The 56,543-nt window shown below is 67.8% G+C and carries 51 protein-coding genes (3 of these 51 cut by a window edge); 27 read left to right on the top strand and 24 right to left on the bottom strand.

Going from position 1 to position 56,543, the window contains the following annotated elements:
- Nucleotides 1-18, top strand: partial view of a lysophospholipid acyltransferase family protein gene (locus OXS31_RS12770; RefSeq protein WP_074584094.1) — the end only. The gene continues 780 nt to the left of window position 1, outside the view; the window shows 18 of its 798 coding nt (coding positions 781-798); the start codon falls outside the window, past its left edge; it ends in the stop codon at nt 16-18.
- On the opposite strand, the gene OXS31_RS12765 is transcribed toward OXS31_RS12770, so the two are convergent.
- On the bottom strand, nt 1-548 hold the 5' portion of the coding sequence (locus OXS31_RS12765) for an ACP phosphodiesterase (protein WP_044341930.1). The gene continues 40 nt to the left of window position 1, outside the view; only the first 548 of its 588 coding nucleotides appear in the window; its start codon is at nt 546-548; its stop codon lies off the left edge, out of view. The genes OXS31_RS12770 and OXS31_RS12765 overlap by 58 nt on opposite strands.
- A 94-nt stretch (nt 549-642) precedes the next feature.
- Between OXS31_RS12765 and OXS31_RS12760 the strand changes: the two genes are divergently transcribed.
- On the top strand, nt 643-1,602 hold the full coding sequence (locus tag OXS31_RS12760; RefSeq protein ID WP_074584093.1) for a 2-hydroxyacid dehydrogenase: 960 nt from the start codon (nt 643-645) through the stop codon (nt 1,600-1,602).
- 29 nt (nt 1,603-1,631) lie between these two features.
- On the top strand, nt 1,632-2,633 hold the full coding sequence (locus OXS31_RS12755) for a class I SAM-dependent methyltransferase (RefSeq protein ID WP_267399346.1): 1,002 nt from the start codon (nt 1,632-1,634) through the stop codon (nt 2,631-2,633).
- 117 nt (nt 2,634-2,750) lie between these two features.
- Here the strand turns inward: OXS31_RS12755 and OXS31_RS12750 are convergent, their stop codons facing one another.
- Nucleotides 2,751-3,572: a M48 family metallopeptidase gene (locus OXS31_RS12750; protein ID WP_007162727.1), complete on the bottom strand. Its 822-nt coding sequence runs from the start codon at nt 3,570-3,572 to the stop codon at nt 2,751-2,753.
- Nucleotides 3,573-3,733: 161 nt separating this feature from the next.
- Between OXS31_RS12750 and OXS31_RS12745 the strand changes: the two genes are divergently transcribed.
- A complete protein-coding gene (locus tag OXS31_RS12745) occupies nt 3,734-5,863 on the top strand; it encodes a methyl-accepting chemotaxis protein (RefSeq protein WP_267399343.1) in 2,130 nt (709 codons plus the stop codon).
- Between the two features lie 66 nt (nt 5,864-5,929).
- Here the strand turns inward: OXS31_RS12745 and OXS31_RS12740 are convergent, their stop codons facing one another.
- The 3 genes from OXS31_RS12740 to OXS31_RS12730 form a co-directional block, all read right to left on the bottom strand.
- On the bottom strand, nt 5,930-6,547 hold the full coding sequence (locus OXS31_RS12740) for an SOS response-associated peptidase (protein ID WP_042136699.1): 618 nt from the start codon (nt 6,545-6,547) through the stop codon (nt 5,930-5,932).
- Between the two features lie 154 nt (nt 6,548-6,701).
- The gene (locus tag OXS31_RS12735) at nt 6,702-6,962 is read right to left on the bottom strand and encodes a DUF2007 domain-containing protein (protein ID WP_007162730.1); all 261 of its coding nucleotides are present in this window, start codon (nt 6,960-6,962) and stop codon (nt 6,702-6,704) included.
- Complete coding sequence (locus OXS31_RS12730; protein WP_017639858.1) at nt 6,962-7,144, bottom strand: CPXCG motif-containing cysteine-rich protein; 183 nt, start codon at nt 7,142-7,144, stop codon at nt 6,962-6,964. Before OXS31_RS12730 ends, OXS31_RS12735 begins: the two co-directional genes overlap by 1 nt.
- Before the next feature lie 107 nt (nt 7,145-7,251).
- Here OXS31_RS12730 and OXS31_RS12725 point away from each other — a divergent pair, with 107 nt between their 5' ends.
- The gene (locus OXS31_RS12725; RefSeq protein ID WP_267399327.1) at nt 7,252-8,412 is read left to right on the top strand and encodes a 1-acyl-sn-glycerol-3-phosphate acyltransferase; all 1,161 of its coding nucleotides are present in this window, start codon (nt 7,252-7,254) and stop codon (nt 8,410-8,412) included.
- A 60-nt stretch (nt 8,413-8,472) separates the two neighbouring features.
- Here OXS31_RS12725 and OXS31_RS12720 read toward each other — a convergent pair whose 3' ends face one another.
- From OXS31_RS12720 to OXS31_RS12690, 7 genes are all read right to left on the bottom strand, one after another.
- Nucleotides 8,473-9,060: a YajG family lipoprotein gene (locus OXS31_RS12720; protein ID WP_007161696.1), complete on the bottom strand. Its 588-nt coding sequence runs from the start codon at nt 9,058-9,060 to the stop codon at nt 8,473-8,475.
- Between the two features lie 118 nt (nt 9,061-9,178).
- Nucleotides 9,179-10,681 carry an efflux transporter outer membrane subunit gene (locus OXS31_RS12715; RefSeq protein ID WP_074584090.1) on the bottom strand — a complete coding sequence of 501 codons (1,503 nt, stop codon included), beginning with the start codon at nt 10,679-10,681 and terminating at the stop codon, nt 9,179-9,181.
- Between the two features lies 1 nt (nt 10,682).
- Entirely contained in the window at nt 10,683-13,820 is a 3,138-nt protein-coding gene (locus OXS31_RS12710) for an efflux RND transporter permease subunit (RefSeq protein WP_027598429.1), read from the bottom strand.
- Between the two features lie 12 nt (nt 13,821-13,832).
- The gene (locus tag OXS31_RS12705) at nt 13,833-15,029 is read right to left on the bottom strand and encodes an efflux RND transporter periplasmic adaptor subunit (RefSeq protein ID WP_027598428.1); all 1,197 of its coding nucleotides are present in this window, start codon (nt 15,027-15,029) and stop codon (nt 13,833-13,835) included.
- Nucleotides 15,030-15,375: 346 nt separating this feature from the next.
- Nucleotides 15,376-15,954 carry a YceI family protein gene (locus tag OXS31_RS12700; protein WP_007161692.1) on the bottom strand — a complete coding sequence of 193 codons (579 nt, stop codon included), beginning with the start codon at nt 15,952-15,954 and terminating at the stop codon, nt 15,376-15,378.
- A 35-nt stretch (nt 15,955-15,989) separates the two neighbouring features.
- Nucleotides 15,990-16,544 (bottom strand): cytochrome b, encoded by a 555-nt coding sequence (locus OXS31_RS12695; protein WP_027598427.1) that lies wholly within the window; start codon nt 16,542-16,544, stop codon nt 15,990-15,992.
- Between the two features lie 173 nt (nt 16,545-16,717).
- A complete protein-coding gene (locus tag OXS31_RS12690) occupies nt 16,718-18,295 on the bottom strand; it encodes an NAD(P)/FAD-dependent oxidoreductase (protein ID WP_267399319.1) in 1,578 nt (525 codons plus the stop codon).
- Between the two features lie 174 nt (nt 18,296-18,469).
- Here OXS31_RS12690 and OXS31_RS12685 point away from each other — a divergent pair, with 174 nt between their 5' ends.
- The 3 genes from OXS31_RS12685 (at nt 18,470) to OXS31_RS12675 (ending at nt 21,339) form a co-directional block, all read left to right on the top strand.
- On the top strand, nt 18,470-19,870 hold the full coding sequence (locus OXS31_RS12685; protein ID WP_044341938.1) for an adenosylmethionine--8-amino-7-oxononanoate transaminase: 1,401 nt from the start codon (nt 18,470-18,472) through the stop codon (nt 19,868-19,870).
- A 13-nt stretch (nt 19,871-19,883) separates the two neighbouring features.
- A complete protein-coding gene (locus OXS31_RS12680) occupies nt 19,884-20,612 on the top strand; it encodes a 16S rRNA (uracil(1498)-N(3))-methyltransferase (RefSeq protein WP_169854702.1) in 729 nt (242 codons plus the stop codon).
- A gap of 67 nt (nt 20,613-20,679) precedes the next feature.
- The gene (locus OXS31_RS12675) at nt 20,680-21,339 is read left to right on the top strand and encodes an HAD-IA family hydrolase (protein ID WP_044341940.1); all 660 of its coding nucleotides are present in this window, start codon (nt 20,680-20,682) and stop codon (nt 21,337-21,339) included.
- Here OXS31_RS12675 and OXS31_RS12670 read toward each other — a convergent pair.
- From OXS31_RS12670 to pilG, 8 genes are all read right to left on the bottom strand, one after another.
- The gene (locus tag OXS31_RS12670; protein WP_007161686.1) at nt 21,336-21,803 is read right to left on the bottom strand and encodes a chemotaxis protein CheW; all 468 of its coding nucleotides are present in this window, start codon (nt 21,801-21,803) and stop codon (nt 21,336-21,338) included. The two genes, OXS31_RS12675 and OXS31_RS12670, sit on opposite strands and share 4 nt — an antisense overlap.
- A gap of 11 nt (nt 21,804-21,814) precedes the next feature.
- Nucleotides 21,815-22,834 carry a chemotaxis protein CheB gene (locus OXS31_RS12665; protein WP_027598423.1) on the bottom strand — a complete coding sequence of 340 codons (1,020 nt, stop codon included), beginning with the start codon at nt 22,832-22,834 and terminating at the stop codon, nt 21,815-21,817.
- Entirely contained in the window at nt 22,827-29,975 is a 7,149-nt protein-coding gene (locus tag OXS31_RS12660) for an Hpt domain-containing protein (protein ID WP_267399313.1), read from the bottom strand. The genes OXS31_RS12665 and OXS31_RS12660 overlap by 8 nt, the downstream gene beginning before the upstream one ends.
- A gap of 11 nt (nt 29,976-29,986) precedes the next feature.
- Complete coding sequence (locus OXS31_RS12655) at nt 29,987-30,835, bottom strand: CheR family methyltransferase (RefSeq protein ID WP_081347946.1); 849 nt, start codon at nt 30,833-30,835, stop codon at nt 29,987-29,989.
- Between the two features lie 61 nt (nt 30,836-30,896).
- Nucleotides 30,897-32,927 carry a methyl-accepting chemotaxis protein gene (locus tag OXS31_RS12650; RefSeq protein ID WP_027598875.1) on the bottom strand — a complete coding sequence of 677 codons (2,031 nt, stop codon included), beginning with the start codon at nt 32,925-32,927 and terminating at the stop codon, nt 30,897-30,899.
- A gap of 161 nt (nt 32,928-33,088) precedes the next feature.
- Entirely contained in the window at nt 33,089-33,625 is a 537-nt protein-coding gene (locus OXS31_RS12645) for a chemotaxis protein CheW (RefSeq protein ID WP_007161681.1), read from the bottom strand.
- A 49-nt stretch (nt 33,626-33,674) separates the two neighbouring features.
- A complete protein-coding gene (pilH, locus tag OXS31_RS12640; protein WP_007161680.1) occupies nt 33,675-34,040 on the bottom strand; it encodes a twitching motility response regulator PilH in 366 nt (121 codons plus the stop codon).
- Nucleotides 34,041-34,080: 40 nt separating this feature from the next.
- Nucleotides 34,081-34,488 (bottom strand): twitching motility response regulator PilG, encoded by a 408-nt coding sequence (pilG, locus tag OXS31_RS12635; protein ID WP_007161679.1) that lies wholly within the window; start codon nt 34,486-34,488, stop codon nt 34,081-34,083.
- Nucleotides 34,489-34,708: 220 nt separating this feature from the next.
- Between pilG and gshB the strand changes: the two genes are divergently transcribed.
- The 7 genes from gshB to OXS31_RS12600 all read left to right on the top strand — a co-directional run bounded on the left by gshB (nt 34,709) and on the right by OXS31_RS12600 (nt 40,515).
- Nucleotides 34,709-35,659, top strand: coding sequence for a glutathione synthase (gshB, locus tag OXS31_RS12630; protein ID WP_027602934.1), 951 nt, complete (start codon nt 34,709-34,711; stop codon nt 35,657-35,659).
- Nucleotides 35,660-35,762: 103 nt separating this feature from the next.
- Complete coding sequence (locus OXS31_RS12625) at nt 35,763-36,641, top strand: energy transducer TonB (RefSeq protein ID WP_007161677.1); 879 nt, start codon at nt 35,763-35,765, stop codon at nt 36,639-36,641.
- Nucleotides 36,642-36,696: 55 nt separating this feature from the next.
- Nucleotides 36,697-37,266, top strand: a complete 570-nt coding sequence (locus OXS31_RS12620) for a YqgE/AlgH family protein (RefSeq protein WP_267399301.1) — start codon at nt 36,697-36,699, stop codon at nt 37,264-37,266.
- Entirely contained in the window at nt 37,263-37,715 is a 453-nt protein-coding gene (gene ruvX, locus OXS31_RS12615) for a Holliday junction resolvase RuvX (RefSeq protein WP_027598879.1), read from the top strand. The genes OXS31_RS12620 and ruvX overlap by 4 nt, the downstream gene beginning before the upstream one ends.
- A gap of 2 nt (nt 37,716-37,717) precedes the next feature.
- The gene (gene pyrR / locus OXS31_RS12610) at nt 37,718-38,227 is read left to right on the top strand and encodes a bifunctional pyr operon transcriptional regulator/uracil phosphoribosyltransferase PyrR (protein WP_027598880.1); all 510 of its coding nucleotides are present in this window, start codon (nt 37,718-37,720) and stop codon (nt 38,225-38,227) included.
- A 15-nt stretch (nt 38,228-38,242) separates the two neighbouring features.
- Nucleotides 38,243-39,241, top strand: coding sequence for an aspartate carbamoyltransferase catalytic subunit (locus OXS31_RS12605; RefSeq protein WP_007161673.1), 999 nt, complete (start codon nt 38,243-38,245; stop codon nt 39,239-39,241).
- Nucleotides 39,238-40,515, top strand: coding sequence for a dihydroorotase (locus tag OXS31_RS12600; protein WP_144947538.1), 1,278 nt, complete (start codon nt 39,238-39,240; stop codon nt 40,513-40,515). Before OXS31_RS12605 ends, OXS31_RS12600 begins: the two co-directional genes overlap by 4 nt.
- A 50-nt stretch (nt 40,516-40,565) precedes the next feature.
- On the opposite strand, the gene OXS31_RS12595 is transcribed toward OXS31_RS12600, so the two are convergent.
- Nucleotides 40,566-40,970, bottom strand: coding sequence for a TM2 domain-containing protein (locus OXS31_RS12595; protein ID WP_007161671.1), 405 nt, complete (start codon nt 40,968-40,970; stop codon nt 40,566-40,568).
- A 281-nt stretch (nt 40,971-41,251) separates the two neighbouring features.
- Between OXS31_RS12595 and OXS31_RS12590 the strand changes: the two genes are divergently transcribed.
- The 3 genes from OXS31_RS12590 to OXS31_RS12580 all read left to right on the top strand — a co-directional run bounded on the left by OXS31_RS12590 (nt 41,252) and on the right by OXS31_RS12580 (nt 44,752).
- Nucleotides 41,252-41,959 carry a C40 family peptidase gene (locus tag OXS31_RS12590; RefSeq protein ID WP_027602932.1) on the top strand — a complete coding sequence of 236 codons (708 nt, stop codon included), beginning with the start codon at nt 41,252-41,254 and terminating at the stop codon, nt 41,957-41,959.
- A gap of 132 nt (nt 41,960-42,091) precedes the next feature.
- Nucleotides 42,092-43,303 (top strand): putative DNA modification/repair radical SAM protein, encoded by a 1,212-nt coding sequence (locus OXS31_RS12585; RefSeq protein WP_027602931.1) that lies wholly within the window; start codon nt 42,092-42,094, stop codon nt 43,301-43,303.
- Nucleotides 43,304-44,752, top strand: a complete 1,449-nt coding sequence (locus OXS31_RS12580; protein ID WP_027602930.1) for a UdgX family uracil-DNA binding protein — start codon at nt 43,304-43,306, stop codon at nt 44,750-44,752.
- On the opposite strand, the gene OXS31_RS12575 is transcribed toward OXS31_RS12580, so the two are convergent.
- Entirely contained in the window at nt 44,749-45,891 is a 1,143-nt protein-coding gene (locus OXS31_RS12575; protein ID WP_007161667.1) for a PilT/PilU family type 4a pilus ATPase, read from the bottom strand. The two genes, OXS31_RS12580 and OXS31_RS12575, sit on opposite strands and share 4 nt — an antisense overlap.
- On the bottom strand, nt 45,891-46,925 hold the full coding sequence (gene pilT / locus OXS31_RS12570) for a type IV pilus twitching motility protein PilT (protein ID WP_007161666.1): 1,035 nt from the start codon (nt 46,923-46,925) through the stop codon (nt 45,891-45,893). The genes OXS31_RS12575 and pilT overlap by 1 nt, the downstream gene beginning before the upstream one ends.
- Before the next feature lie 126 nt (nt 46,926-47,051).
- Between pilT and OXS31_RS12565 the strand changes: the two genes are divergently transcribed.
- The 9 genes from OXS31_RS12565 to OXS31_RS12525 all read left to right on the top strand — a co-directional run bounded on the left by OXS31_RS12565 (nt 47,052) and on the right by OXS31_RS12525 (nt 55,294).
- A complete protein-coding gene (locus OXS31_RS12565; RefSeq protein ID WP_027598884.1) occupies nt 47,052-47,747 on the top strand; it encodes a YggS family pyridoxal phosphate-dependent enzyme in 696 nt (231 codons plus the stop codon).
- A 9-nt stretch (nt 47,748-47,756) separates the two neighbouring features.
- A complete protein-coding gene (gene proC, locus OXS31_RS12560; protein WP_267399285.1) occupies nt 47,757-48,575 on the top strand; it encodes a pyrroline-5-carboxylate reductase in 819 nt (272 codons plus the stop codon).
- A gap of 9 nt (nt 48,576-48,584) precedes the next feature.
- Complete coding sequence (locus tag OXS31_RS12555) at nt 48,585-49,178, top strand: YggT family protein (RefSeq protein ID WP_007161663.1); 594 nt, start codon at nt 48,585-48,587, stop codon at nt 49,176-49,178.
- Between the two features lie 117 nt (nt 49,179-49,295).
- The gene (locus OXS31_RS12550; RefSeq protein ID WP_267399283.1) at nt 49,296-51,254 is read left to right on the top strand and encodes a dynamin family protein; all 1,959 of its coding nucleotides are present in this window, start codon (nt 49,296-49,298) and stop codon (nt 51,252-51,254) included.
- Between the two features lie 108 nt (nt 51,255-51,362).
- Nucleotides 51,363-52,502, top strand: coding sequence for a homoserine O-acetyltransferase (locus tag OXS31_RS12545; protein ID WP_007161661.1), 1,140 nt, complete (start codon nt 51,363-51,365; stop codon nt 52,500-52,502).
- Between the two features lie 5 nt (nt 52,503-52,507).
- Complete coding sequence (gene metW, locus OXS31_RS12540) at nt 52,508-53,128, top strand: methionine biosynthesis protein MetW (protein ID WP_007161660.1); 621 nt, start codon at nt 52,508-52,510, stop codon at nt 53,126-53,128.
- A gap of 83 nt (nt 53,129-53,211) precedes the next feature.
- Nucleotides 53,212-53,805 (top strand): RdgB/HAM1 family non-canonical purine NTP pyrophosphatase, encoded by a 594-nt coding sequence (gene rdgB / locus OXS31_RS12535; RefSeq protein WP_007161659.1) that lies wholly within the window; start codon nt 53,212-53,214, stop codon nt 53,803-53,805.
- Nucleotides 53,802-54,953 carry a radical SAM family heme chaperone HemW gene (hemW, locus tag OXS31_RS12530; protein ID WP_267399280.1) on the top strand — a complete coding sequence of 384 codons (1,152 nt, stop codon included), beginning with the start codon at nt 53,802-53,804 and terminating at the stop codon, nt 54,951-54,953. The genes rdgB and hemW overlap by 4 nt, the downstream gene beginning before the upstream one ends.
- 14 nt (nt 54,954-54,967) lie before the next feature.
- Nucleotides 54,968-55,294 carry a DUF3392 family protein gene (locus OXS31_RS12525; protein ID WP_007161657.1) on the top strand — a complete coding sequence of 109 codons (327 nt, stop codon included), beginning with the start codon at nt 54,968-54,970 and terminating at the stop codon, nt 55,292-55,294.
- Here OXS31_RS12525 and OXS31_RS12520 read toward each other — a convergent pair.
- Nucleotides 55,291-56,543, bottom strand: partial view of an EAL domain-containing protein gene (locus OXS31_RS12520; protein WP_027598890.1) — the 3' portion only. It continues 481 nt past the right edge of the window; the window shows 1,253 of its 1,734 coding nt (coding positions 482-1,734); the start codon falls outside the window, past its right edge — the gene reads right to left on this strand; it ends in the stop codon at nt 55,291-55,293. The two genes, OXS31_RS12525 and OXS31_RS12520, sit on opposite strands and share 4 nt — an antisense overlap.

Below are 56,543 nucleotides of genomic sequence, written 5' to 3'. Positions count from 1 at the left end.
GCCTGCAACTGCGGATAGAAGTCGCGAAAGTCTGCCAGCAGGCCATCGTAGGCGGCGTCCAGTTCGGCGAAGGCCCCGGCCAGCAGCTCCGGGCGTGACAGCCGCCGCGCCATGCCTTCCACCACCCGCTCCAGCACGGCGAAGTCTTGGTAGCTGCCCAGCCAGTCCTGACGCGCCATCAGGGGCGCAATGCGGGCCAGCCGCGGCGGCAGCTCCGGCTCCTCCAGCAGGGTCTGGTAGCAGTCCGCGACGAAATCCGGCAGCGGCTGCTCGGCATAGTCGTGCCAGAGGCGCGCCAGGCAGTGATCGAAGAAGACATCCACCAGCAGTCCGGCCACCCGCCGCCGCGCCGCGGGCAACCGGGTCTTGGCCCGGATCACCAGGGGATGGTCGTCGGTATAGACGTCGATGCGCCGGTGCAGCCGAATGCCGGCGGCAATCCCGGCCGGCCAGACGTCCGCCGAGCCCTTGACGAAATCGCCGTAGAGACTGCCGAGGCGATCTTCGCGGCCGGGGCCGCCCAGGTGCAGGTGCGCGAGATAATTCATCCCCTCAGCATACTCCAGCCGCGCCCGGGCGGTTTTCCTGGACGACCCGCGGCTGCTAGGCTCGGACCTCCCTTCCCTGTCCGCTGGAGTCGTCATGCCCGTTCGCGCCGTGTTCCTCGACTATGCCTCTCTCGACCTGGGCGATCTGGACCCGGCGCCCTTGCGCGCGGTGTTCGACGAACTTGAACTCCATCCGGCGAGCGCCCCGGAGGAGGTCGCGGCGCGCCTGGCCGGCGCCCAGGTCGCCCTCGTCAACAAGGTGGTGCTGGACGCCGCCATCCTGGCCGCCTGCCCCGAGTTGAAGCTGATCCTGGTCAGCGCCACCGGCACCAACAACATCGACCTGGAAGCCGCACGTGCCCAGGGCGTGCGCGTCTGCAACTGCCAGGGCTACGGCACCGCCTCGGTCGCCCAGCACACCCTGGCGCTGCTGCTGGCCCTGGCCACCCGGTTGCCGGACTACCAGGCGGACATCCGCGCCGGTCGCTGGCAGAGCGCCAGCCAGTTCTGCCTGCTCGATCACCCCATCGTCGAGCTGGAGGGCAAGACCCTCGGTCTGCTCGGCCTCGGCGAACTGGGCAGCGCGGTCAAGCGGCTGGCCGAAGCCTTCGGCATGCAGACCCTGGTGGGCCAGTTGCCCGGTCGGCCCGCCCGCCCGGGCAGCCTGCCCCTGGCCGAGCTCCTGCCCCAGGTGGATGCCCTGACGATGCACTGTCCGCTGACCGAGCAGACCCGCGGCCTGATCGGTGCGGCGGAACTGGCGGCGATGAAACCCACGGCCTTCCTGGTCAACACCGCCCGCGGCGGCATCGTCGACGAACAGGCCCTGGCCGACTGCCTGAGACGCGGCCACCTGGCCGGCGCCGCCACCGACGTGCTCAGCGTCGAGCCGCCGCGCGACGGCAATCCGCTGCTGACCGGTGACATTCCACGACTGATCGTCACCCCGCACAACGCCTGGGGCAGTCGCGAGGCGCGCCAGCGGATCATTGGCCAGCTCGCCGCCAATGCCGAGGGTCATTTCGCCGGCACGCCGCAGCGGGTGGTCTGCTAAAGTTCGCGCTTTTTTCGCCAGGTAGCCCCATGGATCCGCGCAGCGAAGTCCTCCTCCGTCACCCCGAGCGCTTTGGCGGCGCCTTGCTGCTGGCCGGCTTGCCGGCCGATGACCTGCTGGGCGCCCTGCCTGCGGCCAGCGGCTGGAGTTGGCACGCGGGCGAGGCCGAACAACTGATGCGGCGCTATCCGGGTCGCGTCAGCCTGGGGATCGAGCCCCCGGCGGGCGACTTCACCGCTGCCGTGCTGTTCCTGCCCAAGTCCCGCGAGGCCACCGACTTCCTGCTCACCGCCCTGAGCCAGCGCCTGCCGGCTGCGGGCAGTCTCTTTCTGGTCGGGGAAAAGAAGGCCGGGATCGAACGCGCGGCGCGCCAGCTGGGCGCCCTGGGCCAGGCCAGCAAGCTCGACAGTGCCCGCCATTGCCAACTGTGGGTGGTGCAGGGCGCTCGTACCTCGGCCGATCCGCAGCCGGACGCCTGGCTGCAACGCCACCGGCTGGAGCGGGCGGGGATGAGTCTGGAGATTCTCAGCCTACCGGGCGTGTTCAGCCACGGCCGGCTGGACGTGGGCACGGCGCTGCTGCTGGAACACCTCGACGGCCTGCCCGAGGGGGCGGTGCTGGACTTCGGTTGTGGCGCCGGCGTGGTCGGCGCCGCCCTGGCCCGCCGCTATCCCGCCAGCACCCTGCACCTGCTCGACGTGGACGCCTTCGCCGTGGCCAGCAGTCGCCAGACCCTGGCGGCCAATGGCCTGGCCGGAACCGTGATCGCCGGTGACGGCATCGCCGCGGCGCCTAGCGGTCTTGCCGCCATCGTCAGCAATCCGCCCTTCCACAGCGGCGTGAAGACCGACTACCGCACCACCGAGACCCTGCTGGCCGAGGCGGTGCGCCATCTGCGTCCCGGCGGAGAGTTGCGCCTGGTGGCCAACAGCTTCCTGCGCTATCCGCCACTGATCGAGGCCGCCTTCGGCAATTGCCGCACCCTGGCCGAACGCGACGGCTTCAAGGTCTACAGCGCCCGGCGGCGGTAGCGACGCTGAGCCCTGCCGGGCTTAGCTGCACTCAACCCAGCCTACGGCGCCTACCCGCCCCCTCTCCCCCTGGGAGAGGGCTGGGGTGAGGGAAACCCTCTCACCCAACCCAAACCCTCAACCCTTCTTCGCCGCTTCGTACAGCGGCATCACCTTGGGAATCGCCGCCTGCAGCGCCTTGGTGCGGTTGGCGTCGGAGGGGTGGGTGCTGAGGAATTCCGCCGGCTGCTTGCCCTGGCTGGCCTGGGCCATCTTCTGCCAGAGGGTGATGGCGGCATTGGGGTTGTAGCCGGCGCGCGCCGAGAGCTCCAGACCGATGAGATCCGCCTCGTTCTCGTTGCCGCGGCTGAACGGCAGGGTCAGGGCCACCTGGGACACCTGGTCGGCCAGCTGCATGCCGCCCTGGCCGACGCCCAGCAGGGCGCCGCCGAGGTTCTCGCCCATCTGGATGGCATAGGCCCGCGACATCTGCTCGCGGCTGTGCTCGCGCAGGGCGTGGGCGATCTCGTGGCCCATCACCGCCGCCAGTTCGTCGTCGGTCAGCTTGAGCTGATCGATGAGGCCGCTGTAGACGAAGATCTTGCCGCCCGGGCCGCAGTTGGCGTTGAGTTCGTCGCTCTGCACCAGGTTGACCTGCCAATCCCAGTTCACCGCGTCCGGACGGAAGGCCGCGGTCTGCGGGATCAGCCGCTTGGCGATGGCGGCCACGCGCTTGCCGTCGGCCGTGTCGTTGGCCAGCTTGCCGGCGGACTTGGCCTCGCTGACCGTCTTGGCATAGGACTGGGCGTACATCTGGTTGACCTGCTGCTCGGACAGCATGCTGAACATGTACTGCTTGCGCTGCACCCCGACCGCACCACCGGAGGTGGTATTGACGGTCTGGCAGGCGACCAGCAGCAGGCTCAGGGACAGGCCTGCGAGGGGAAGGATACGGCGCATGGGAATCTCCAGGTATCGAGGCGGATACAGTCTAGAGAGGGGCGTCAGACCCGGCAACGTCCGGTAATGCCCGGCAACGCTCTCCTGCCAGCCGACCGGAGGCCTCAATGGACAGACATCTGCGCCGATAGCTCCCGGTATCGAACGCCCCGGAGTCCCCCATGAATTCCCGCTCCATCCGCACCTCCATCACCCTGCTGGCCGGCGCCTGCATCCTGGCGGTGGTCGCTGCCCTGATCGCCTACACCCTGTTCGCCGGTCAGCGCACCCGCGCCCTGGTCGACAGCCATACCGAGGCCCTGGCCGCCACGGCCGCCGAAGCCCGGCTCACGGCCGAGGCCGAGGCCGTGGGCAACCAGCTGCAACGCCAGCTGGACGTCCCCCTGCAACTGGCCAGTCAGCTGGCGCAACTCAACGTGGCCATGGCCAGTCCGGGCGACCAGCAGGTCGAGCTGGATCGCCAGAGTCTGGTCCGCCTGCTGGGCCGGAGTCTGCAGCGCCAGTCCGGCCTGCTCAGTCTCTATACCGTCTGGGAACCCAATGCCATCGACGGCCAGGACGACCGCCATCGCGGTGATGCCGCGGCCGGCTACGACGAGCATGGGCGCTTCACCCCCTGGTGGCACAAGACCCTCGACGGCGATGTGACGGTGGAACCGATCGGCCCGACCGTGGAAAGCCAGACCCGGCTGCCCTCGGGCGTGCGCGAAGGCGAGTACTACCTCTGCCCGCGGGAAATTCGCACCACCTGCGTGCTCGATCCCATGCCCGACACGGTCAACGAGCAGCAGGTGCTGATCGCCTCCTTCAACGTGCCGATCCTGGTCGGCGGCGCCTTCAAGGGCGTGGTCGGTGCCGACGTGCCGCTGGACTTCATCCAGCGCCAGCTGGTCAAGGCCAATGGCCGCCTCTATGGCGGCGTGGGCCGCATGGCCCTGGTGGCCGGGCGCGGCACCCTGGTCGCCTACACCGCCGATGCCAGCCAGCTGGGCAAACCGGCCGAACCGGTGCTGGGCGCGACCCTGACCGGCCTCAAGGACCTCGGCGAAGGCGTCACCCGTCGCTTCGACGCCCAGAGCGAGCGCTATCAGGTCTATCTGCCGCTGCGCTTCGCCGGCGACAACCGCCAGGTCTGGACGCTGATCATCGAACTCCCCCGCGAAGCCGTGCTGGCCGACCTCTACAGCCTCAAGGACACCCTGGGTAGCCAACGCCACCAGGACGTGATCGGCATGCTGCTGGTGGGCCTGGCGGTCGCCGGCGCCGGTCTGCTGGTACTCTGGCTGATCAGCCTGCGCATCGCCCGGCCGCTGAGGCAGATGGTGACCATGCTCGACGCCATCGGCCAGGGCGACGGTGACCTCACCCAGCGCCTCGCCACCGAGCGCCGCGACGAGGTCGGTGCCATGGCCGGCGGCTTCAATCGCTTCCTGGCCTCGCTGCAGGGCCTCATCGGCCAGCTGATCCGCTCCGTGGGCGAGGTGGCCTCGGCCGCCGAGCACACCTCCCATATCGCCCAGCGCACCCGCGACGGCGTGCAGCGCCAGTTGCAGGAGATCGACCAGCTGGCCACCGCCATGCAGGAGATGACCGCCACCGCCCAGGACGTGGCCGGCAATGCCGGTCGCGCGGCGCGGGCCGCCACCGAGGCGGACGGCGCGGTCAACGAAGGCCAGCGGCTGGTGCAGCAGAACGTCGCCAGCAGCGCCACCCTCGCCCGGGAGATCGAGCGCGCGGTGGAGCAGGTCCGCCGGGTCGCCGAGGACAGCGAGAACATCGGCTCCATCCTCACCACCATCAACGGCATCGCCGAGCAGACCAATCTGCTGGCACTCAACGCCGCCATCGAGGCGGCGCGGGCCGGCGAGCAGGGCCGCGGCTTCGCCGTGGTGGCCGACGAGGTGCGCAACCTGGCGCAAAAGACCCAGGTCGCCACCGGCGAGATCCAGGAGATGATCCAGCGCCTGCAGCAGGGCACCCGCGAGGCGGTGACGGTGATGCAGGCCAGCGGTGCCCAGACCAGCACCCAGGTCGCCCAGACCGAGGCCACCCGCCAGGCCCTGGACACCATCCTGGCGGCGGTGGGCGAGATCACCAGCATGAATCTGCAGATCGCCAGCGCCGCGGAAGAACAGAGCGCGGTGGCCGAGGACATCAATCGCAACGTGGTCAATATCGGCCAGAGCGCCCAGGCGGTCCACGGCGAAGCCGACAGCGCCTCCCGCGCCGGCCAGCAACTGCGCGAACTGGCCGAACAGCAACGCCAGCTGGCGGGACGGTTCCGGGTCTAGCCCCCTCCCCTCAAGTGCCAAGCCACCCCCTCTCCCTCCTGGGAGAGGCAGGGGTGAGGGCCGCGTCTACAGCGGGGTCAGACACTCCGGCCCGTCCACCTCGGGTCGGTTGACGATATCGGCCAGCACCCGCTCGCGCAGCGGCATGCCGCCCGTGGCCAACAGCGCCTGCAGGGCTTCAGGCGGGCTGTCCGGATCCTGCCAGAGGGCACGCCCCGCTTCATCCAGCAGGATCGGCCGCCGCAGCGGGCCGGCGGCCTGGGTGACCATGGCCACCGACAGCCAGAGCTGGTCCCCGGCCGGATAGGCCTCCCAGAGCGCGGCGAACCAGGCCAGGGGTTCGCCATTGAGCATCCAGTAGGGCCGCTTGCGATGATTGCCGCGCCATTCGTAGAAGCCGTTGGCGGGCAGCAGGCAACGCCGCAGGCGAAAGGGCTCGCGAAACATCGGCTGGGTGGCCAGGCTTTCGGCGCGGGCGTGGGTGGGGGTGCGGGAAAGATCGGTGAGCCAGGGCGGAGTCAGTCCCCAGCGACCGCTGTCGACCCGCTCGCCCTCGGCGGTCCGCCGCTGCAGTAGCACCTGCTGATGGGGGGAGATGTTCCAGCGCGGCGCATGCTTTTCGGGGAATCCCGCCAGGGCGGCGAATTCGGCGGGCCAGCGGAACAGGGCGTAGCGTCCGGACATGAAAACCTTTTTAGGTTCTTTACGAAAAGTCACCGAGCGAAGGTCAGGCGAGGCGAAAAATGCTGAGGAAGCGGAGTTTACAAGTGGTAAATGAGCATTCCGAAGCGTTTTTCAACGAAGCATCACCGATGCGTAGGCACTTTTCGTCTAGAACCTAGCAGACGAGGATGCCCTGCTCGGGGGAGGGATCCTCTCCCGGCAGGGGCGTGGCGGCATTGTACGCGGCGATCAGCGCCTGCGCGCGGAGGGCCTCCTCATCCTCGACCAGCAGGCCGAGCAGCCCTGCCGCTGGCAGGTCGCCGATGCCCCCGAGCAGATGGCGCCCGGCAAGAAAGCCGCTGATGCCTTCGCTGGCCAGCACCGCCAGGAGCAATTCACCCTCGTGCAGCGAACCCGGCTCGTAGATGCGCCGCATCAGTCGTCCTCCCGACGAACCTCGAGATTCCAGTCCTCGCCATCGGTGTGCAGGCCGAAGCGGATCGGCCGGCAGCAGACTTCGCAGTCTTCGTAGTAGTCCTGATCACCACCGCTGAGGTCGAGCACCACCTCGCCCGGTTCGCCGCAATAAGGGCAATCGTATTCCTGGCTTTCCAGCATCTGCCTGCACTCCTCGACCGCCAACCTGCCGCCCATCCGGCCCCTGGCGCTTGCATCTGGCGCCACGCCCACTACTATGGCCGCCGGAATTTCTACAAGAGAACACCATGGGCGAGTTCGAAGCCATTCGACCCTATAACGACGCGGAAGTCCCCGGGGTTCTGGCCCGCCTGATCGACGACGACCACTTCATCGCCATCCTCGCCGGCTACCGTTTCCCGCGCCTGTCCAAAGGCCTCGGCTGGGTGGTGCGGCCCCTGTTGCGCACCCGCCTGCGCCAGGAACTGGGCGGCATCCAGAGCGTCGCCGCGCTGCAGGACAAGCTCGAACCCTATGTGGATCGCGCCATCGAAAAGGCCTCGGACGGCGTCACCTACTCCGGTATCGACCAGCTGCGCAGTGGCCGGGCCTATCTGTTCCTGGCCAACCACCGCGACATCGTGATGGACCCAGCCTTCGTCAACTATGCCGTCTACCACGCCGGCCTGCCAACGCCGCGCATCGCCATCGGCGACAACCTCCTGCAGAAGCCCTTCGTCAGCGACCTGATGCGGCTGAACAAGAGCTTCATCGTGCACCGCTCCATCAGCGGTCGGCGCGAGAAGCTGGCGGCGTACCAGAATCTGTCCGCCTACATCAATCACTCGATCCGCCAAGACGGCCAGTCCATCTGGATCGCCCAGGCCGAGGGCCGGGCCAAGGATGGCGACGACCGTACCGATTCGGCCATCCTCAAGATGTTCCACATGAGCTGCAAGGACGCGCCCTTCGCCGAGCTGGTCAAGGCGTTGAATATCGTCCCGGTGTCCATCAGCTACGAATTCGATCCCTGCGACCAGGCCAAGGCCCGCGAACTGCACATCCGCGCCACCACCGGCGGCTATACCAAGGCACCGGGCGAAGACGACGTCAGCATCGCCCTGGGCATTACCGGCTACAAGGGCCGGGTGCACGTGGCCTTTGGCGGGCCGGTCACGGGTGAGTTCGAGGATGCCAAGGCGCTGGCCCAGGAAATGGACCGGCAGATCCTCGGCAACTACCGGCTGTTCCCGGCCAGCTACCTGGCCTATGTCGCCTGGGAGGGCCGCGATCCGGAGCTGGCCGTGCCCGCGGTGGACGCCCTGTTTCCCGTCGAGGAGATCGCGGTCGCCCGCGGCGAGTGGGAAAAGCGCCTGGCCGAGTGCCCGGCGGAATACCGGGCACAGCTGGTGCGCCAGTACGCCCAGCCGGTGCTCAACAAGTACCGCGTGCTGGCCGGCCTGGAATAGCGGTCGGCGACCCATGAAAAAGCCCGGCACTGGCCGGGCTTTTTTGTGGGCGACGGGTTTTCAGCGACCGCTGAGCACCTGGACCACGGTCGGATCCTTGAACACCCGGGTCAGGGCGTCGCTCAGCACATCGCTGACCAGCTTGGTGTTGGCCTCGGCGTTGGGCGCCATGCCAAAGCGCTGGTTGAGGCTGGCGCCGTAGCGGCCGCGGTAGCCGCGCTGGCTGTTGCGCACGTCGACCTGGAAGGCCGCGGCGACGTCGGAGGCGGTGACGTACAGTTCCTTGGGCGACTGGTAGTTCAGCTCGGCCAGGGTCAGGGTCAGCTGGGGCGCGCCGGGGCCGGCATTGGGCGACGGGGTGAAGCCCATCTGGCGGACCGCCTTCTCGGCTTCGGCCTGCAGCTTGGGAATCACGTCCTGGGTCTGCACCACCACCACGCTGGTGTCGGGATAGAGACCGCCACGGGTGCCGAGGGTAAAGGAGGAGCGACCGTCGACCACCCGGACCGAGACCGGCTGGCCCTGGCCGACCGGGGCGATGGGCGCGGTGATCTGGGGTTGCGGACTCAATTGCTGGGGGCTGCTGGCGCAGCCGGCCAGGGTCAGACCAGTGGCGGCGAGCAGGCCGAGCAACAGGCGATAGCGCATGCAGAGACTCCAGAGAAAGGGACAGGGGGCAGTATACCCAGCCCCCCAGCGGCGTCGATAGACGGGCACCCCGGACAGAAGAACGCCGGCACGAGGCCGGCGTCTTGCTGGAGCAGGATCAGGGCTTGGCCGCCAGCGGCGGTCGCGTCTGGCTGCGCTCCAGCCAGCCACCGCCGAGGGCCTTGTACAGGGTGACCTCGCTGTTGAGCTGGTTGAGTCGATCGGTGATCAGCTGCTGCTGGGCGCTGTACAGCGAGCGCTGGGCGTCGAGCACCGTGAGGTAGTTGTCGATGCCCTGGCGATAGCGCAGGTTGGCAAGGTCGTAGTACTCCTGGCTGGCCTGCACCAGGTCCTGCTGGGCCTGCAACTGGTCGTCGTAGGTGCCCTTCGCCGCGAGGGCATCGGCCACTTCGCGGAAGGCGGTCTGGATCGACTTCTCGTAGGTGGCGACGTTGATGTCCTTCTGGATCCTGGCCGCATCCAGGCTGGCCTTGAGGCTGCCGGCCGTGAAGATCGGGATGTTGATGCTCGGCGAGAAGGTCCAGTAGCCGGAGCCGGCGTCGAACAGGCCATTCAGATCGCGACTGGCCGTGCCACCCTGGGCGGTCAGGCTGATGCGCGGGAAGAAGGCCGCCCGCGCCGCGCCGATGTTGGCGTTGGCGGCGCGCAGCTGCAGCTCGGACTGGAGGATGTCCGGGCGCTTCTGCAGGAGATCCGACGGCAGGTTGGCCGGCAGGTCGGCGAGCAGGTCCTTGCCGTCCAGGCCCTTGCCCTGCGGCAGGTCGGCCGGGATCGAGGTGCCCAGCAGCAAGGCCAGGGCGTTGCGATCCTGGGCCACCTGGCGGGTGTATTGCGCCAGATTCGCCCGCGCCCCTTCCAGGGCGGTGCGCGACTGGCGAAGGTCCAGGCCGCTGGCCACGCCGTTCTCCACGGTCTGACGGGTCAGGTCGTAGGAGCGCTGATAGGCGTCCAGGGTCTCGCGGGTCAGTTGCAGCATGCGCTGGTCGGTGAGCCAGGCGTAGTAGGCGTTGGCCACTTCCGAGACCAGCGAGATCTGGGTGCTGCGACGTCCTTCGCTGGTGGCGAAGTAGTTGAGCAGCGCCTGCTCGCTGAGGCTGCGCAGGCGACCGAAGAGGTCCAGCTCATAGGAGGTGAAGCCCAGGGTCACGCTGTACTGGCTGCTGATGCTGCCGCCGCCACCGCCACCCGCGCCGTTGGCGCTGTTGCCGGCGAGCAGTTCGCGGATGGCGGAGACCTGGCTCAGGTCTTCAGGCTGGCGGGTACGGGTCCCGGTGCCGCTGACACTGATGTCGGGAAACAGCTCGGCGCGCTGCACGCGGTACTGCGCCTGGTAGAGGCGCACGTTCAGCGCGGCCTGGCGCAGGTCGCGGTTGTTGTCCAGTGACAGCTGGATCAGTTGCTGCAGGGCCGGATCGCGATAGAAATCGCGCCAGCCGATGTCGGCCGCCTGCTGGTCGCGGTTGACCGTCAGGGCATCGTAGGCCTGGCCATGGGGCCAGGCATTCTCCACCGGCGCGTTGGGTCGCTGGTAGTCGGGGATCAGGCTGCAGCCGGAGACGGCCAGCATGCCCACGACCACCGCCAAGAGAGACTTCTTCATATCAGTGTCCTTCCTTGCCATGGGCTTCCTGGTCCTTGGTGGCCTTGTCCTTGAACAGGCTGCTGACCACCACGTAGAACATGGGAATCCAGAAGATCGCCAGTATCGTGGCGGTGAGCATGCCGCCGATCACGCCGGTACCCACGGCGTGCTGACTGCCGGAGCTCGCGCCCGAGGAGATCGCCAGGGGCACCACGCCCAGGATGAAGGCCATAGAGGTCATGATGATGGGCCGCAGACGCATGCGCGAGGCTTCCACCGCCGCATCGACGATGTTCTTGCCGCCCTCGTGCAGCTCCTTGGCGAATTCCACGATCAGGATGGCGTTCTTCGCCGCCAGACCGATGGTCGTCAACAGACCGACCTGGAAGAAGACGTCGTTGGCCAGGCCACGGAAGTAGGTGGCCAGCAAGGCCCCCACCACCCCCAGCGGCACCACCAGGATGACCGCGATCGGAATCGACCAGCTCTCGTACAGCGCCGCGAGGCAAAGGAACACCACCAGCAGCGACAGGGCGTAGAGCGCCGGCGCCTGGGAGCCCGACAGCCGCTCCTCGTAGGACAGACCGGTCCAGGCGATACCCACGCCCTGCGGCAGGTCCTTGGCCATGCGCTCGATCTCGGCCATGGCGTCACCGGTGCTGTAGCCGGGCGCCGCGGAACCGAGGATCTCCAGCGAGGAGATGCCGTTGTAGCGCTCCAGCTTGGGCGAGCCGTAGATCCACTCGCCGCGGGCGAAGGCCGACACCGGCACCATCTCGCCCGCGCTGTTGCGCACGTACCACTTGTTGAAGTCCTCGGGATTCATCCGCGCGCTGGCTTCGCCCTGCAGGTAGACCTTCTTCACCCGACCGCGGTCGATGAAGTCGTTGACGTAGCTGGACGCCCAGCCGATGGACAGCGTCTGGTTGACGTCGCTCTGCGACAGCCCCAGGGCGCGCACCTTCTCGTCGTCGACGATGAGCTTGAATTGCGGCTCGTCGTTGAGGCCGTTGGGACGGGTCTGCATCAGCTTGGGATTCTGCGCGGCCATGCCGAGCAGTTGGTTGCGCGCGGCCATGAGCGCCTCGTGACCGATGCCGCCCTGGTCCTGCAGATAGAAGTCGAAGCCGGTGGCGTTACCCAGCTCCAGCACCGCCGGCGGCACGATGGCGTAGACGATGGCGTCCTTGATGCCCGACAGGTAGCCCATGGCGCGACCGGCCACGGCACTGGCCCCGTCCTTGGCGTCCGGGCGCTCTTCCCAGGGCTTGAGCTGGATGAACGCCAGACCCGAACTCTGGCCGCGACCGGCGAAGTTGAAGCCGTTGACGGTGAACATCGAGCTGACCGCGCTCGAGTCGTTCTTCATCATCATCTCGCGCATGGTGTCGAGCACCTTCTGCGTCCGCTCGGCACTGGAGCCCGGCGGCGTGGTGACCTGGGCGAAGATCACGCCCTGGTCCTCTTCCGGCAGGAAGGACGACTGGATGCGGGTGAACAGGAACACCATGACGCCGACGATCAGCAGGTACAGCAGCAGGAAGGGCACCTTGTGGCGGATCACCGCGGCCACGCTGCGCTCGTAGCGGTGCTGACCGCTCTCGAACTTGCGGTTGAACCAGCCGAAGAAACCGCGCTTCTCGTGGTGCCCCTGCTTGACCGGCTTGAGCAGGGTGGCGCACAGCGCCGGAGTCAGGATCAGGGCCACCAGCACCGAGAGCACCATCGAAGAAACGATGGTGATGGAGAACTGGCGATAGATCACCCCGGTGGAGCCGCCAAAGAAGGCCATGGGCACGAACACCGCCGACAGCACCATGGCGATACCGACCAGGGCGCCCTGGATCTGACCCATGGACTTGCGCGTCGCCTCCTTGGGCGAGAGCCCCTCCTCGGCCATCACCCGCTCGACGTTTTCCACCACCACGATGGCATCGTCCACCAGCAGGCCGATGGCGAGCACCATGCCGAACATGGTCAAGATGTTGATGGTGAAACCGGCGGCCAGCAGCACCGCGAAGGTGCCCAGCAGGACCACGGGTACGGCGATGGTGGGGATCAGAGTGGCCCGGAAGTTCTGCAGGAACAGGAACATCACCAGGAACACCAGCAGGATCGCCTCGCCCAGGGTCTTGACCACCTCGTGGATGGAAGCGGTCACCACCGGGGTGGTGTCATAGGGATAGACCACTTCCATGCCCGGCGGCATGAACGGCTTGAGCCGTTCGATGGTGGCGCGGACCGCCTTGGCGGTGTCCAGGGCGTTGGCCCCGGTGGCCAGACGCAGGGCCATGCCGGAGGCCGGCTTGCCGTCGAACTGAGCGTCGATGGAATAGTTCTCGCCCCCCAGCTCCACCCGTGCCACGTCGCGCAGGCGCACCTGGGCGCCGCTCTGATCGACCTTGAGGAAGATCTTGCCGAATTCCTCGACGCTGGTCAGGCGGGTCTTGCCGATGATGGTGGCGTTGAGCTGTTGCCCCGGCACCGCCGGCAGGCCGCCGAGCTGACCGGAGGCGATCTGCACGTTCTGGCTCTGGATGGCGCTGCTGACGTCGACCGGCGTCAGCTGGTACTTCACCAGCTTCTGCGGATCGAGCCAGATGCGCATGGCGTACTGGGCACCGAACACCTGGAAGTCACCCACACCGCTGGTCCGCGCGATGGGATCACGCATGTTGGAAACGATGTAGTTGGACAGGTCTTCCTTGGTCAGGGAGCCGTCCATGGAGACCAGGCCCACCACCATCATGAAGTTGCGCTGGTACTTGGCCACGCGCATGCCCTGCTGCTGCACTTCCTGCGGCAGCAGCGGCGTCGCCAGCTGCAGCTTGTTCTGCACCTGGACCTGGGCGATGTCGGAGTTGGTGCCCTGGTTGAAGGTCACGATGATGGTCATGCTGCCATCGGAGTTGGACTCCGAGGAGATGTACCTGAGGTTGTCGATCCCGTTCATCTGCTGCTCGATGACCTGGACCACGGTGTCCTGCACCGTCTGCGCCGAGGCGCCCGGGTAGCTCACCTGGATCGAGACCGCCGGGGCGGCGATGTTCGGGTACTGGTTGATCGGCAGATTGAGGATCGACAGGATACCGGCGAGCATGATCACCAGGGCGATCACCCAGGCGAAGATGGGCCGGTCGATGAAGAACTTGGACATCGGGCGCTCCCCTTACTGAGCCTGACCCGCCGGCTTCTGCTCGGCGGAGGCGATGTTGCTCGCCGGCTTGGTGGTGACGGTGGCGCCCGGCTTGATCTTCTGCAGGCCCTCGGTGATGACCTTGTCACCCGCCTTCAGGCCGTCGGTGACCAGCCAGTCGGAGCCCACGGTACGCTCGGTCTTGAGGATTCGCTGCTCGACCTTGCCTTCGCCGTTGACCACCATGGCGGTGGGCTGGCCCTTGATGTCGCGGGTCACGCCCTGTTGCGGCACCAGCAGGGCATTCTGGCGAACGCCGGACTGCAGCTGGGCACGCACGAACATGCCGGGCAGCAGCAGCTTGTCGGGGTTGGGGAATTCGGCACGGATGGTCACCGAGCCGGTGCCCTGATCCACCGAGACCTCGGCGAACTTGAGCTTGCCGGGACGGCTGTAGGCGCTGCCGTCTTCCAGCATCAGCTTGACCTCGGCGGCGTTCTCGCCCTGCACGCGCTGCAGCTGACCGCTGTCCAGTTCACGGCGCAGGCGCAGCAGGTCGGTGGCGGACTGGGTCACGTCGACATAGATGGGATCGAGCTGGGTGATGCTAGTCAGGGCGGTGGTCTGGTCGGCGGTGACCAGGGCGCCTTCGGTCATCATCGAGCGACCGATGCGGCCGGAAATCGGCGCGGCGACCTTGGTGTAGGCCAGGTTGATCTCGGCGTTGCGCAGGGCGGCTCTCGCCGATTCCACCTGGGCTTCGTTCTGCCGCTGCATGGACAGGGCGTCGTCGGCTTCCTGCTTGCTGATCGCCTGCTCCTTGACCAGGGCGCCATAGCGCTGGGCCTTGAGCCGGTTGGAGGCCAGGGTCGCCTGGGCCTGGGCCAGCGAGGCCTTGGCCGAGTTGACGTTGGCTTCGTAGGTGCGCGGATCGATCTGATAGAGCTGGGTGCCGGCCTTCACGTCGGCGCCCTCGGTGAAGTAGCGCTTGAGCAGGATGCCGCTGACCTGGGGACGGACCTCGGCGATGCGGAAGGCCGAGGTGCGCCCGGGCAGTTCGTCGGTGAGGGTCACGGTGCGGGGTTGCATCGTCACCACCCCGACCTCCGCGGGCTTCTGCTGCTGTTGCTGCTGCTGGTCCTTGTTGTCCTGCTTGCCGCAGGCGCCCAGGGCCAGGGCCACGGCCAGCAGGGCGGGGGCGAAAAAGGCATGCGCCGGCTTGATCTGCATATCAAAAGTCCTTGAAAGCGGGGAAATGAGCATGCGCAGCGCGCCTTGTGGATCCGCACCGGCTCGAGCATAGGAATTATTATCAGACAAATATACTTACGTTCACGACTGTTTGTAAATAACCCAAGCGCCATGCTCGGGTATCTCGCCGGCGGCTCCGGCGCCTCGTGAAAACGGCTATTCCTACGACATCAGGCCTAGACGACCGACCTCGGTAGCAGACCATCAGGCTGAAGGCGAGTTCTGCCGGGGGATTCCTCTGGCGCCCGCCTCGTCGCCAAAAACGACCAGGCATAAAAATGCCGGACGAATCCGGCATCTTTGGTTACAACCTGAGGGCGTCCCGTTACTGGCGCACGCCTTCGAAGGACAGCATGAATTCCACTTCCTGGGACTTCGGACCGAGGTCCTTCTGGATGTTGAAATCCTTGAGCTTGAGGGTGGTGGTGCCCTCGAAGCCGGCGCGGTAGCCGCCCCACGGATCCTTGCCCTCGCCCATGAAGTGGGCCTTGATGGTGACCGGCTTGGTCACGCCGTTCAGGGTCAGGTTGCCGGTGACGTCGGCGGTGCCGTCGCCGGTGGGGGTGACCTTGGTGGATTCGAAGCTGGCCTGGGGATGGGCGGCGACGTTGAGGAAGTCGGCGCTGCGCAGGTGCTTGTCACGCTCGGCGTGGTTGGTGTCGACGCTGTCGGTGTTGATGGTCACCTTGATCTTGTCGGCGGACGGATCCTTGGCATCGAAGCTGAAGTTGCCGTCGAAGTCCTTGAAGGTGCCGTACAGCCAGCTGTAGCCCAGGTGCTGGATGCGGAACTGGATGAAGGCGTGCTGGCCCTGCTTGTCGATCTTGTAATCGGCGGCCATGGCCTGGCCGGCGCCCAGCAGAGCGGTACCCAGGGCCAGGGCGGCAACGGTTTTCTTCAGCATTGGATGGAGCTCCATGTGGTGGTGGGAAGCGAACATCAGGAAGGGGTATGGACCCGGCCGAGCATGCGCACCAGGGTGCCGTCGCGATCGACGAAATGGTGCTTGAGCGCGGCCAGCACGTGCAGGCCGGCCAGGACGATCAGCGTCCAGGCGAACCAGAGGTGGATCTTGCCGGCGGTATCGGCCTGGTCCGGCAAGCCGCTCAGGGTCGCCGGCACCTTGAACCAGCCGAAGACATCGATGGCCACACCATCGGCGGTGGAGATCAGATAGCCGGCTACCATGACGCTGAGCATCAAGGCATAGAGCAGGAAGTGCCCGGCCCCGGCGGCGCGGCGCACCAGGGGGCTGCCCTCCACCGGCGGCGGCGGACTGACCAGGCGCCAGAGCAGGCGCAGCACCAGGGCGATCAGCAGGAGGATGCCGGCGCTCTTATGCAGTTCGGGGGCGGTGTGGTACCAGGTGTCGTAGTAGTCCAGGGTGCGCATCCACAGGCCGGAGGCGAACATGGCGACGATCGCCAGGGCCATGACCCAATGCAGAACCAGACTTACCAGACCGTAGCGAAGGCCATCGTTGCGCCAGTGCATCGCTTTTCTCTCCTGAAAAAGCTTTGCCTAAGCCTAGCCGCAAACGTATCGATGGAAAGCGGAAAAAGTGTCGAATCAATATCGAAGGAATCGATGGATCGGACGGCGCATGGAGGCCCCGTCCGCTGCGGCCGGGAGGCTGCGCAGGGGCAGCCTCCCGGCGCGGGTCTGGATCAGAACGACCAGTGGAACAGCTTCCAGAAGAAGCCGTGCTCGCCACTGTCCTTGGCCGGCGCGGCGTCGGCGGCCTTGGGCGCGGCAGCCGGCTGAGCCGGGGCCTTGGCGCTGGCGACGACCGGCACCACGGCCTTGCCGGCCTTGAGGTCGCGGACCTGGCCGGCGGCGCGCTGACCGCTGGCCAGGGCCCCTTCCAGGGTGCCCGGATGCAGCGGATCGGTGTGCTCGCCAGCAAAGATCACCCGGCCGGTGGGCTTTTCCCACAGCCGCCAGTAGCGGGTGATCTGGCCCGGACCATAGGCCAGGTAGGCACCGCCCACGCCCGGATCGCGGCTGTAGCGACGGACTTCGTAGCCGGAGAAGGCACCGCGCGCCTTGGGATAGAGGGCGTGGAAGCGGATCAGCACCTGATCGACCATCTGCTTGTCGCCGAAGGCCTGCACCAGGCGCGCGCTGTCGCCGGCCAGGTTGACCAGCACATTGGCGCCGCCCTTGACGTCCGGTTCCACCCACAGCATGCCCAGACCCTGGTCGCTGTAGATCTCGCCGCTCATGCGCGACTTGCTGTCCCACACCGGGGTCTTGAACTTGAGCAGGATCTGGTCGCGCCAGCCATAGGTGGTGCCCTTGATGGCGGCCTGCTGGGTGCCGTCCAGCGCCGGGGTCATCTGCACCTGACCAAGGGCGCGCAGCGGCACCGCCATCACCACGTAGTCGGCCTTGTAGCCATTGGCGCCGGCCTTGACCGTCACGCCGCTCGGATCCTGGACGATGCTCGACACCTTGCTGTCGGTCTTGATCGTCTTGATCTGCTTGACGAAGGCCTGGGCCAGGACGTCGCTGCCGCCGGGCAGGCGCGAGGCGCGCAGGTCCTTGTCCTCGACGCCGCGATAGACGCGGGTCTGCTGGGCCAGATAGAGCAGCGACAGCCGCGAGGGCTCGTCATAGCGCACGCGGATGCGCTGGTTGATCAGCTGGCGGGCCACCGGCGGCAGATTCTGCTTGTCCAGCCAGGTGGCGGCGTTGATCTGGTCGAGGGCGTGCAGGGTCGGGGTGGCGGTCGGCTGCAGCGGATCGCTGATGGCGGCGGCCAGGTCGTCCAGGGACTTGTCGACGCGCTTCAGGGCATCGGCCACGGCCGGCATCTTCTGCACCAGGTCGTCCTGGGAATAGTACTGGCCGTCGATCAGATAGCCCGGGGTGCGCACGAAGGACGGCGCGTCCACGGTCTTGAGCTTGAAGGTGTCCAGGTAGTGGTTGAGCACCGGCTGGGCCTTTGTGTCGCCGATCCATTCGCTGGAGGCGAGACCGGAGCGACCGCCGACGCGCGCGCCGGCTTCCAGCAGGGTCACGTTCCAGCCGGCCTGCTGCAGTTCATAGGCCGAGGCCAGACCGGCCATGCCGGCACCGACCACGATCACCGAGGGACCACTGGGCGCGACGGGCGCCGCGGCAGCCTTTTCCGGCGCCTTGTGCGACTCTTTATGGGCCTTCTCGGCAGCGCCTGCGCTCAGGCTGGTAGCGAATACGCCGGCTGCCAAGCAGACGGTAAAACCTGTCCAACGCGACGACATCTTTTCTAGACTCCTGGGACCGGGAAACGGCGGTGGCGCAGCATACGCCAGCGGCCCCGGGGCAACCAGACGGCGCCACGACCGGCAATCGGCCCGCGCCTTGCTCCCGTCGCGCGCCCTGGCTTAGGCTTGCGCCCCCTTTTTATCGCCGGGCCCGTCGCCAGGAGACCGCCAATGACCAATCACGACTGGATGCGCCGTGACCTGGAGGTGCTCTGGCACCCCTGCACCCAGATGAAGGATCACGAGCAGCTGCCGGTGATCCCGATCCGCCGCGGCGAGGGCGTCTGGCTGGAAGACTTCGACGGCAAGCGCTACCTGGACGCCGTCAGTTCCTGGTGGGTCAATGTCTTCGGCCACGCCAATCCGCGCATCAACGACCGCATCAAGGCCCAGGTCGATCAGCTGGAGCACGTCATCCTCGCCGGCTTCAGTCACCAGCCGGTGATCGAGCTGTCCGAGCGCCTGGTCGCCCTGACCCCGGCCGGTCTCGACCGGGTGTTCTATGCCGACAACGGCTCCTCGTGCATCGAGGTGGCCCTGAAGATGAGCTACCACTACTGGCGCAACGTGGGCCAGCCGGACAAGCGCCGCTTCGTCACCCTGACCAACAGCTACCATGGCGAGACGGTGGCGGCCATGTCGGTGGGCGACGTGGCGCTGTTCACCGAGACCTACCAGGGCCTGTTGCTGGACACCCTCAAGGTGCCGAGCCCCGATTGCTACCTGCGCCCCGAAGGCATGGACTGGGAAGAGCATTCGCGGCAGATGTTCGTGCACATGGAGCGCACCCTGGCCGAGCACCACGCCAGCGTCGCCGCGGTCATCGTCGAGCCGCTGATCCAGGGCGCCACCGGCATGCGCATGTACCACCCGGTCTATCTGCGCCTCCTGCGCGAGGCCTGCGATCGCTATGGCGTGCACCTGATCCATGACGAGATCGCCGTGGGCTTCGGTCGCACCGGGACGATGTTCGCCTGCGAACAGGCCGGTATCCGTCCGGATTTCCTCTGCCTGTCCAAGGCCCTGACCGGCGGCTACCTGCCGCTGGCCGCCTGCCTGACCACCGATGCGGTCTACCAGGCCTTCTACGACGACTACCACACCCTGCGCGCCTTCCTGCATTCCCACAGCTACACCGGCAATCCGCTGGCCTGCGCCGCCGCCCTGGCGACCCTGGACATCTTCGCCGAGGACGACGTCATCGAAGCCAACAAGCCCCTGGCCCGGCGCATGGCCGAGGCCACCGCGCACCTGGCCGAGCATCCCCAGGTCGGCGAGGTGCGCCAGACTGGCATGGCCCTGGCCATCGAGATGACCGCCGACAAGGCCCGCCGCACGCCCTACCCCTGGCAGGAGCGCCGCGGCCTGGCCGTCTACCAGCACGCCCTCTCTCGCGGTGCCCTGTTGCGGCCGCTGGGCAACGTGGTCTACTTCCTGCCGCCCTATGTGATCACCCCCGAGCAGATCGACTTCCTCGCCGAGGTGGCGAGCGAAGGCATCGACCTCGCCACCCGCACCTCGGTCAGCGTCGCCCTGAGCGACCTGCACCCCAACCACCGCGATCCCGGCTGATCTGGAGTCCGCCATGCGTCTCACCCGCTGCCACCTCGACCTGCCCCTGGCCCTCGGCCGTCTCGACCTGCCCGAGGCCCAGGCCCACTACCTGGGCCGCGTGCTGCGCCTGGCGCCGGGGGATGCCGTGCAACTGTTCGACGGCAGCGGCCGCGAATACCTCGGCCAGGTCGCCGAGGTGGGCAAGAAGACCCTCAGCGTCGAGCTCACCGAGGAACTGCCCGGCCAACCCGATTCGCCATTGCGGATCCACCTCGGCCAGGGCCTGTCCCGCGGCGAGCGCATGGACTGGGCGATCCAGAAGGCCACCGAGCTGGGGGTGGCCGAGATCACCCCACTGGTCAGCGAACGCTGTGAGGTGCGCCTCAAGGACGAACGCGCCGACAAGCGCCTGCAGCACTGGCGCCAGGTCGCCATCAGCGCCTGCGAACAGTGCGGTCGCTCCACGGTGCCGCTGATCCATCCACCGCAGTTGCTGGCCGACTGGCAGGCCGGGCTGGACGCCGATCTCAAGCTGGTCCTGCACCCGGTGGCCGAGCCCCTGGAAAGCCATGCCCGCCCCAGCCGCCTGGCCCTGCTGATCGGCCCGGAAGGCGGCCTGAGCGAGGCCGAAGTCACAGCCGCCCGCGCCGCCGGCTTCCAGCCGGCCCGCCTGGGGCCGCGAGTGCTGCGCACCGAGACCGCGCCGGTGGTGGCCCTGAGCGTGGCCCAGCAACTCTGGGGTGATTTCCAGACCCCCTGACTTGCCCCCCGGACCGCTGCCCCGCGGCGGTCCGTCCCTTTTCCCACGGATAGTTTTGGAGCCCCGGATGACCCTGCCCTCTCGCCCCTACGCCGCCTTCCTGTTCGACATGGACGGTACCCTGCTCACCAGCGTGGCCTCTGCCGAACGCGCCTGGAGCACCTGGGCCCTCGGCCATGGCCTCGATCCGGCGGACGTCCTCGCCGTGATGCACGGGGTGCGGGCGGTGGAGACGGTCAAGCGCTTCGCCCCGGCGGGCGCGGACATCGACGCCGAGACCCGCGCCATCACCGAACTGGAGATCGCCGACGTCGCCGATATCCAGGAAATCCCCGGTGCCGCGGCCTTTCTCGCCAGCCTGCCGGCCGGCAGCTGGGCGCTGGTCACCTCGGCCTCGCGCCGGCTGGCCGAAGTGCGGCTCGCCGCGGCCGGCATGGCCCTGCCGCCGGTGATGATCTGCGCCGAAGACGTCACCCAGGGCAAGCCCGCGCCGGACTGTTTCCTGGCGGGTGCGCGCAAGCTGGGGGTGGAGATCGGCGACTGCCTGGTGTTCGAGGATGCCCACGCCGGCTTTGCCGCGGCCAAGGCCGCCGGCGCCGATGCGGTGGCCATCACCGCGACCCATCGCCAGCCGCTGGACCTGGGGCTGCCGACCCTGGCCGACTACCGCGGCGTCGGCATCAGCCGTGACGAAGACGGCGCCCTGCGCCTAATCCGCAAGGACTAGAAGACGCCGGCGGCGGCGAGGCGCTCTTCCACCCCGATCAGATCGGGAATGCGCGCCGTGCCGCCTTCGTAGGCCACGGCGCCCAGTTCCAGGGCGGCCAGGGGCACCTCGGCGGCGACCAGCTCGGGGGTGATGCGCAACGAGCGCGGAATGCTGCGGATCAGCAGGGCCAGGAAGCGCACCCGCTCACGCCCGCCCAGGGCGTTGAGGATGGCCACCCGCGCATGGCGGTCGCCATCGAATTGCGCGGCGCTGCCGCTGGACAGCGCCTCGAAACTGATCAGCGGCAGACGCAGGTCGCGCCAGGCCACCTGGCCCAGGCACCAGTCGGGTTGCACCGGCAGTGGCCGGATCTCGCGACAGGGCACCAGCTCGGCCACCGCCGCGTTGGGCAGCAGCAGGGTGCGATCGGCCAGGGTCAGCAGCAGACCGGTCAGGTGTTCGGCGGGCGCGGCGGTCGACATGGGAGATTCCTTCAGCTTTGCTGCTCGGCCAGGCGTGCCACCAGGGCTTCGGCCAGGCCGCGGGGATCGGCGGTAAGGGTCGCGAGACCCGATTCGCGCAGGCTTTCCGGCATGCTCGGGGCGATGCAGGTGCTCGCCGACTGGGTCCAGAGCGTGCCACCGCGCCGCCGCACATAGGGCGCCGAGGCGGTGCCGTCGTTGCCCATACCGCTGAACACGATGACCCCGCAGCGGGCGCCGAAGTGCTGCGCCAGGTTCAGCATCATCTGGCTGATCGACGGCGTATGGGGCTCGGGCCAGGCGCGCTCGACGATGTCCAGGGCGCCGTTGGCCCGGAAGGTGAGCTCCTGCTGGGTCGGCACCACCACCACCTCGCCACAGCGCACCGGCTCACCCGGGCGCACGCCCTGGATGTGCCACTGACTGTGCCGGCCGACCGCGCGCAGCAGGTTGGCGGCAAAGCCGTCACCGATGTGCTGCGCATAGAGGAAACCGACCGGCAGACCGCCCGGCAAGGCGTCGAGAAAGGCCTTTACCGCCGCCGGACCGCCCAGGGAGGCCGCCAGCAACCAGACCTCGGGAGCCGGATCGCCGGCGGGCAGCGGCAGATTGGCCAGGGGTTCCGGCAGGGTCAGGCGCGGCGGTCGCGGCTGGTCCTGCAACAGGGTCTCCAGGGCCGGACCGACCGCCGCCACCGGATCGCCGATCAGCCGCTTGAGCTTACCGATCAGGCGCTTCTCCCACTGGGTGAAGGGGTCGGTGAAGCGCTCCGGCGCCTGGCCTTCGCCGAACAGGATGGGCACCTCGGCCCCCTCCAGCAGCGCGTCCACCAGCGGTGATTCCTCGGTCTGGCTCAGGTCGATCAGCCACAGGTCGGTCGCGACCGAGGGCCAGGCCGCTTCGTCGAAGCGCTCCGGATCGCTGTTGAGGACGACGTGATAGCCATTGTCGGCCAGCACCTGCTGCAGTACGTGACGCTGTAGCGGACTGTCGGCCAGGATGGCGACGCGGGCGGTGTGCATCTCAGTCATGTTCCCTGACCAACCGATGGATGTGGGCCAGGAGTTCGCTCTCCTGGTAGGGCTTGCCCAGGTATTCGTTCACGCCCAGGCTCAGCGCCCGCTCGCGGTGTTTTTCCCCGGTACGGGAGGTGATCATCACGATCGGCAGGTCCTTGAGGCGCGCATCGTGGCGCACCAGGGTCGCCACCTCGAAGCCGTCCATGCGCGGCATCTCGATGTCCAGCAGCAGGATGTCCGGCTGCCGCTCCTGCAACTGGGCGATGGCGTCCACCCCGTCCTTGGCGGTGAAGACCTCCATGCCGTGGCGTTCCAGCAGGCGGCTGGTGACCTTGCGCACCGTGACCGAATCGTCGACCACCATGACCAGCGCCGGGCGGGTGACCTCGGCCACGGTGGCCGGACCCTGCGCCAGCCGCGCCAGCTCTTCGCCACTGGCGCGCTGACTGCGGATCATCGCCAGCAGGTCGAGAATCACCACCACGCGCCCGTCCCCCAGCAGGGTGGCACCGGACAGACCCGGCACCCCGGCGAATTGCGGACCCAGGCTCTTCACCACGATCTCACGCGAACCGGCCACCGCATCCACCTGTACCGCCACCGCGTATTCGGCGGCGCGCACCAGCACCACCGGCAGCGGCAGACTCTGGCCGCTCAGCTTGGGCTGCTGGCCATTGCCGAGCAGGTGCCCCAGGTAGCGCAGGTCATAGTGCTGGCCGCCGTATTCGAAGGTGCCCGCTCCCGGACGGTAATAGCGTTCGAGATCGGCCGCGGTCACCCGCACGATGCCTTCGATGGTGTTGAGCGGCACGGCATAGAGGTCGTCGCCGGCATGCACCATGAGCGCGCGGTTCACCGACACGGTGAACGGCAGGCGAATGGTGAAGCGCGTCCCCTCGCCCGCCACGCTGTGGATGTCCATGTTGCCGCCGAGCTGCTTCACCTCCTGGTGCACCACGTCCATGCCCACGCCCCGCCCGGAGATCTGGGTGACGGTCGGCGCGGTGGAGAAGCCCGATTCGAGGATGAATTGCAGCAGCTCCTCATCGGCGAGCTGCGCGTCTTCCGCCATCAGGCCGCGCTCGATGGCCTTGCGGCGTACCGCGGCCAGGTCGATGCCACGGCCGTCGTCGGCCAGGGTCAGAATGATGTCGCCACCTTCGCGGCGCAGATCCAGGCTGATCACGCCTTCGGCCGGCTTGCCGGCGCGCTGGCGTCCGGCGGCGTCCTCGACGCCATGGTCGATGGCGTTGCGCAGCATGTGCTCCAGCGGCGGAATGATCCGCTCGAGCACCGTGCGGTCCAGCTCGCCTTCGGCGTTGCCGACCCTGAGCTCGATCGGCTTGTCCAGTTCGGCGCTGACCTGGCGTACCACCCGGTGCAGGCGCGGCACCATGCGCTCGAAAGGCACCATGCGCGTCTGCATGAGGCTTTCCTGCAGCTCGGTGTTGACCCGCGCCTGTTGCAGCAGCAGGGTCTCGGCATCGCGATTGCGCTGGCCCAGGGTGTTCTTCAGATCCAGGAGGTCGGACGCCGATTCGAACAGGGCGCGGGACAGCTGCTGCAGCTGGGAATAGCGATCCAGCTCCAGGGGGTCGAAATCCTCGTAGCCGGCGCGATCCACGTCTTCGTGGTGACGACTGATGATCTGCGCCTGGGTCTCGGTATCCAGCCGGCGCAGCTGATCGCGCACCCGCTCGATGGTGGCTTCCATCTCGCCGAGGGTGGTGCCGATGTCGCTGACCTGCTGTTCGACGCGACCACGGAAGATCGAGGTCTCGCCGGCCAGGTTGACCAGCTGCTCCAGCAGCGCGGCCGGTACCCGCACCAGCTCCTGTGACGAACGCCGCTGCGCCGCCTGCTGGCGGACCTGCTGCAGGCGTTGCACGAAGGGCAGCGGAGCCACCGGGGCCGCGGGTGTCTCGGCCGCGACCATGACGGGGGCCGCCGCGCTGTCTTGCTCAGGCAGGGCAACAGGCAGGCCCTCGACGGCGGGCTCGACGTCAGGGTCGGCAGGCGCTTCCTCCTCGGCGACGTCCGCGACCGGTGGCTGCTCAGCCTCGCGCACGACGTCCGGTTCGGCCTCGGCCGTCTCGACCGGCTCGGCCGCCGCATTCGCCTGGGCGGCGGCCGGCAGCGACAGCTGGGCGACCCCCAGTTGCAGCCCGTCGACGCCCTGGGTCGCCAGGGCGCGTACCCGCTCGCGGTCGCCCTCGCTCAGCCCCACGGCGAGCGAGCGCAATTCCGCCAGTTGCTGTTCCAGTTCATGGGCCTGCTCGCCCAGGCCGTGCAGACCGGCCAGGCGCGCGCCACCCTTGAGGGTATGCAGGCAGCGCAGCAATTCGTCCACCGCCACATCGGGCGCGGCCGACCAGTCCGCCAGGGCCTCGTCCATGCTGACCAGCAGATCCTGGGCTTCCTCGATGAAGATCTCGAGGATTTCCGCATCGGTGTCGGCATCGAAGACCGGTGCCGCCACCACGGCCGCGGCGGTCACGCCGGTCGCCAGTGGCTCGCCGCGGTAGTCGCGCAAGGCCGCGATCAGATCGGCGGCCGGGACCGGGGTCTCGCCCCGGGCTAGGGCTTCGAGTTGCTCGTGCAGGCGGTCATGGCAGCGCTGCAGCAGGTCGCCCAGGTCCGCGCCGGGCTTGATCCGTCCGCGCGCCAGTCCTTCGTAGAAGGCTTCCAGGGCATGGGCGAGATCGCCGATGGCATCCACCTCGGCCAGCCGCGCACCGCCCTTTAGGGTGTGCAGGTCGCGTAGCAGGGATTCCAGTTCGAGACTGTTGTGCGGCTCGGCTTCCCAGGCGCGCAGCGAGGTCGCCATGCTGTCGAGCAGGTCGCGACTCTCTTCGATGTAGATGGCCAGCAACTCGGCGTCGGGACCTTCCGCCGCCGCCGGCGCGGCCGCCATGGGCACCGGCTCCAGGAGCGCGGACTCGGCGTCCGCCGGGTGGTCCGCGAGCGATTCGCCGAGCGCGGGCTCGCCCGGGGCCGATCCGCTGTCGTCCAGCGCCGGCAGGTCATCGAGATGACCGCTACGGATCCGCTGCAGGCGCTCGACCTGGTCGGCATGCTCGCTGACCGGCTCCCCCGCCGCCAGCTCTTCGAGTTGCGCCGCCAGGCAGCCATGGGCATCGCGCAGGGGCTGGGCCAGTTCGGCACCGCCGGCGAGACGGCCGTCGAGCAGGCCTTCGTAGATGGCGTCCAGCTCCGTGGCCAGGTGCGCGACCGGCGCCACCCCGGCGAGGTGGGCGCCGCCCTTGAGGGTATGCAGATCGCGCTGCAGGGTGCCGAGGTGGAAGCGCTGCTGCGGCTCCACCAGCCAGCGTTTCAGCGCCCGGTCGGCGCTGTCCAGCAGATCCTGGGCCTCTTCAAGGAAGATCAGCTGCATTTCCGGATCGACGGGCTCGGCAGCCTCGGGCTCGACCGCCACCGGCTCGCTGTCCGCTACCAGCGGCTGCGGCTCTTGCGGCTCTTGCGGCTCTTGCGGCTCTTGCGGCTCTTGCGGCTCTTGCGGCTCTTCCGGCAGCTCGAGGTCAGGCTCGGCTTCGGCTTCGGCTTCGGCTTCGGCTTCGGCTTCGGCTTCGGCTTCGGCTTCGGCGGGCAGTTCGACGTCCAGCGCCAGCTCAGGTGCCACCGGCGTGGCCGTTGCCGGATCGAAGAGCTCTTCGGGTTCGGGCTCGGCCAGCAGGCTGGTGTCCGCCATGGGCAACCCGGCGAGAATGCCGGCCAGCAGGCCGCGCAGGCCCTGGATGCGTTCCTCGCTGGGCGTCGCCCGCATGCCGCCGGCCAGCTGATTGAGCATGCTGATCAGGGCTTCCTGGGCCTCTTCCGCCTCGCGGAAGAAGGCCGCATCGGCGGGCAGCGAACCGCTCGCCGCGGCGGCATAGACCACCTGCAGGGCTTCGGCCAGTTGCTCGACATCGGCCAGCCCGACCCGGGCGGCCCCGTCGGCAAAGGTGTTCAGGCGTTCGGCCAGCAGATCCGGGCAGGCGGCCAGATCACCGCCGGTGCGCCAGGCATGCAGGCGCTCGTCGGCTTCCAGCAGTAGATCCATGGCCGGCATCAGGAAATCGGTCAGGCGCAGGACGTCACGCTGCTCTGGCAGCGGCGCCGCGGGGATCGGCAACTGGGGATTCAGCTCCTCCAGCAGCCCTTCGCAGCGCGCGATCACCTCCGCCGCACCCGCCAGCGGGGTCGCCAGCGACCCTTCGTCGAGTTCGGCCAGTCGCTGCTCCAGCAACTCGGCGCCCTGGGCGAGCAAGCCGCACTCGGGTTCGGCGAAGGCGACATGGGCGAGCTTGTATTCCTTGGCCAGCCGCTCCAGCGCCGACGCCAGCTCGGCCATCGGCGAACTGCCCGCCATATGGGCACTGCCCTTGAGGGTGTGCAGGGCGCGCAGGAGATTGTCGGAGACCGGCTGGGCACTGCCGGCGTCGGCCGACTCGAGGAAACGGCGCACGGTTTCCAGATGCGCCTGGGCCTCGGTACGGAAGATATCCAGCAGCTGGGTATCGGCTTCGATGGCGGCAGGCGCCGGGCTCGCGGATTCGAAGACCTCTGCCACAGGCAGCGCAGCTGCCACGGACGGGGCCACGCTGCCGGCCGGCGCTCGCTCGGGCAGGGCTTCGTTGCGGGCCAGCGCATGGGCGGCGTGGGCCAGCCAGTCGACGTCGTCACGTTGCCGTTGACGATCCGCGGCGTATTCCGCGACCAGCTCCGGCAGCAGCGCGCAGGTCTGCTCGACCACCGTCTGCACGGCAGCGCTGTGCGCGACGCTGTGATCCAGCCGGCGATTGAACAGATTCTCCAGCGCCCAGGCCAGTTCGCCGATGACCAGCGCCTGGACCATGCGGCCACTGCCCTTGAGGGTGTGGAAGTTGCGCCGCAATTCACTCAGCGCGGTGCGCTGCTCGGGCTCGGCCTGCCAGGTCGGCAGCCAGCGCTCCAGTTCGGCCTGGACCTCGCCGGCCTCTTCGATAAAGACCTCGCGCAGCTCCTCCTCGACCGGCTCGGCATCGGCCGCGGGCGGCAGCAGCGCCTGCGGCACCTGCGCCGCCGGAGGATTGATGGGGTTGACCGGCGTCGCCAGCACCTCGGCGATCGCCGAGGCATCGGGGGTCGGCGGCGGCAGGCTGTCCAGCTCGATGCCGGCCAGCAACTCCTCGGGCTCTGCACCCTCCGGCTCGGCCTCGGCCTGCGGCGCTTCATCGCTCACTGCGGCCGCGTCCTGCTCGTCTGCCTGGGGCGCGGAGGTCGGAGATTCCTGCGCTGCGGCAGGCTCGAATTCGACCAGGAATTCTTCGTCGGCGTCCGCAGGCTCCTCGACCGGCAGGGCGGTAGGTTCCAGCGCCTCTTCAGCCACCGGCTCCGCCGGCGGTGGCAATTCTTCGGGCAGCTGCTGAGCCGGCGGCTCGACCTCGCCGGAGGCCAGGGGCGCGGCCGCCGCCTCGCCTTCGCCGGCCGCCCTGGGCGGATAGCCGAGAGCGATGAGGCTTTCGTCGGCGATGTCGAGAATCATGTCGTGAGGCGTAGACGGGTCTTCCGCCAGGCGCTCCAGGTAGTACTCGACGCTGGTGATGGCGTCGGCCAGGGTGTCCAGACTCTGCCAGTCGGGCACGGCCTGCTTGCCCAGCAGCTGCTGGCAGATGTAGTCGTTGGCCGCCTGGACCTGGGCCGCGGCCCGTTCCAGCGGAATCATCGCCAGGCCGCCACGGACCTGGGTCAGCAGCAGGGGCACCGACTCCAGGTGAACATGGTTCCACTGGGAGGCGATGAACTCGATGATGGCGTCCTTGGATTGCTCCAGGCCGTTGCGCGCCTCGCGCACCACCACCCGATGCAGCTGATCGATGTCGGTGGTGGGCAGCCGGCTCTCCTCGGCATCGCCGACCTCGTTGCCACTGACCATGCCGGCCAGGGTGGCTTCGACATAGAGCAGCGCCCCGGCGATATCCATGAGGGCGGCGTCGCTGGCCTCGCGCACGCCTTCGGCCAGTTCGGCCACGGCTTCGTGCTGTTCCAGCACCACCTTGCGCGGCTGCCCGAAGCCCAGCACCGCCAGGGTATCGGCGATCTGCTTGAGCGGCGCCAGGAGGCCGCGCAGGCTGGCAGGCTGCTGGCGATCGCTGCGCACGAAAAGGTCCAGGCTGTCCTTGATCTGTACCAGCTCTTCGCACAGCGCGGTCACCACCGAGCGCATGGCTTCGCGATCCGGACCGACGATGCGCGAACGCTCGAAGCCCACCAGCTCGGCATCCGGCAGGGCCTCGTCGAGACGATAGTGCGCCTTGAGCGCGGCGATGCGCGGACTCTGCACCGGCGCCTTGGCCAGGTAGAACAGCAGATTCTTCAGCAGATCGGCCGGCGCCGGCTGGTTGAGGGTGGTCACCCCATCGCTGATGAGTCGCTTGAGTTCACGATCCAGTTGCCGGAGCAGACCGCGGATCGAGCTGCTGTTGTCCAGCTCGCCGGCCTGCAACAGCTCGGTCAGACCCGCCGCCACCGGCCAGAGCGCGCCAAAGGGCGAGCCGGCGCAGAGCTGATCCAGCCGCTCGAAGACCCGCAGCAGATAGTCCAGGTGCAGCTGGACGTCGCGGTCGCGGAACAGTCCGACCTGGGCGCCCTGCAGCGCCTGGCGCAGCTTGCGCAGGCGTGGCAGCCAGTCCGGCGCCGCGCGGTCGGCCAGTTCGGCATCGCTCAGCGACAGCGGCGTGGCGGACAGATCCGGCGAGAACAGGCTGGTTTCCGAGAGCAGCTTTTCCCCGCGCGCCGAGCGCAGGTCGTTGAGCAGCGGCAGGATGGCAAGTGGCAGATCGCGGCGGGCCTCGAGAACCCGGTCCAGATAGGGCGGCACCTGCAGGATGGCCTGCATCAGGACTTCCATCGCCTCGTCCGAGCTGTTCACCCGCTCTTCGTGAAGGGCCTGCAGCAGCAGCTCCATCTCTTCGGCGAGCAGCGCGGCGCCATAGAACTCCACCATCTGCAGCGTGCCGTAGACCTGGTGCACATAGGTCCGGCAGAAACCCAGGCGGCTACGGTCGTGCGGGTTGTCGACGAACGCCTCGAGCGCCTTGCGGGCCTGCTGCAAGGTTTCGGCGATCTCTCCCTTGACCCACTCGAGGGCTACGTAGTCGTGTCGATCGATCATCTCGGCTCCTGTCATGCCGGGGGGCTTACCTGGCGGGTGAACGCCAGGACTTCGGGATGATCGACGGGTACCAGTTGCGGGTGGCTCCAATTGCTCACCTCACCGACACCCAGGACCAAGAGCCCACCCGGTGCAAGCCGCTGGACCAGCTGGTTGAGCAGGTCTCGACGCAGCCAGCGGCGGAAATAAATCAGCAAGTTCTGACAAAAAATGACATTGAGCCCCTGCAAGGGGGCCTGCCCCAGTTCCAGCACATTGAGTCGGGCGAAGCACAGTCGCTCCGCCAGGCCCGCGGTGACCTCGAAACTGCCGTCTGCATGGGTGCGGAAATAGCGCTCGCGCAGGCTGGCCGGCACCCCAGCCAGCCGCTGCAGGCTGTAGGTTCCCTGCCGCGCCTGGCGCAGGGCTTCGCTGCTGATGTCGGTACCGGTCAGGGCGAACGTCAGGGGGCGTGGCTGCCGGGCCAGAGCTTCGGCGGTACTGATGGCCATCGAAAACGCTTCCTCTCCACTGGCGCACCCCAGACTCCACAGGGTCAGACCGTTGCCCTCGGTGGTCCGGGCGAATTCACTCACATAGGCTTCCAGCAGCGCGAAGGACGGTGGATGGCGGAAGAAGCGGGTGGCCTGGATGGTCAGCCGATCGAGCAGCCGGACCCATTCGATGCGCCCGCCGATGCCCGCGCAGACGACCTGGTAGTAGCTGTCGTAATCCGCGATCTCCAGTTCGCGCATGCGCGCGGCCAGCTGGATCTGCAGAAAGCTGCGCTGGCGATCGTCCAGTACCATGCCGGCGCGCATCTCGAGCAGCTGTCGCCAACGCTCGAAGTCCGCATCCGGCAGCTCGGGAGCACGGCGCAACGCCCAACTCGACTCCCTCACCCCGTCTCCCCCTCGCCACACCGCGATGCGGCCGCTGCGGTCAGCCCAGCGGCTGCTCGTTCGGCAGATTGAAGCCCGAGACCGAACGCCGCATCTCGCTGGCCAGCTTGGCCAGCTCGCCGATGCTGCGCGCGGTGGCGGTGGTGCCGGCCGAGGTCTGCGAGGTGATCTCCTGAATCACGTTCATGGTGCTGGAGATGTGGCTGGCGGACGAAGACTGCTGGCGCGCGGCATTGGAGATGTTCTGGATCAGCCCGGCGAGGCTCTGCGATACCTTCTCGATCTCTTCCAGGGCCACACCGGCGTCCTGGGCCAGGGCGGCTCCGCGCACCACTTCCGAGGTGGTCTGCTCCATGGAGATGACCGCTTCGTTGGTGTCGGTCTGGATCGCCTTGACCAGGGCCTCGATCTGCTTGGTGGCGCCGGAGGAACGTTCGGCGAGGCGCTGGACCTCGTCGGCGACCACGGCGAAGCCGCGGCCGGCGTCACCGGCCATGGAGGCCTGGATGGCGGCGTTCAGGGCCAGGATGTTGGTCTGGTCGGCGATGTCGTTGATCAGGCCGACGATGTCGCCGATCTCCTGGGACGACTCGCCCAGGCGCTTGATCCGCTTGGCGGTGTCCTGGATCTGTTCGCGAATGCTGTCCATGCCGATGATGGTGTTGTGCACCACCTGGTTGCCCTTGTTGGCGATGGCCACGGAGCGCTCCGCCACCGCGGTGGATTCGGAGGCGTTGGTGGATACCTGGTCGATGGACACGGCCATCTCGTTGATCGCCGCGGAGGCCCCGGCGATTTCCTGGGCCTGGTGTTCCGAGGCCTCGGCCAGCACGGTGGCGGTGTCCTGGGACTCCTGGGCGGCGGCGGCCACCTGGACGGCGGTCTGGTTGATGGTTTCCACCAGTTCGCGCAGCTGGTCGATGGAGTAGTTGATGGAGTCGGCGATGGCGCCGGTGAAGTCTTCGGTCACCGTGGCCTGCACGGTCAGGTCACCGTCGGCGAGGTCGGCAATCTCGTCCAGCAGACGCAGAATGGCGGTCTGGTTGCGCTGGTTCTTCTCGTCGGTCTCGGCCAGGCGGCGGCGGGTGTCGCGCACCAGGATGTAGCCGATGCAGAGGATGGCGCCGAGGGCGATGAACACCAGCAGGTAGCTGCCCACGGTGTTGATCTTGCGGCTCTGGGCCAGCGACGCGTAGCCGGCGCTCAGGTCCGAGGCGGAACCGAGCAGCGCCTGGGAACCACGGTAGATCAGGCCCACGGCGGAACGGATCTGCAGCAGTTCGGGCGAGGTCGCGAGGATCTCGTCGACGTTGCCGGAGACGAATTCGAACAGCTTGTTGGCTTCGTTGAGGCGGCCGACCGCCTCGGGATCGGTGATCTTGGCGATGCCCATGGAGGCATTGCCTTCGCGCATGGCCTTGAGCACCCGGCCGAACAGGCTGGCGTCGCGGCCGAAGCTGTCGGCGGCCTGCACGGCGGCTTCGTCGCCGGTGAGGATCTTGTTGATGGCGCCGAGGATCCGCTCGGCGAGCAGCGCCTGCCGCTGGGCCACCACCACCTGACTGGCGGGCGCGCCGCGCTCGATCAGGATGTCGACGATCTCTTCGTTCTCGACCTGCAGCTGGGGGATGGTGTCGGCCAGGGCGCCGGACAGCTGGTGCAGGGACAGTACGGTCTGCTCGCTGCCGAGCATGGTGTCGACCTGCTTGCGCTGGGCCTCCCACTGGGATTCCAGGGTGTCCAGACGCGGACGGAGGATCGCCGGCGACGCCGGCAGACCGGTCTGCGGATCGCCGCTGCGCAGGATGTTCAGGCGGCGCTCGAATTCGGCACGGGCCTGGCGCAGGTCCTTGAAGGCGTCGGCCTTGCCGGTCGCGGCCTCACTGGCGCTCTTGGCCAGCTGCTGCGAGAGGATGCGCAGCTCGGTGGCCTGGCCCTGATACTGGTTATCGTAGTTGGTCTGGGTGCCCAGGTACGCGAAGTTGGCGAACAGCAGCACGATCGCGACGATCAGCACCACGAACATGCCCGCGACCCACGCGTTGAGTTTCCCGGTATTGAGTTTGTTCATCAGCGGCCCCCGCCTGGACCTTGGTTCCTTTAGTTCTATCCTTGTCGGACGCCGGACCGGTTTGCTTGAAGCCGGTGCTCGTCGCCCTACCCCCACCCGTCGGCGACGGCTCCTGCCATCCCGACCCCGATCCGCCTTGCAGCGTCCGGACCTCCGACCCGCTAGGCCGCGACGTCCATGAACTCGGGATGCTCGACCAAGGCGCGCGGGCTGCAGACCAGCCAGGGCACGTCGCGTTGGAAGACACCTTCCAGAAAGAAGTGCAGGCCCGCCGGCACGCTGTCGGCGTGCTCGCGATAGGCCTCGATGTCGAAATGCTGCATCCCCAGGACTTCGTCAACCGCCAACCCGACGAAGAGGTCGCCATGGTCGACGATCAGGATGCGCCGCTGTTTGCGCAGGGCCTGGATCTTCACGCCGAGGAATTGCCCCAGGTCGGCGATCGGCAGCAGGCGACCACGCACGTTGGCCACGCCCTTGAGCCACGGCTTGACGCCGGGCAGCGCGGTGAAGCGCGGCTCCGGCAGGATCTCGCTGACCTCGCCCATGGGAATCACGAAGCGCAATTCACCGAGGCGAAAGCCGATACCGCTCCAGCTGCGCTGGTTTTCCTGCTGCGCCGGCAGGCCGGCCGCCCGCTCGCGGCAGCGCAGATCGATCAGGCGCAAGAGTTCGTAGGGCGTGGTGGCGTCGCTCATAGGATTCCCTGCCCAGTGGGGCGCTGCCGCGAGAAACGGACGAAAGACCTCAGCCTTGCAGGACACCCGCCAGGGTGCGCAGCAGGGTGTCTTCGTCGATGGGCTTGGTGAGGTAGTCCTTGGCGCCCTGGCGCTTGCCCCAGACCTTGTCGGTTTCCTGGTCCTTGGTGGTGACGATGACCACCGGGATATGGCTGGTCTCGGCATCCTTGGTCAGCTGCCGGGTGGCCTGGAAGCCATTGAGGCCGGGCATGACGATATCCATCAGCACCGCATCCGGCTTCTCCTGGCGGGCCAGGGCGACGCCGTCGGCACCGTTCTCGGCCTTGAGCACCTGATGCCCATGCTTTTCCAGCATGGCGGTGAGCTTGTACATCTCGGTGGGAGAGTCGTCGACGATCAGAATTCGAGCCATGAAAATTTCCTACTAGATTGAATCGCCCGCCTCAGGACACTCAGGACGCTTGTTCGAGCGGAGTGAAACTGGGGACGTGGGTCTTGATCGCACCGATCAGCTCTTCTTTGCTGAAGGGTTTGGTGAGGTACTGGTCAGAGCCGACGATGCGGCCCTTGGCCTTGTCGAAGAGCCCGTCACGGGAGGACAACATGATGACGGGCGTCGCGCGGAAGGCGCTGTTGTTCTTGATCAGCGCGCAGGTCTGATAGCCATCCAGTCGCGGCATCATGATGTCCACGAAGATGATGTGGGGGTGACTATCGGCGATCTTGGCGAGCGCATCGAATCCATCGATGGCGGTGATGACCTCGCAGCCAACTTTCTTGAGCAGGGTCTCGGCGGTCCGACGAATCGTCTTCGAGTCGTCGATCACCATGACCTTCAGCCCTTCCGAATACTGTTCCATGTTCAAGCTACCAGCTCATCGTCGATGAAACGTGAATGATGTCGATCCGGGCACTTTGGCGGCGCCTCTTTGTAGCACACAATACCGTGACGTACCACGCAGATCCCCTGGTGGCGGACCACCGGCCCGCCCGCCACGACGATCGCGCAAGCATTGGCACTGGAGGGGATCGAAGGGCTATTCTGACGCCTTGCCCACGTACAACCGAGGTCTAGCGTCAATGAGTATCCGCCTGGGGATCGTCATGGATCCCATCGAACGCATCTCCTATAAGAAGGATAGCTCCATGGCCATGCTGTGGGCGGCCAAGGCGCGCGGCTGGACCCTGCACTACTTCGAGATGCAGGATCTGTACCAGGTCGACGGCGAGGCCCGCGGTCGCGGCCGGCAGCTGGACGTGTTCCAGGATCCGGAGCGCTGGTTTGCCTTTGGCGAGGACGTCGACCTGCCCCTGCGCGAGCTGGACGTGATCCTGATGCGCAAGGATCCGCCCTTCGACAACGAATTCGTCTATGCCACCTACCTGCTGGAGCAGGCCGAGCGTGGCGGCACCCTGGTGGTGAATCGCCCGGCCAGCCTGCGCGACTGCAACGAGAAGTTCTTTGCCACCCTGTTTCCCGAGCTGGCGCCGCCGACCCTGGTCAGCCGCCGCGCCGACATCATCCGCGAATTCGCCCGCACCCATGGCGACGTCATCCTCAAGCCGCTGGACGGCATGGGCGGCAGCTCCGTGTTCCGCCACCGCGAAGGGGATCCCAACCTCTCGGTGATCCTCGAGACCCTGACCGCCCACGGCACCCAGCAGATCATCGCCCAGCGCTACCTGCCAGGCATCAAGGACGGCGACAAGCGCATTCTGATGATCGACGGTCAACCGGTGGACTATTGCCTGGCGCGCATTCCGGCCCAGGGCGAGACCCGTGGCAACCTGGCCGCCGGTGGCCGGGGCGTCGCCCAGCCGCTGTCGGCGCGGGATCGCGAAATCGCCGCCACGGTGGGCCCGGAACTGCGCAAGCGCGGCCTGCTCTTTGTCGGCCTGGACGTGATCGGCGAGCACCTCACCGAGATCAACGTCACCAGTCCGACCTGCATCCGCGAGATCGATGCGGCCTATGACACCCGCATCGCCGAGCGCCTCATGGATGTGATCGCGCAGCAACGCGCGGGCTGAGGCGAGGGTCCGTGCCGCCCGTGGCGGCATGGACAACCGCGGACACAATCCGCAGACTGGCGCCAGCCCTGCCGCGCGTCCTCTGCCCTTGCCGACCCAGTCAATGCCCAGCACCGCCTCCTCCCCCGCCAGCCAGGTTCGTCCCGCCGACCGCCTGGGCTTCACGCTGCTCATCGCGACCCTGCTGCACGTCGTGCTGATTCTCGGCGTCGGCTTTTCGCTGCCCGAGCCCACCCAGATCAGCCGCACCCTGGAGGTGACGCTGGCCAGCTTCAAGAGCGACGAGGCGCCCAAGCAGGCCGACTTCCTCGCCCAGGAGAACCAGCAGGGCAGCGGTACCCTGGACAAGGCGGCGGCCCCGAGCACCCCGGTGCAGGCGCCCTTCCACGACAGCGAGATCCGCCAGGCCGCGCCTCCGGCCCGCCCGCCCGCAGCGGATCGCGCCCAGGCACCCAAGGCGGCGGTGACCACCCGCGCCGCGCGGCCGACCAAGGCCGAACCCAGTCGCGAGACGCCCGAACGGGAGCAGCGCGATGCGCCGAGTCCCGAGTCCGACAGCCAGGCCGCCGAACTCGCCAGCCTGGAGGCCCAGCTCGCCGAAGAGCGCCAGCAATACGCCAAGCGGCCGAAGATCTGGCGGATCAACGCCGCCTCGACGCAAAAGGACAAGGGCGCCCGCTACAAGGAAGAATGGCGGCGCAAGATCGAGCGCATCGGCAATCTCAACTACCCCGAGCAGGCCAAGCGCGACCGCCTCTACGGCAGCCTGCGCCTGCTGGTGTCCATCAACAAGGACGGCTCGCTCTACGAGGTCCAGGTGCTGGAGTCCTCGGGACGCCAGGTACTCGATCAGGCGGCGCTGCGCATCGTCCGGCTGGCGGCGCCCTTCGCCCCCTTCAGCGGCGACCTGGCCGACATCGACCGGCTGGAGATCATCCGCACCTGGCGCTTCGAGCGTGGCGACCGCCTGTCCAGTCAATAGCCCGGGACGCCGTTGGACTTGAAGCCGGACCGCGCAACCGGGAAACTTGCCGGTCATGAAGCCGACCTCCAGCACCACCCTACAGCACCAGCTCCTGATCGCCATGCCGCAGATGGACGATCCCAATTTCGCCGAGACGGTGATCTACCTCGTCGACCATGGCCCGGACGGCGCCATGGGCCTGGTGATCAACCGGCCCAATGGCCTGCACCTGGACGACCTGCTCGAACAGCTGCGTCCGAACATACCGGCCACCCCGGAAGACACCCGGGTCGTGCTCTATGCCGGCGGTCCGGTGCAGACCGATCGCGGCTTCGTCCTGCATGACGCCGGCCCGGTGTTCCAGAACACCCTGGAACTCGAAGAACTGAGCCTGACCACCTCGCCGGACGTGCTCTTCGCCCTCTCCGACGGCACCGGTCCGAGCCGCCACCTGATCACCCTGGGCTACAGCGGCTGGGGGCCCGGCCAACTGGAAGAAGAACTCGCCGCCAATCTCTGGCTCACCACCCCGGCCACCAGCGCCCTGCTGTTCGAGACGCCGAGCGAGCAGCGCCTCGGCGCGGCCGCCGCCCTGCTGGGGGTCGACCTGCGCCTGCTGTCGCGCCAGGCGGGCCACGCATGAGCGCGCCCAGCGGGCTCTACCTGGGCTTCGACTACGGCACCCGGCAGATCGGCGTCGCCGTCGGCCAGGCCGTGACCGGTCAGGCCCGCGAACTGCTCACCCTCAAGGCGCAGAACGGCGTACCCGACTGGCAGCAGATCCAGCGGCTGCTGGACGAGTGGCGGCCCACCGCCCTGGTGGTCGGCCTGCCGCTGAACATGGACGGCACCCCCAGCGAGATGAGCGAGCGCGCCGAACGCTTCGCCCGCCGCCTGCACGGCCGCTACGGCCTGCCCGTGCATACCCATGACGAGCGCCTCACCACCTATGCCGCCAAGGGCGAGCGCCTGCAGGGCGGTCAGCGCGACGGCTATCGCGAGCGCCCGGTGGATGCCCTTGCCGCCGCCCTTCTCCTGGAAGGCTGGCTGACCCAACAACTGGAACGGGCCGCGCGCCCGCAATCGGAGTAGCCATGCATCTGCCCTCTCCCGCCGAGCTCCTGCCGCGGCTGGCCGCCGACCTGCGCCTGTCGCTGGATCGTCGTGGCATCACCGACCCCGGCTTCGTCGGCATCCACACCGGCGGCCTCTGGGTCGCCGAGGCCCTGCTGGCCGAACTCGGCCTTGACACCCCGCTGGGCAGCCTGGACGTCTCCTTCTACCGCGACGACTTCACTCAGAAGGGCCTGCACCCCCAGGTGCGCCCCTCGGCCCTACCGTTCGAGATCGACGGGCGCCACCTGGTGCTGGTGGACGACGTGCTGATGAGCGGCCGCACCGTGCGTGCGGCGCTCAACGAACTCTTCGACTATGGCCGTCCCGCCAGTGTGACCCTGGTCTGCCTGCTGGACGTCAATGCCCGCGAATTGCCGATCCAGCCTGACGTGGTGGGCGCCACCCTGACCCTGGCCCCCACCCAGCGCGTCAAGCTGACCGGCCCCTCGCCGCTCGCCCTCGAATACCGCGACGTCCCCGCCGCCTGACCTGGATCTGCCGCCATGACCGACGCTACGCGTTCGCTGCAACTCAACGCCCAGGGCCAATTGCGCCACTTCCTGTCACTCGACGACCTGCCCGCCGAACTCCTCACCGAATTGCTCGACACCGCCGACTCCTTTCTCGAGGTCGGTGCCCGGGCGGTGAAAAAGGTGCCGTTGCTGCGCGGCAAGACCGTGTGCAACGTCTTCTTCGAAAATTCGACCCGCACCCGCACCACCTTCGAACTGGCGGCCAAGCGGCTGTCGGCGGACGTCATCACCCTCAACGTCTCCACCTCCTCCACCAGCAAGGGCGAGACGCTGTTCGACACCCTGCGCAATCTGGAAGCCATGGCCGCCGACATGTTCGTGGTGCGCCACGCCGATTCCGGCGCCGCCCACTTCATCGCCGAGCACGTCTGCCCCGATGTGGCCATCATCAATGGGGGCGACGGCCGCCATGCGCACCCCACCCAGGGCATGCTCGACATGCTGACCATTCGCCGCCACAAGGGCGATTTCGCCAACCTGTCGGTGGCCATCGTCGGCGACATCCTGCATTCGCGGGTCGCCCGCTCCGACATGCTGGCGCTGCGCACCCTGGGTTGCCGCGACATCCGCGTGATCGCCCCGCGCACCCTGCTGCCGGTCGGCCTCGAAGAACTCTATGGCGTACGCACCTTCACCGACCTGGCCGAGGGCCTGGACGGCGTGGACGTAGTGATCATGCTGCGCCTGCAACGCGAGCGCATGCAGGGCGGCCTCTTGCCCAGCGAAGGCGAGTACTACCGGCTGTTCGGCCTGACCCGCCAGCGCCTGGCGCGCGCCAAGCCCGATGCCATCGTCATGCACCCCGGGCCGATCAACCGGGGCGTCGAAATCGAATCCGCGGTCGCCGATGGCGAGCAGTCGGTCATCCTCAACCAGGTCACCTACGGCATCGCGGTCCGCATGGCGGTCTTGTCGATGACCATGAGCGGGCAGACGGCCCAGCGTCAGCTACAGGAGAATGCGCAGTGAGCCTGAGCATCCGCAACGCCCGGGTGATCGACCCGGCCACCGGTCTCGACCGGATCAGCGACGTCCATGTCGACCAGGGTCGCATCCTCGCCCTCGGCGAGGCGCCCCTGGGCTTCCAGGCCGACGAGCAGCTGGACGCCAGCGGCCTGATCCTGGCGCCCGGCCTGGTCGATCTGGATGTCGCCCTGTGCGAACCGGGCCTGACCCGCAAGGGCAACGTCGACAGCGAGACCCGCGCCGCCGCGGCCGGTGGCGTCACCAGCCTGTGCTGCCCGCCCACCACCCGCCCGGTGCTGGACACCACGGCGGTGGCCGAACTCATCCTCGACCGGGCGCGCACCGCCGATCATGCCCGCGTCCATCCCATCGGCGCCCTGACCAAAGGCCTCGCCGGCGAGCAGCTGGCCGAACTGATGGCCCTGCGCGACGCCGGTTGCGTGGCCTTCACCAACGGTCTGCAGCCCTTCGAGAATCTGCGGGTGCAGCGACGCGCGCTGGAATACGCCGCCACCTTCGACCTCACCGTGGTCTTTACCGCCCTGGACGCCGATCTGGCCCACGGCGGTCTCGCCCACGAAGGACCCACCGCCAGCTTCCTGGGGCTCACCGGCATCCCGGAGACCGCGGAGACCATCGCCCTGTCGCGTGACCTGCTGCTGGTGGAACAGAGTGGCGTGCGCGCCCACTTCGGGCAGCTGACCAGTGCCCGCGCGGTGGAGATGATCGCCGCCGCCCAGGCGCGCGGCCTGCCGGTGACCGCCGATGTGGCGCTCTACCAGTTGCTGCTCACCGACGAGGCCCTGCAGGGCTTTTCCAGTCTCTATCACGTCAAGCCGCCGCTGCGCACCGCGCGCGATCGCGACGCCCTGCGCGCCGGGGTACGGGACGGGGTGATCGGCGCCATCTCCAGCCATCACCAGCCCCACGAGGCGGACGCCAAGCTGGCGCCCTTCGCCGCCACCGAGCCGGGCATCAGCAGCGTCGAATTGCTGCTGCCCCTGGCCCTGACCCTGGTGGACGATGGCCTGCTGGATCTGCCGACCCTGCTGGCCCGCCTCACCAGCGGCCCGGCCCAAGCCCTGCGCCTCGCGGCGGGCCGCTTGGCCAAGGGCCTGCCGGCGGACCTGGTGCTGTTCGCCCAGCAGCCGACCGCCCAGGCCGCCACGCCCTGGCTGTCCCGTGGACGCAACTGCCCCTTCCAGGGCCTCACCCTGGGGGGACGCATCGAACGCACCCTGGTGGGTGGCCGCACCACCTATCGCCGTGACGCCTGAATAGAAGAAGGGGCTCCATGGAGCCCCTTCTTCTTGCCATCCAGCCGACGCTAGCGCACCAGCCGCCGGCGATTCTCTTCGGAGATCTGCGAATTAAGCGTCCAGAAGTCGTAGAGCACGCCCAGCAGGAAGAAACCCGCCGTAAAGAAATAGAGGATGGCGGTGATCCACTTGCCCAGGTAGAGGCGGTGCACGCCGAAGATGCCGAGAAAGGTCAGCAGGATCCAGCCCAGGCTGTAGTTGAGCGAGCCGGACTGGAAGCGCAGGTCCGCCTCGCGATCCATGGCCGGGATCAGGAAGAGGTCGATCAGCCAGCCGATGCCCAGCAGGCCCAGGGTGCAGAACCAGATCGTGCCGGTAACCGGCTTGCCATAGTAGAAGCGGTGGGCGCCGAGAAAGCCGAAGATCCACAGCAGATAGCCCATAACCTTGCTGTGGGTGTCCTGATACCGCATGCCTACTACCTCGCGACTGAAGGAAAAGACCCGCCTTACCTACACCCTTACCTTCACCGTGACTTTATGTCGAAAACTGGATGAATGCCCAGGGAGTCTCACTGGCTGGCGCTCAAGGGACCTCACTTTCCGCTAAAAATTACATAATTTCTTGATGAGAGGTGCACAAAATATCCACAGGGTTGGTATAGAATCCCTCGCTTCGATCTTCAGACACCCCTACGACAATGCGTCTATTTCTTCTGACATGGCTCTCCGCCTGTCTTGTACTGCCCGCGGCAGTGCAAGCGAAAGAGAACTCTGCAGCGCGCACTGCCGCTCCGGTCCACAAGGTCGCAGCCCGGCATGTCACCGCCGCCTCAGCTCCCAAGACCGCCCGGCACGCCGCCGCTGCTCCCGCACCCAAGGCCGCCGCTCGCCACGTCGCCAGCGTCGACCGTGCCCAGGCAGCCTCCGCGGCCCGCGCCAAGCGCGCCGCCCGTGCGACCAGCGCCCTGCACCGCAAACAGGCCACCGCCCAGGCCGCCACCCGCAACGTCGGCGCCCAGGTGGCGACCCGCGCCATGGACCTGGTCGGCACGCCCTATCGTTTCGGCGGTACCAATCCGCAGAACGGTCTGGATTGCAGCGGCCTGGTCAACTACGTCTATCGCGACGTGCACAACGTCAAGCTGCCGCGTACTTCCAGGGAACTGGCCCAGCTCAAGGGACCCAAGGTCGCCCGTGGCGATCTCAAGGCCGGCGACCTGGTGTTCTTCAAGACCGGTCAGCGCAGCGGTATCGATCACGTCGCCATCTACCTGGGCAACGATAGATTCGTCCATGCCCCGCGCAGTGGCGAGAGCGTGCGCGTCGATCACCTGAGCAAGCCCTACTGGACCAAGCGCTTCGCCTCGGCCAAGCGCGTGCTGCAGCAGCCCACCACTCTGGCGGCGGAAGCCGATCCCGTCGCGGACAAGCCGCGTACCAAGCGTACCCGCAAGTCCTGATCCCTCCCCCTCGCTCCGCCGGGCACTACCGCCCGGCGGAGTGTCGCTCCACTCGGCGCCGCCCGGCGCAAAGCCATTGAACGACGCTCCGCTTCCTGGATACTGTATGCAATCACAGTCCAGGAGATCTCGATGGAGCTCGCCGACAAGCTGATCATTCTCGCCGATGCCGCCAAGTACGACGTGTCCTGCGCCAGCAGCGGCGCGCCCAAACGCAGCTCGAAGGGCAAGGACGGCCTGGGCTCGACCGATGGCATGGGCATCTGCCATAGCTTCACCCCCGATGGGCGCTGCGTGGCGCTGCTCAAGGTGCTGCTGACCAACTTCTGCCAGTACGACTGCCAGTACTGCGTCAATCGCCGCAGCAGCAACGTGCCGCGGGCGCGCTTCACGCCCGAGGAAGTGGTGCAGCTGACCCTCGACTTCTATCGGCGCAATGTCATCAGCGGACTGTTCCTCAGCTCCGGCATCATCCGCTCCTCCAACTACACCATGGAGCAGATGACCCGGGTCGCCCAGCTGTTGCGCGAGCAGCACCAGTTCCGCGGCTACATCCACCTCAAGACCATTCCCGACGCCGATCCCGAGATCATCGCCCAGGCGGGTCTCTATGCCGATCGCCTGTCGGTCAACATCGAGCTGCCCACCGAGAGCAGTCTGATCAAGCTGGCGCCGGAAAAGAACGGCAGCAGCATCCGCAAGACCATGGGCAACATCCGCCTAGGCCTGGAAGAAGCCGAGGCCGAAGCCAAGGCGCCGCGTTTCGCCCCGGCGGGCCAGAGCACCCAGATGATCGTGGGCGCCGATGCCACCGACGACCGCACCATTCTCGATACCGCCCAGACGCTGTACGGCGCCTATCGCCTCAAGCGGGTCTACTATTCGGCCTTCAGCCCCATCCCGGAAAGCCCGGGCACGGTGCCGCTGCAACCGCCGCCGCTGCTGCGCGAGCATCGCCTGTACCAGGCCGACTTCCTCATGCGTGGCTATGGCTTCCAAGCGGATGAGTTGCCCACCGAAGACGGCCAGCTGCCGCTGGATGTCGATCCCAAGCTGGCCTGGGCGCTGCACAATCGCGCCATCTTCCCGCTGGATCTCAATCGCGCCGACCAGGCGCTGATCGCCCGGGTACCCGGCATCGGCGTGCTCTCGGCCAAGCGGCTGGTGGAGCTCAGACGCGAGCGACGCATCCGCTACGCCGACCTGATCCGCCTGAAATGCAGCGTGGAAAAGGCGCGCCCCTTCATCGTCACCCAGGACTATCGCCCGCAACCGCGCCTGGCCGAGTCCCTGGACCTGCGCCGGCAGCTCGCCGAACCGCCCGCCCAGCTCGCCCTGCTCTAGATGCAGAGAGTCGATTTCGACGGCACCTTCGCCGGCTGGCGCAAGGAGGCGCGGCGGCTGTTGCAGGCCGGTATCCCGCCGGCCCAGGTGAGCTGGCAGGAGAGTCGCGGCCTGGGCGATCTGTTCGACGAACCGGCCGAAGTCGTGGCGCCCCCGCCCAGCGGCGCCATACGCATCCCGCCGCAACTGGCCGAAGCCCTGACCTACGCCGCCTGCTTTCGCAGCGACGATCGCTGGGCGCTGCTTTACCAGGTGCTCTGGCGCGTCGCCCGCGGCGAACGGGCAGCCATGCTGGCCGGTGACGAAGACGGCAGCGAATTGCAGCGCCGGGTCAAGGCGATCCGCCGCGAGATCCACCATGTGCATGCCTTCCTGCGCTTTCGGCCGCGCGCGGAAAGCGCAGGTCCGCCGGCCTGGGTGGCCTGGCACCAGCCGGCCCACGACGTCCTGGCCCTGGCGGCGCCGCACTTCTGCGACCGCATGGGCAACAGCAGCTGGCTGATCGCGACCCCCGAAGCCGCCGCGCTCTGGGACGGTCAGGCGCTGCAACTGGTGGAGCCCTGCCCCGCCGAGCTGCAACGCCTGGCCCGGCAGACGCCGGAAGACGACGACCGCAACGCTGGTGACGAACTCTGGCGCGCCTACTACCGCAGCACCTTCAATCCGGCGCGGGCCAATCCGCGCACCCTGAGGGGCAACATGCCGGCGCGTTTCTGGAAGGATCTGCCGGAAGGGCCGCTGATCCCGGCGCTGCTCAGCGAGGCGCGGGCCGGCGCCCAGCGCCTGGCCCAGGCCGAAGCCGTGGGTCGCCAGAGCGGTCGCGAGGTGCTGATCGCGGCCGAGCGCGCCCAGCCCGAACGCCCGCTGCCCACCACCCTCGACGAGTGCCGTCGCTGCGAACTCTGGGAAAAGGCCACCCAGCCGGTGGCCGGCGAAGGCCCGCGCACCGCGCGCATCCTGCTGTTGGGCGAACAGCCCGGCGATCAGGAGGACCTGGCGGGCCGGCCCTTCGTCGGCCCGGCCGGCCAGGTGCTGATGGCGGCGCTGGCCGAAGCCGGCCTCGAGCGCAGCGAGGTGTTCCTCACCAATGCGGTCAAGCACTTCAAGTGGATTCCCCAGGGCAGAAGACGCAAGCACGTCACCCCGGGACCGGAGATTGCCCCCTGCCGCTACTGGCTGGAGCAGGAATTGCGCGACATCCAGCCGACGGTCGTGGTGGCCCTGGGCTCGACCGCCCTGGAAGCCCTGCTCAAGCGCAAGCCAAGGGGTCTGGCGCAATTCATGGGACGGCCCCTGCGACTGGACGAGCGCTGGATCATCGCCACCTATCACCCCTCCTACATCCTGCGCACCCCGGATGCCGAGCAGCAGGACCAGGCGCGCCAGGCTCTTGTCGCCGCCCTGCGCGAGGCCAGGGCCCTGGCGGCCGGCAGCACAGCCGAAGGCTAGCGGAAGCGCTTGGGCGGCTCGTCGCCCATGTCCACCGAGAGGTTGCGGGTGATCTGATTGAGGTGATCGGCATCCGTTTCCGAACCCAGCTTGATCATCAGGCGCAGGTCGTTGGCGGAGTCGGCGTGGGCCAGGGCGGCCTCGTAGGTGATCTCGCCATCACGATAGAGCCCGTAGAGCGACTGGTCGAAGGTCTGCATGCCCAGCTCGCCGGACTTCTTCATCAGCGCCTTGAGCTCGTGCACCTCGCCCTTGCGGATCAGGTCGGCGACCAGCGGGGTGTTGAGCAGCACCTCGATCACCGCGCGGCGGCCCTGGCCATCGATGGTGGGCACCAGTTGCTGGGCGACGATGCCCTTGAGGTTGAGCGAGAGGTCCATCCAGGTCTGGCTGTGCCGATCGGCCGGGAAGAAGTGGATGATGCGGTCCAGCGCCTGGTTGGCGTTGTTGGCGTGCAGAGTGGCCAGGCACAGGTGGCCGGTCTCGGCGAAGGCCAGGGCGTGCTCCATGGTGTCCCGGCTGCGGATCTCGCCGATCATGATGACGTCCGGCGCCTGGCGCAGGGTGTTCTTCAGCGCCACCTCGAAGGACTCGGTGTCGATGCCCACCTCGCGCTGGGTGACGATGCAGCCCTGGTGCTGATGGATGTACTCGATGGGGTCCTCGATGGAGATGATGTGCCCCGCCGAGTTCTTGTTGCGGTGGCCGATCATGGCCGCCAGCGAGGTGGACTTGCCGGTGCCGGTGGCGCCGACGAAGATCACCAGGCCGCGCTTGGTCATGGCCAGCTTCTTGATGATCTCCGGCAGGCGCAGCTGTTCGACGGTGGGGATATTGACCTCGATGCGACGCAGCACCATGCCCACCAGGTTGCGCTGGTAGAAGGCGCTGACCCGGAAGCGGCCGATGCCGCGGGCGCTGATGGCGAAGTTGCACTCACGCTTCTGCTGGAATTCCTGCCGCTGCTCGTCGTTCATCACCCCCAGCACCAGGGCCCGGCATTGCTCGGGCGTGAGCGAGTCCTTGGTGACCGGCGTCATGCGCCCGTTGATCTTCATCGAAGGGGGCACGCCGGTGGTGATGAAGAGGTCGGACGCCCCCTTGTCCACCATCAGCTGCAGGAACCTGTCGAAATCCATCAGAAGTTCTCCGGCGTCTTGGCCTTCTCGCGGGCCGCGTCGCGGCTGATCAGGCCCTTGGCCAGGAGCGCCTTGAGGCACATGTCCAGGGTCTGCATGCCCAGGCCGCCACCGGTCTGGATCGAGGAATACATCTGCGCCACCTTGTCCTCGCGGATCAGGTTACGGATGGCCGGCGTGCCGATCATGATCTCGTGGGCCGCCACCCGGCCGCCGCCGACCTTCTTGAGCAGGGTCTGGGAAACCACCGCCTGTAGGGATTCGGACAACATGGAACGCACCATCGACTTCTCTTCCGCCGGAAAGACGTCCACCACCCGATCGATGGTCTTGGCCGCCGAGGTGGTGTGCAGGGTGCCGAAGACCAGGTGCCCGGTCTCGGCCGCGGTCAGCGCCAGGCGGATGGTCTCCAGGTCGCGCAGCTCGCCCACCAGGATGATGTCCGGGTCTTCGCGCAGCGCCGAGCGCAGGGCCTCGGAGAAGCCCAGGGTGTCGCGGTGCACCTCGCGCTGGTTGACCAGGCACTTCTTGGATTCGTGGACGAATTCGATGGGATCCTCGATGGTGAGGATGTGGTGGTACTTGGTGTTGTTGAGGTAGTCGAGCATGGCCGCCAGGGTGGTGGACTTGCCCGAGCCGGTCGGCCCGGTCACCAGCACCAGGCCGCGCGGGACGTCGGTGATCTTCTTGAACACCTCGCCCATGCCGAGCTCTTCCATGCTCAGCACCTTGGATGGAATGGTCCGGAACACCGCGCCGGCACCGCGATTCTGGTTGAAGGCGTTGACCCGGAAGCGCGCCACACCCGGCACCTCGAAGGAGAAGTCGGTCTCCAGGAATTCCTCGAAGTCCTTGCGCTGCTTGTCGTTCATGATGTCGTAGATCAGCGCGTGCACCTGCTTGTGCTCGAAGGCCGGCAGGTTGATGCGGCGCACGTCGCCGTCGACGCGGATCATCGGCGGCAGGCCGGCGGACAGGTGCAGGTCGGAGGCGCCTTGCCGCGCGGAAAAGGCCAGCAATTCGGTGATATCCATGGGACTCCCAGATGTCGAGCAAGCAGGTAGAATGCCGCGCAGCACTGGCGGTCTGACCTGGTCACCGCCACTCACTCATCCGGTACGCCGAGGCCTGCCGGATGCGCCGACGCAAGCAGGGGCTGAATGTCCACGATAGCCGAGAATAGCGCAACCGTACTCGAACGCATCGCCGCCGCCAGCCGGACGGCAGGCCGCGATCCCGCGACTGTCGGCCTCCTGGCGGTGAGCAAGACCAAGCCCGCCGCCGCCTTGCGCGAGGCCGCCGTTGCCGGTCTGCGCGACTTTGGCGAGAACTATCTACAGGAGGCGCTGGACAAGCAGCCGGCGCTGGCCGACCTGCCCCTGGTGTGGCATTTCATCGGTCCCATCCAGTCCAACAAGACCCGCGCCATCGCCAGCCATTTCGACTGGGTGCATTCGGTGGATCGCCTGAAGATCGCCCAGCGCCTGGCCGAGCAGCGCCCGCCCGAGCGCGGCCCGCTGAACATCTGCCTGCAGGTCAACGTCAGCGGCGAAGCCAGCAAGTCCGGCTGCCACCCCGACGAGCTGCCGGCCCTGGCCGCCGCGGTCAGCCGGTTGCCCAACCTGCGCCTGCGTGGCCTGATGGCCATCCCCGAACCCACCGACGACCCGGCCAGCCAGCGCGCCGCCTTCGCCCGGCTGCGCACCCTGAGCGAAGCCCTGAACCTGGGCCTGGACACCCTGTCCATGGGCATGAGCCAGGATCTGGAAGCCGCCATCGCCGAGGGCGCCACCTGGGTCCGCGTCGGTACCGCCCTCTTTGGCGCCCGCGACTACGGCGCCGCCTCTTCAACCTAGGAAGTCTCGATGAACGACACCCGCATCGCCTTCATCGGCGCCGGCAACATGGCCGGCGCCATCATCGGCGGCCTGCTCGCCCAGGGCGTGCCGGCCCGGCAGCTGAGCGCCAGCAATCGCAATCCGGCCAAGCGCGAAGCCCTGGCCCGGGAGCACGGCATCCGCGTCGAGGCCAGCAACAGCGCCGTGCTCGCCGACGCCGACGTGGTGGTGCTGGGGGTGAAGCCCCAGGTCATGGGCGAGGTCTGCCAGGAACTGGCCCCCCATCTGCGTCCGGACCAGCTGATCGTCTCGGTCGCCGCCGGCATCACCTGCGCCAGCCTGACCCGTTGGCTGGGCCCGCGCGCGCTGGTGCGCTGCATGCCGAACGTGCCCTCGCAGCTGCGCCTGGGCGCCAGCGGCCTGTTCGCCAATGACCAGGTCAGCGCCGAGCAGCGCGCCCGTGCCCAGGAGATCCTCGCCGCGGTCGGCCTGGCCCTGTGGGTCGAGGAAGAACAGCAGCTGGACGCGGTCACCGCCGTCTCCGGCAGCGGCCCGGCCTATTTCTTCCTGCTGATGGAAGCCATGACCCAAGCCGGCACCAAGCTCGGCCTGCCGGCCGAGGTCGCCCAGCAACTGACCCTGCACACCGCCCGCGGCGCCGCCGCCATGGCCTGCCAGGGTCACCGCAGCCCCGAACAATTGCGTCGTTCGGTGATGTCCCCCAAGGGCACCACCGAGCGCGCCATCGAAACCTTCCAAGCCGGGGCCTTCGAGGACCTGGTGGAAGAAGCCCTCACCGCCGCGGCCGACCGGGCTGCGGAACTGGCCCAGTTGCCGGATCGATAAGGAGTATCCATGTCCGCTCTCGCGCAAGCTCTCGTCTACGTCATCCAGACCCTCGGCAGTCTCTATCTGCTGATCATCCTGCTGCGCTTCATCCTGCAGCTGGTCCGGGCCGACTTCTACAATCCGCTGTCGCAATTCACCGTGCGCGCCACCCAGCCGCTGCTCAAGCCGGTGCGACGCATCATTCCCGGCTTCGGCGGCGTCGATCTGGCGGCCCTGGTGCTGGCCGTGCTGGTCCAGCTGGCGCTGATGATGGTCGTGGTGGTGCTGCTCGGCGCCAGCATCGGCGGCCTGTTCCCCGCCCTGCTGATCTGGGCCCTGCTCGGCGTGGCCTCGCTGTTCCTCAAGGTGTTCTTCTTTGCCCTGATCGTCAGCGTCATCCTCTCCTGGGTCGCGCCCCAGACCCACAATCCGGCCGCCGAACTGGTCAACCAGATCTGCGAGCCGCTGCTGGCACCCTTCCGCCGCATCCTGCCGAGCCTGGGCGGGCTGGATCTGTCGCCGATCTTCGCCTTCATCGTGATCAACCTGCTGGACCGCTTCGTCATCGGCCAGCTGGCCGCGGCCACCGGCATGCCGCAGATTCTCGCGCCCTTCCTCTGACGCACCACTCGCGCACCTGCCACGACCGCCCGCCGCGTCGTGGCGGAGGCGCCATTGACGTCCTCTGGACGCTGGGGCACCGTCCAGCCTTTGCTGTTCAGGTCAAGGAAGTCCCCTATGGAACGCCTGTTCCGCCACGTCGATGCCTATGCCGCGTGGAAAGCCGAACTCGACACCCAATTGGGCCGCTACCGCGACTGGTTGCAGCGTAATCGTCTGGCCTCCCCGGCCCTGGACGCCGCCCTGGCGACCTGCCAGAGCGAATTGCAGGCCGACGGCATCACCCTGGCCTTCGCCGGCGAGTTCTCCCGCGGCAAGACCGAACTGATCAACGCCCTCTTCTTCGCCGACTACGGCCAGCGCATGCTGCCGTCCCAGGCCGGGCGCACCACCATGTGCCCCACCGAGATCTTCTTCGACGCCGGGGCCGACGGCCCCTATCTGCAGCTGCTGCCCATCGACAGCCGCCTGGACGAACGCAGCCTGACCGCCTGGCGCAAGGCGCCCGAGGCCTGGCAGCGCTTCGCCCTGGACGACCGCCACGCGGACGCCATGGCCGCCCTGCTGGCCAAGGTCACCGAGACCCGCGAGGTGGAAACCGCCGTCGCCGTGCAACTGGGCTTCGATCCCGAGCAACTGGAACAACTCGACAGCGACGGCCTGGTCAGCATCCCGGCCTGGCGCCATGCGCTGATCAGCATCGATCATCCGCTGCTGCGCCAGGGCCTGCGCATCCTCGACACCCCCGGCCTCAACGCCCTGGGCGCCGAACCCGAGCTGACCCTGTCGCTGCTGCCCCACGCCCAGGCCGTGCTCTTTCTCATTGGTGCCGACACCGGCGTGACCGCCTCGGACCTCGCGCTCTGGGAGCAGTGCGTCAAGCCGTCCCTGGGCGATGCCCCGGAGCGACTGTTCGCGGTGATGAACAAGATCGACAGCCTCTGGGACGACCTCGGCGGCGTCGCCCATGTCGCCCAGTCGCTGGAAAACGTCCGCCAGGCCAGCGCCCGGCAACTGGCGCTGCCGGCCGAGCACATCCTGCCGCTGTCGGCCAAGCAGGCCTTGCTGGGCAAGGTCCGCGGCGATCTGGAACTGCTCGCGCGCAGCCAGCTGGACAGCCTCGAACAGTTGCTCGCCGAACGCATCGTCGGCGCCCGCGAGCGCCTGCTGCAGCAGCGCATCGTGCAGCAGGCCAGTGGCCTGCTGGGTGCCAGCCGCAGCCTGATCGAGCAGCGCCTGGAAGCCATTCGCGCCCAGTACGCGCAACTGGCCGACGAGGAATTGCCCGGTGCCGGCCTGGAATTGCAGACCGCGCGCACCCGCCAGGAATACGACCTCTATCACCGCCGCCTGCTGGATCTGCGCACCACCCAGAACATGCTGGCCGGGCAGCGCAAGCTGCTGACCGACCTGGTCGCGCCGGAGCGCCTGGACGCCCATCTGGACACCGCGCGCCGGGAATTCCGCACCAGCCTGACCACCGTCGGCATCAACCAGTCCATCGCCCGCTTCTTCCGCGTGGTCGAGCATGACCTGCTGGCCCTGGACAACGAGGCCGACCGGGCCAACAAGGTGCTCGGCGCGGTCTACCAGCGGCACAATGTGGAGAATCCGCTGCACCCCCTGGAAGCGCCGCGGCTGCGCATCCGCCCCTATGTCCGCGAGCTGCGCCAGCTGCAACTCAAGACCGAGGAGGTCCAGCGCCAGGTCAAGACCCTGCTCACCGAGCAGAGCGCCCTGGCCCGCCGCTTCTTCGCCACCGTGGCCCAGGAGGTCCAGGCCCTGCAGGAGGGCGCCCATGCCCAGGTGCTGCGCTGGAACGACGGCGCCCTGACCCCGCTGGTGCAGCACACTCGCGAGCAGAAGCAGCTGCTGGAAACCAGCATGCTGGCGCTCAAGCAGCTCACCCAGCAGAACCTCAACAGCCAGGAGCAGGTGCGCCGCCTGCAGGTGCACGAGGACGTCCTGCATCGGCAGCTCAGCGAGGTCAGCGACATGCTCAAGCAGATCAGCCGGCCGGCCCCTTCCCAGCGCCACGACAACGTGGTCGCCCTGCCGCTGGCACGGGTCGGCTAGCCCCACCCGCCACCCGAGGCGCGGCCCCTGACCGCCGCGCCACGGCTGCCCTTGCCGCTCCTGGCGACGCTCTTTAGACTGGCGAGCCCCGCCCCGGACGAGCCGTCAATGCCCAGCGTCATTCCCGAAGATTCCGTCGGCCTGGTCACCCCCGAGCTGCTGCACTTCAACGAGCCCCTGGCCCTGGCCTGTGGCCGCACCCTGCCGGCCTACGACCTGATGGTCGAGACCTATGGCGAACTCAACGCCAGCCGCAGCAACGCCGTGCTGATCTGCCACGCGCTCTCCGGCCATCACCACGCGGCCGGCTACCACAGCCTGGACGACCGCAAGCCGGGCTGGTGGGACAGCTGCATCGGTCCGGGCAAGCCCATCGACACCCGCAAGTTCTTCGTCGTCGCCCTCAACAACCTCGGCGGCTGCAACGGCTCCACCGGTCCCAGCAGTCCCAATCCCGACACCGGCCGCGCCTATGGCGCGGACTTTCCGGTGCTGACCGTGGAAGACTGGGTCAACAGCCAGGCGCGGCTGGCCGATCGCCTGGGCATCGCGCAGTGGGCGGCGGTGATCGGCGGCAGCCTGGGTGGCATGCAGGCGCTGCAGTGGACCATCAGCTATCCCGAGCGCATCCGCCACTGCCTGGCCATCGCCTCGGCACCCAAGCTGTCGGCGGAAAACATCGCCTTCAACGAGGTGGCGCGCCAGGCCATCCTCTCGGACCCGGACTTCCACGCCGGGCACTTCCAGGAAAAGGGCGTGATCCCCAAGCGCGGCCTGATGCTGGCGCGCATGGTCGGCCACATCACCTACCTGTCCGATGAGGCCATGGGCGAGAAATTCGGTCGCGAACTCAAGACCGATCAGCTCAACTACGACTTCCACAGCGTCGAATTCCAGGTGGAGAGCTACCTGCGCTACCAGGGCGAGGAATTCTCCGGCCGCTTCGACGCCAACACCTACCTGCTGATGACCAAGGCGCTGGACTACTTCGATCCGGCCCACGCCCATGGCGGCGACCTGGCCAAGACCCTGGCCGGGGTGCAGGCGCGCTTCCTGATCGTCTCCTTCACCACCGACTGGCGCTTCTCGCCGGCGCGCTCCAAGGAGATCGTCAACGCCCTGATGGCCGCGCGCAAGGACGTCAGCTACCTGGAGGTCGACGCCCCCCAGGGTCACGACGCCTTCCTCATCCCCATCCCGCGCTATCTGCAGGCCTTCTCCCACTACATGACCCGCATCGAGGTATAGCTGCCGTGCGCGCCGATCTGGACATCATTCAGGAATGGATCCCCGCCGGCAGCCGGGTCCTCGACCTCGGTTGCGGCACCGGCGAGTTGCTCGCCTGGCTGCGCGATCACAAGCAGGTCACCGGCTACGGCCTGGAGATCGACCCGGACAAGATCGCCGAATGCCTGCTCAAGGACGTCAACGTAATCGAGCAGGATCTCGACGGCGGCCTGGCCAACTTCGCCAGCGACAGCTTCGACGTGGTGGTCATGACCCAGTCGCTGCAGGCCATGCAGTACCCCGATCGCATCCTCCAGGAGATGCTCAGGGTTGGTCGCCAGTGCATCATCACCTTTCCCAACTTCGGTCACTGGCGCTGCCGGCTGTACCTGGGCGGCCGGGGGCGGATGCCGGTCTCCGACTTCCTGCCCTACACCTGGTACAACACGCCGAACATCCACTTCTGCACCTTCGAGGACTTCGAGCGCCTCTGCCGCGAACAGCGCGCCCAGGTGCTGGATCGCCTCGCCGTGGACCGCCTGCACCGTCATGGCTGGGCCAGCAAGCTGTGGCCCAACCTGCTCGGCGAGATCGGCATCTACCGGGTCAGCGCGCCGCGCCTGCAGGAGCATCGCGTCGCGATATGACGTAAGGCACGGGGGGCGCATCCAGCCCGGGCACGGCTTCGCGTACAATACGCCGCCCTTCTCAACGCGACGCGGAGTCTCCCATGTCCGACCTTACCGAACTGGTGCTCGCCAGCCACAACGCCGGCAAGCTCAAGGAACTCCAGGCCATGCTCGGCGACCGGGTGCGGGTGCGCTCGGTAGGTGAATTCAGCCAGGTGGAGCCCGAGGAAACCGGGCTGTCCTTTGTCGAGAACGCCATCCTCAAGGCACGCAACGCGGCGCGGCTGTCCGGTCTGCCGGCCCTGGCCGACGATTCGGGCCTGGCGGTGGACGCCCTCGGCGGCGCCCCCGGCATCTATTCCGCGCGCTACGCCGACGGCCAGGGCGATGCGGCCAACAACGCTAAGCTGCTCGAGGCCTTGAAAGAGGTGCCCGACGCCGAGCGCACCGGCCAATTCGTCTGCGTGCTGGCGCTGGTGCGTCACGCCGACGATCCGCTGCCGATCCTCTGCGAAGGCCTCTGGCCCGGGCGCATCCTGCATGCCGCCCAGGGCGAGCATGGCTTCGGCTACGATCCGCTGTTCCAGCCCGATGGCGAAGCGGTCTCCGCAGCCGAACTGGCGCCGGCGGAAAAGAACCAGCGCAGCCATCGCGCCCGCGCCATGGCCCAGCTCAAGCAACGGCTCGGCCTGTGACCCAGGTGTTCGCCCTGCCGCCACTGGCGCTCTACGTCCACATCCCCTGGTGCGTGCGCAAGTGCCCCTATTGCGACTTCAACTCGCATGCGGCCGGTCCGACCCTGCCGGAAGTGGAGTACGTCGACGCCTTGCTGGCGGATCTGGACAGGGACCTGGTGCACGTCCATGGCCGCCCGCTGACCTCGATCTTCTTTGGCGGCGGCACGCCCAGTCTGTTTTCCGCCGAGGCCCTGGGGCGTCTGCTGGACGGCGTGGCCCGGCGCCTGAGCTTCGCGCCGGACATCGAGATCACCCTGGAAGCCAACCCCGGCACCTTCGAGCAGGCCAAGTTCGTCGCCTATCGCGGCCTGGGCATCAATCGGCTGTCGATCGGCATCCAGAGTTTCCAGGACGCCAAGCTCAAGGCCCTGGGGCGTATCCACGGGCGCGAGGAAGCCATCCGCGCCGCCGACCGGGCGCGCGCCGCCGGTTTCGACAACTTCAACCTGGACCTCATGCACGGCCTGCCCGAGCAGACCGTGGCCGATGCCCTCGGTGACCTGGAGCAGGCCATCGCCCTGGCGCCCACGCACCTGTCCTGGTACCAGCTGACCATGGAGCCCAACACGGTGTTCTGGAGCCAGCCGCCGGAGCTGCCCGAAGACGACACCCTATGGGACATCCAGGAAGCCGGCCAGGCGCGGCTGACGGCCGCCGGCTACGGGCAATACGAGACCTCCGCCTATGCCCAGCCCGGGCGCCAGGCGCGGCACAATCTCAACTACTGGGGCTTCGGCGACTTCCTCGGCATCGGTGCCGGCGCCCACGCCAAGCTCAGCGCCCCGGACGGTACCCTGCTGCGCACCTGGAAGACCCGTCTGCCCAAGGACTACCTGGATCCGGCCAAGGCCTTCCAGGCCGGCGCGAAAGCTCTGGAGCCGGCCGATCTGCCCTTCGATTTCATGATGAACGCCCTGCGCCTGGTCGACGGGGTGCCCGCCGCCTGGTATCCGCAGCGGACCGGCCAGTCGCTGGACAGCCTGGCGCCGGCGCTGGCCGCGGCGCGCCGCGCCGGCCTGCTGGCCGAGGACGAGGAGCGGCTGCGCCCCACCGCCCGCGGCCAGCTGTTCCTGAACGACCTCTTGCAATCCTTTCTGCCTGACTGACGAGGAGCTCTGCCTTGGACTTCGTACTCGACCATATCGCCGACCTCTCCCGCTGGAGTCGCAGCCACCTGGACGAGGTGGCCCTGGCGGTCACCGCCACCCTGCTGGTGCTGTTCGGCAGCCAGGTCAACGCCTTCATCCAGGCGCGCCTGGGCAGCCTGCCGACCGCCGTCCGGGTCCCGGCCTTCGCCCTGGCCTGCCTGGCCATCTATGGCGCCGCCATGACCTTCCTGACCCCCTGGGTGGTCAAGGGCCTGGCGCAGTTCAACAACTACGCCCTGGCCCCGGTGCTGCTGATCGGCGTCTGCCTGCTGGGCGTGCTGGCCGAGCGTCGCGGCTAGCGGTCGGCGGCGCGGATAGCGTCCAGCAGGCACTCCAGTGACTGCGGGCGCCCCAGCAGGAAGCCCTGGAAGGTGTCCACGCCCAGGTCCTTGAGCAATTCGAACTGGGCCTGGGTTTCCACCCCTTCGGCGACGATCTGCATGTCCAGTGCGCGGCACAGGCTGACGATGCCGGCCAGCAACTGCCGGGATCTGTCGTCGGCGTCCACCGCCAGCAGAAAGCTGCGGTCGATCTTGATGGTGTCGAAGGGCAAGCGGTGCAGATAGCCCAGCGACGAATAGCCGGTGCCGAAGTCATCCATCGCCACCCGAAAGCCCTGCTCGCGCAACAGGGCCAGGCGCCGCTCCGGGGTGCCCTTCTGCAGGAACACCGACTCGGTCACCTCCAGCTCCAGGGCCCTGGGCGCGATAGCGAATTCGGCGCAGGCCGCCGCCAGGACTTCGACCAGTTCATCATCGGCCACCTGCAGCGGCGAGATGTTGACCGCCACCGGGATCTGCAGGCCGGCGTCCTGCAGGGCCCGGGCGCAACCGGCCGCGCGGCGGATGGCCAGGCGCCCGAGGGCCGAGGCCATGCCGTTCTGCTCGGCCAGGGCGACGAAGACATTGGGCGGCACGGCGCCGACGCCCGGACAATTCCAGCGCGCCAGCAACTCGGCGCTGATCATGCGCTGACGGGCATCGAACTTGGGCTGCAGCACAAAGGTGATCAGCTCGGCCTCGATGGCGCCATGCAGATGGGCCAGCAGGGTCACCTTGCTGCGCGCCTCGCTGGTCAGCTGCGGATCGTAGCAGCGCACCCGGCTCTTGCCGGCCGCCTTGGCCGCGTACATGGCGGCATCGGCGTTGCGCAACAGGGTCTCCACATCCAGCCCCTCTTCGGGCGCCAGACTCAGGCCGATGCTGGCCGATACGCGGATATCGTGGCCGGCGATGCATTGCTGGCGACCCACCGCCTGCACCAGCTGCTCGGCCACCTGGCGGGCCTGATCACGATCGCTCACGTCCAGCAGCGCAACGAATTCATCGCCACCCCAGCGCGCCAGTACCTCGCCGGCGCCCAGCACCTGGCGCAACTCCCGCACCAGGGCACAGAGCAACTCGTCACCGGCCGCATGGCCCAGGGAGTCGTTGACCTCCTTGAAGCCATCGACATCGATGAACAGCACCGCCAGGTTGCCGGTCTCCTCCAGCTTCTGCAGGCGCGTCTCGAAAGCCTGGTAGAAGGAGGTCCGGTTGGGCAGCTGGG

It is taken from the genome of Pseudomonas sp. GM_Psu_1, assembly GCF_026544185.1.
GTDB classification, from domain to species: Bacteria; Pseudomonadota; Gammaproteobacteria; order Pseudomonadales; family Pseudomonadaceae; genus Chryseomonas; species Chryseomonas oryzihabitans.
Note: the sequence above shows the minus strand (reverse complement) of the source record. Positions and strands in the feature narration are given on the sequence as shown.

Excerpts from the sequence above, each read along its gene's own strand:
- gshB (WP_027602934.1), top strand. The coding sequence starts at position 34,709 with ATGAGTATCCGCCTGGGGATCGTCATGGATCCCATCGAACGCATCTCC.
- OXS31_RS12750 (WP_007162727.1), bottom strand. The coding sequence starts at position 3,572 with ATGCGCCGTATCCTTCCCCTCGCAGGCCTGTCCCTGAGCCTGCTGCTG.
- OXS31_RS12550 (WP_267399283.1), top strand. The coding sequence starts at position 49,296 with ATGGAACGCCTGTTCCGCCACGTCGATGCCTATGCCGCGTGGAAAGCC.
- OXS31_RS12740 (WP_042136699.1), bottom strand. The coding sequence starts at position 6,547 with ATGTCCGGACGCTACGCCCTGTTCCGCTGGCCCGCCGAATTCGCCGCC.
- OXS31_RS12730 (WP_017639858.1), bottom strand. The coding sequence starts at position 7,144 with ATGCTGGAAAGCCAGGAATACGATTGCCCTTATTGCGGCGAACCGGGC.
- OXS31_RS12620 (WP_267399301.1), top strand. The coding sequence starts at position 36,697 with ATGAAGCCGACCTCCAGCACCACCCTACAGCACCAGCTCCTGATCGCC.
- OXS31_RS12650 (WP_027598875.1), bottom strand. The coding sequence starts at position 32,927 with ATGAACAAACTCAATACCGGGAAACTCAACGCGTGGGTCGCGGGCATG.
- OXS31_RS12675 (WP_044341940.1), top strand. The coding sequence starts at position 20,680 with ATGACCCTGCCCTCTCGCCCCTACGCCGCCTTCCTGTTCGACATGGAC.
- OXS31_RS12580 (WP_027602930.1), top strand. The coding sequence starts at position 43,304 with ATGCAGAGAGTCGATTTCGACGGCACCTTCGCCGGCTGGCGCAAGGAG.
- pilT (WP_007161666.1), bottom strand. The coding sequence starts at position 46,925 with ATGGATATCACCGAATTGCTGGCCTTTTCCGCGCGGCAAGGCGCCTCC.
- OXS31_RS12755 (WP_267399346.1), top strand. The coding sequence starts at position 1,632 with ATGGATCCGCGCAGCGAAGTCCTCCTCCGTCACCCCGAGCGCTTTGGC.
- OXS31_RS12695 (WP_027598427.1), bottom strand. The coding sequence starts at position 16,544 with ATGCACTGGCGCAACGATGGCCTTCGCTACGGTCTGGTAAGTCTGGTT.
- OXS31_RS12745 (WP_267399343.1), top strand. The coding sequence starts at position 3,734 with ATGAATTCCCGCTCCATCCGCACCTCCATCACCCTGCTGGCCGGCGCC.
- OXS31_RS12645 (WP_007161681.1), bottom strand. The coding sequence starts at position 33,625 with ATGAGCGACGCCACCACGCCCTACGAACTCTTGCGCCTGATCGATCTG.
- OXS31_RS12710 (WP_027598429.1), bottom strand. The coding sequence starts at position 13,820 with ATGTCCAAGTTCTTCATCGACCGGCCCATCTTCGCCTGGGTGATCGCC.
- OXS31_RS12720 (WP_007161696.1), bottom strand. The coding sequence starts at position 9,060 with ATGCGCTATCGCCTGTTGCTCGGCCTGCTCGCCGCCACTGGTCTGACC.
- OXS31_RS12625 (WP_007161677.1), top strand. The coding sequence starts at position 35,763 with ATGCCCAGCACCGCCTCCTCCCCCGCCAGCCAGGTTCGTCCCGCCGAC.
- OXS31_RS12595 (WP_007161671.1), bottom strand. The coding sequence starts at position 40,970 with ATGCGGTATCAGGACACCCACAGCAAGGTTATGGGCTATCTGCTGTGG.
- OXS31_RS12690 (WP_267399319.1), bottom strand. The coding sequence starts at position 18,295 with ATGTCGTCGCGTTGGACAGGTTTTACCGTCTGCTTGGCAGCCGGCGTA.
- pilH (WP_007161680.1), bottom strand. The coding sequence starts at position 34,040 with ATGGCTCGAATTCTGATCGTCGACGACTCTCCCACCGAGATGTACAAG.
- OXS31_RS12585 (WP_027602931.1), top strand. The coding sequence starts at position 42,092 with ATGGAGCTCGCCGACAAGCTGATCATTCTCGCCGATGCCGCCAAGTAC.
- pilG (WP_007161679.1), bottom strand. The coding sequence starts at position 34,488 with ATGGAACAGTATTCGGAAGGGCTGAAGGTCATGGTGATCGACGACTCG.
- OXS31_RS12565 (WP_027598884.1), top strand. The coding sequence starts at position 47,052 with ATGTCCACGATAGCCGAGAATAGCGCAACCGTACTCGAACGCATCGCC.
- pyrR (WP_027598880.1), top strand. The coding sequence starts at position 37,718 with ATGCATCTGCCCTCTCCCGCCGAGCTCCTGCCGCGGCTGGCCGCCGAC.
- rdgB (WP_007161659.1), top strand. The coding sequence starts at position 53,212 with ATGTCCGACCTTACCGAACTGGTGCTCGCCAGCCACAACGCCGGCAAG.
- OXS31_RS12670 (WP_007161686.1), bottom strand. The coding sequence starts at position 21,803 with ATGTCGACCGCCGCGCCCGCCGAACACCTGACCGGTCTGCTGCTGACC.
- ruvX (WP_027598879.1), top strand. The coding sequence starts at position 37,263 with ATGAGCGCGCCCAGCGGGCTCTACCTGGGCTTCGACTACGGCACCCGG.
- OXS31_RS12555 (WP_007161663.1), top strand. The coding sequence starts at position 48,585 with ATGTCCGCTCTCGCGCAAGCTCTCGTCTACGTCATCCAGACCCTCGGC.
- OXS31_RS12680 (WP_169854702.1), top strand. The coding sequence starts at position 19,884 with ATGCGTCTCACCCGCTGCCACCTCGACCTGCCCCTGGCCCTCGGCCGT.
- OXS31_RS12575 (WP_007161667.1), bottom strand. The coding sequence starts at position 45,891 with ATGGATTTCGACAGGTTCCTGCAGCTGATGGTGGACAAGGGGGCGTCC.
- OXS31_RS12715 (WP_074584090.1), bottom strand. The coding sequence starts at position 10,681 with ATGAAGAAGTCTCTCTTGGCGGTGGTCGTGGGCATGCTGGCCGTCTCC.
- proC (WP_267399285.1), top strand. The coding sequence starts at position 47,757 with ATGAACGACACCCGCATCGCCTTCATCGGCGCCGGCAACATGGCCGGC.
- OXS31_RS12735 (WP_007162730.1), bottom strand. The coding sequence starts at position 6,962 with ATGCGGCGCATCTACGAGCCGGGTTCGCTGCACGAGGGTGAATTGCTC.
- OXS31_RS12700 (WP_007161692.1), bottom strand. The coding sequence starts at position 15,954 with ATGCTGAAGAAAACCGTTGCCGCCCTGGCCCTGGGTACCGCTCTGCTG.
- OXS31_RS12605 (WP_007161673.1), top strand. The coding sequence starts at position 38,243 with ATGACCGACGCTACGCGTTCGCTGCAACTCAACGCCCAGGGCCAATTG.
- OXS31_RS12725 (WP_267399327.1), top strand. The coding sequence starts at position 7,252 with ATGGGCGAGTTCGAAGCCATTCGACCCTATAACGACGCGGAAGTCCCC.
- OXS31_RS12660 (WP_267399313.1), bottom strand. The coding sequence starts at position 29,975 with ATGATCGATCGACACGACTACGTAGCCCTCGAGTGGGTCAAGGGAGAG.
- OXS31_RS12705 (WP_027598428.1), bottom strand. The coding sequence starts at position 15,029 with ATGCAGATCAAGCCGGCGCATGCCTTTTTCGCCCCCGCCCTGCTGGCC.
- OXS31_RS12685 (WP_044341938.1), top strand. The coding sequence starts at position 18,470 with ATGACCAATCACGACTGGATGCGCCGTGACCTGGAGGTGCTCTGGCAC.
- OXS31_RS12760 (WP_074584093.1), top strand. The coding sequence starts at position 643 with ATGCCCGTTCGCGCCGTGTTCCTCGACTATGCCTCTCTCGACCTGGGC.
- OXS31_RS12545 (WP_007161661.1), top strand. The coding sequence starts at position 51,363 with ATGCCCAGCGTCATTCCCGAAGATTCCGTCGGCCTGGTCACCCCCGAG.
- OXS31_RS12665 (WP_027598423.1), bottom strand. The coding sequence starts at position 22,834 with ATGACTGAGATGCACACCGCCCGCGTCGCCATCCTGGCCGACAGTCCG.